Here is a 57,671-nt window from a genome sequence, read left to right on the forward strand (position 1 = left end):
CAAACAACTAGCATAATCGCTGTATGGATTTGTTGCTTTTGTAAAGTTTTGACCTTCATCATTTTTGCGTTCCAAATGTGATTTCCAAGGGTAACAATCCATTTTTAATTCATTAATCTTTTGTCGAATATCAATTCGTTGTTGTTCATTTAACTGAATGCCAAAGCCAAATAATGTTTTTTGATTATGTTCAATACAAAAACGAATATAATCCTCTTTTTGAGTTGAAATTAAAACGCCATCGCCAACTGTATCAAATAAGCGATAGGAATCCTCATCGTAGTTTCCATAAGAAATAATTTCACCATCAAAACACAGATCCATATGACCAATTGAACCATAGCTTTTTTCAGTAACATGAATAAAGATTTCTAAATCAGGAATAAGGTCTGATTTTTTCTCAACTAATTGAGGACTGTTGGTCTCGTTAGTATCAGAGTCTGGAGTTAAAATAGCGTTCGTTTCCTTAAGAACTGCTCGAGGAACAAATGCTTCAATAAATACTGGTGGAGTTAACCGTATTTTACGTTTCAATCGATTTTTAGTTTCAGGTGAAATAAAGGATTGAATGGTTAAGGCTAAATTTCCGATTCCGTATAAGGTAAAATAGAGTCCAATAATAATCAGAATATCATTAATAGCTAGTCGAGGAGACCATAATAACACGATGCCAAGTATAACTTGGAAAATTCCGCTAACGAATAAATTAAAACGACCAGTTAGTTGATTTTTTCGATACGTTTGGTAATTGACTAGCAACGCAACTCCTTTTAAGACCAGATAAGCTCCAAAAACAACAGCAAGTAGATAAAAGGGAATATTTGAGAAATAAAAAATAGCTGCTAAAATTAATCCAGTCAAGCCGTCTAACAGACTTCTTTTTTGTTGCCTTTTTTTTATAAAGAACTGAAAAAAATGAGAAAGACTATCGATTATTAAAGCGCCAGTAATCGTGATTGTTAAGATTGGCAATAAACTTGCATTTTTGTCCATAATAACAATTCCAATAATAAGTAAAAAAATACCTGAAAAAAATAAATAAAGTTGATTTAAGCGCATAACTGACATTAGAATCCCTCACTTAAAATTTTTTTAAATAACGAACTCTCCATCATTCCAAATTAGGAATGAAAGAGAGCCCCAGTTGAAAAATAATTGCTTAAGTTAAATATAAAGATTATTTATAGAGTTTAATAATTTTTAAACCACGACGCTCTTTATATTCATATTCATCAATAACTGTTTGATAAAAAGATAAGACGTGATTGCCGAATGCTTCAGAGGAAATATCATATAATAGTTTGCTGCGTTTTTCAGCAAGTTCTGCTTCGTTCTTAGGACGATCTAATTCGTTTAAAATCGTTTTTGCCAGATCTGTATCATCTAAAAATAACTGTCCAAAATCACCAGTTCCAATCAATCCTTCAGTATAAACGTTTTGTTTTGCAATAATATTCGTGCCACATGCTAAAGATTCGATATAAGTTAACCCTTGAGATTCTGATTCAGAGGCGCTAACGAATAAGTCAGCCATTGCATAGTATGCAGGAACTTCTTGACGTTCTTTTTCACCAATAAAAGTGAGATGCTCTGTAATCTGTAACTTAACAGCTAAGTCTTCTAGTTCAGCTTTTTGTGGGCCTTTTCCGACAATAACTAGTTGCAAATTAGGTTTGGCTTGAATTAATTCAGGCATTGCTTTCAAAATAGCTGTGATATTTTTTTCTTGAGAAAGTCGACTAAGAGATAGGATAATTGGAGTATCATTAGTGAAACCTAATTCTTGACGAATATCTTTTTTATGATCCAAATTAAAGTCTGTTAGTACAACTCCAGTTGGTATAATTTCAATTGGCCGAACCACTTCATAGGTGCGCAATTGTTCTAATACACGTTCGCTAGGAGCTATGACGCCATCCGTTTGGTTGCAAAAATATCTAGCTAAAAGCTTAACATGATAGGGTTTGACAATTTTTCCTTTCGCAATGTAATGGAGATAATCTTCATACATTGTGTGATAGGTATGAATACAAGGGATTTTTAAGTGCTTGGCCACTTGTTTTCCTGTTAATCCTAAACTAAACTCGGTTTGAGTGTGAATCAAATCTAACTCATATTCTTTGGCCTTTTTTACAGCTGTATGGGAACCGCTAACGGCAATTCTACGATCTTTAAATGAAAAAAAAGGAATACTGGTCAAACGTACAATATTAGGTTCATTCTCGTCTGCATTCGGATCGGTTGTTGTAAAAATAGTGACACGATGTCCATTTTTCTCTAATTCATCTTTTAATGTTTTTATGGATGTTGCAACTCCACTGACTTGAGGGAGGTAGGTGTCGGTAAATAAGCCGATATTCATTTTAAACACTCCTTTACTTCGTAGAAACTTATAGAATTAAACTTACTAAATGCTATAAGTTAAATCCAGTTAATTATACCATTAATTGTTTAGTTTAGCATCTTGTCGGTACAAGTGACTCTAATTTTTTTATCATTTGTCTCATTAAATCCGCTTATTTTCTGGAAATTTACAGAAAAACTTAAAAATTTATAGCAACTGTGTTATGATTAATAACTGTGTAAACAAATTTGTGACTTTATCTAAATAAAACACAAACTATTTAAAAAGGAGTATTAAAATGACTGAATTTTCTGCGGAAAAATGGAATAAAATTAATGAACAGACACAAGAATGGTATCAAGAATTTACAAAATCAGCAGCCTATCAAAGCTTAACTTCTGAGTGGCAACAAATAGATCAAAAAGTGATTATGGCTTTTACTGAATTTCAATATAAGAATTTCACAAGAGAAGCTAAAAAATGGACGGCAGCTTCTTTAGAGGAAACAATAGTGGATCAATTTCCTAGTGACTTGATTTTAGAGAGTGAAAAGTTTGCAGGTATCCAACCAATTTTAACTGCATATTTTGAATTTTTAGAAGCTACAAATAAAATTAAGAATGCTCCAACATTAGTAAAACGTTTGGAAAAGGTTGCGCCAGAAATGGTTAAACGTGAAGCAAATCCAGTTAATTGGTCTGCTGTTAAAAAAACAGGAATGGAAATTAATGTTGTGCAGGCAGAAGTAAAGCCTAATGTTAAAAAAGCTACCCTGCCAAAACCGTCATCAGTTCAGCAAAAAATTCCTGCAGGGAAGAGACAGCCTATTCATCGTGAAAAAGTTGGACGCAATGAACTTTGTCCATGTGGCAGTGGAAAAAAATATAAAAAATGTTGTGGTGCGTAAGTGTACTGAATGAATTTAAATAGAAAAGTCACCTACTTAACAAAATTTGTTAAGTGGGTGGCTTTTTGTTTAATCTAATAATTGAATGCCGATTCCAATTAAGCCAGGTCCAGTGTGAACACCTAATGCAGGTCCTACCGGGCCTTCTAAGATAGCTTCAGCATTTGGAAAAAGTACTTGTAGTTCTTTAGCAATTTCTTTAGCCTCTGGTTTCGCGGCTCCATCAACTATAGCCAGATTAAACCGTTTGTGGGTACCAATAAATTCAGTGGCTAATTGAACAGCTCTAGCTAAACTTTTTTTGCGTCCACGAACTTTAGAAACAGTGTAATATACGCCATCCGTATTACAAGAAATAATAGGGCGTAGATTTAAAGCACCACCAAGAATGGATGAAACTAACCCAATACGACCACCTTTTTGTAGGTAAAGTAAAGTGTCTACACAAAAGAAGACTTTTGATTTTGCAATAGTAGCGGATAAAGTGGTTTTGATTGTTTCCCAATCTAAGCCTTCAGCAATCAATTGACCTGCTTGGGTACCTTGCATGCCACTGCCGATTCCGATATTTTTTGTATCTAAAACAAAGACATCTAAGCTCGTATATTGTTCAGCAATTAAGCGCACTAAATTATTAGTACCACTTAAGCCACTAGAAATAGTTACTACAATGACTTTTTGATAGCCCTCTGCTTTAATCTTATCAAAAATAGTAGTGATTTCCTGTCCATCAGGTAAAGAGGTAGATGGAATTTCGGTAGTCAGATTTTGATAGACATCTTCAGCAGTAATGTCCACTTTATCTGTGTAAACGTGATCTTTATAGATAATTTTTAAAGGGATAACAAACATATTGTATTTTTCAATCATTTCATCTGGAACATCGGTACAGGAGTCAACTAAAAGTGCGATTTTTTCTTTGTTCATTTTTCTTCCTCCGCTTCAATTTGGTTATTTTTTGCGAGATATTTTTGACTGATGGCAATTGTTTTTTCGGTAATTAATTTGCTAGAAAAACTTAATGTTGCCAGTTTGACAGCTAAAAAATCAACAGGAATTTTTTCTTGTAAGATCGGAATACTTTGTTTTCCTGTAACTTGGGCTGCAACAATTTTTAAGGATTTTTCTTGTTCGTCACAAAAAAGATTAAAGGCTTCGTTAATTCCAACAACAGATGCTTGAAAAAGAATCCCATCTTTAATTTCTTGAATGGTGAAGACCTGTTTTAAAATTGAAATTGCAATTAAAAAAGCAATGTGTTTTTTTGTGTAACGTTTTTTTACTGGTGCTGGAATTAATCCTAATTTTACATAATTATTCACCATTGCAGATGTAATAATTTTTTGGTCACTATGAATGGTTAATGGCGACAAGTATTTTTCAATTAACGTTAATACTTGATCCATATACAAATCAATATCAGGTAATAAATTCCAACGAGGAAGTTGAAAATCTTCAATTACATTTCCCCATGCTGCTAATTCTTTTTCCATATCATTCAAGCAAGATCACCTACTTTTAATAGTTATGAAAACATCTTAACATGATTATCGAAATTATTCAATCTAGTATTTAAAACTAGATGAAAAAATACTAGATTGAATGCTATTATTTTTAAAAGCATTCATTTAAACTAAGTACAATTAGTTGTTCATTAGTTAAAAAATTCGTATACTAACGATAGGTAATTTAGCAAGATTTAGTTGTTTTTTGTGAAAAAATAGTAGGGAGGGTGTGAATGATATGTTTCCAGTTTTAGAAGGAACGATTTTATTGATTGTTTTAGTTATTGTTTCAAACATTATCAGTCATTACCTCATAAAGATTCCAACAGCTTTAATCCAAGTTACATTAGGATTACTAGCTGCATTGATCTTTGCTATTAAAATTGAAATTAATACGGATTGGTTTATGTTGCTTTTTGTAGCTCCATTGTTATTTAACGATGGTCGTCATTTTCCAAAAAAGGATTTATGGAAGTTGCGTATTCCTATCTTGGGGAATTCGATTTTATTAGTTTTTTTAACTACTATTATTGGTGGATATATAATGTACTGGGTTATGGATGGAAAGCTCCCATTGGCGGCAGCGTTTGCTTTAGTGGCAATTCTTTCTCCAACAGATCCAGTAGCTGTGAATGGGATTGCTGAACAAGTAAAGTTACCTGTTGGGGTGTTGCGTTTAGTTCGGGGAGAAAGTTTGGTTAATGATGCTAGTGGATTAATTGCTTTTAAATATGCGATCGCAGCAATGGTGACAGGATATTTTTCTTTAGCAACGGCTATTTCCGATTTTTTCTATATGGCTTTAGTAGGACTTGCTGCTGGTATTATTTTAGAATGGTTTGTAATAGGTTTAAAAGAATGGCTGAGTATTCAGGGAATTAGAGATGTTATTTTGCATACATTATTGCAAATTTTAACACCTTTTATGATTTATATGATTGTGGAAGAAGTCTTTCATGCTTCGGGTGTGATTGCGGTTGTAGCTGCAGGAGTTGTAGCTAGCCACCAACATCGCGTGAGTGAAAGTCGGATGGCAGAAGTGCAGATTGTTACTGAGCGAACATGGGATGTAATTATTTACTTACTAAATGGAATTATGTTTTTAATTTTAGGAATTGAGTTGCCTTTTGCAATGGGAACAGCGCTAGAAAATTCTATTAATGGAAAAAATTATCAATTATTTGGTTATGTGTTGTTGTTATGGTTAGTTATTTTAATTATTCGTATTTTATGGACGTATAGTTATATGTGGTTCGATTATTCGTATGGGAAGTTTAAACGTGAAACACCTCCTGATATTAAAATTGCGATTATGTCTGGTTTGACAGGTGTTCGAGGTGCTGTGACGATGGCAGGTATCTTATCAATTCCTGCTTTATTAAATACTGGCTTTGCTTTTCCAGGAAGAGCATCTATTTTGTTTATTGCTTCAGGAGTGATTATTGTTACGTTAGTGGCTGCTACGATTGCGCTGCCTTTTTTTACTAAATCAAAACGACGATTTGAAACTTCTGGGGATGATTTAGCTGATTTTATAACACTGGACGAACCGAGATTAACTCAGACAGATGCTTTAGATAAACGTGAGGCAGAAGCTAGAATTCATATTATGAATACAGCAGTTCAAGTTATTGAGCAGGAAAGCCGACCTGAGAATCGAATGGCGGTCTATGATTTATTACATGAATACGATCATTTGATTCGACGTATGCAGATGGAATACAATAGTAAGGAAACAACCGTTCAGTTCTTGCAAGATGAAGTGGAAATTCGGTTAATTGCCATTAATGCGGAGATTCTTCAAATTGAAAAAATGATTATCCATCAAGAAGTGAATCAAAAAGTTGCTGAACTCTATATTAAACAATTAGTGCAAAGAAAACGTGCATTAAAAAATCGCTGGTTTGCTAAATTCAATCGAGCTTTACTAATGGGAAAGAGAGTATATCGTCAAGGTATTCGTGAAAGTTCATGGAGTAAGAAGAGTGCCGAATATAGAGAGCAACATCAACAACGTTTAAATTTGGAACGAGAAACAGCTAAAATCGCGATTCAGAGGTTGTCATTATACATGAAGAAAGAGCAAAGTGAAGCAATTCCTGTTGATAAATCAATTGTCTATCATTTGATTGTTGAATACCGTAATAAAATTGAACGGATTAAGCGTTTTGGAGAAGATTATTTAAAGGAGTATACAAAACAGCTACAAGAAGTTCGATTAAAAGCGTTGAATGCAGAGCGTGGGGATATTCAACGGCTTTATGAAGCGGGGGATATTTCAGCAAATGTAGCAGTTCAATTGCGACGCTTCGTAAATTATCGTGAAAGTTCGGTAATGGATTTGGGGAATGAAAATGATGAATAAACTCAGTGAAGTACGAGTCGATTTAAGGAAAACTTAGGTTTAAAAAGATATACTATAGAAAGAGGCTGTAAATAGGCAGAATTCTTTACAGGAAATAGGCCTAGCAGTATAGTTAATGTTGTTAGGAAAGTAGGATAAATATGTTAAAAAAAATCTGGATTGCCCCTGTTCGCGGGTATCAAAAATTTATTTCCCCATTATTTCAACCGAGCTGTCGTTATTATCCAACCTGTTCAAATTATGCCATTACGGCAATTGAAAAGCATGGTGTGGTGAAAGGGACAATTATGGGAACTGCACGAATATTAAGATGTCATCCATTTGTAAAAGGTGGAATTGATTACGTTCCTGAAAGCTTTACTTTGAAACGTAATCCTCATAAGGAGTGTTCTCATGATCATTAAATTAGATAGCACGACCTTTCAAGAGGAGATAAAAGAAGGTTGGACTTTAGTTGAATTTTGGGGCGAATGGTGTAGTTCTTGTCGCAGGCTCTCAGCTGTTTTGGAAAGTCTATCAACAAGTTATGAAGACCGAATAAAGCTTGCAAAGTTGAATATTCATCAAAGTGGAGAATTAGCGAATCAGTTTAGTATTATGAGCATTCCGACGATGATTTTATTTCAAGAAGGTGAACCTGTTGAGAAAATTACGGGGTATATACCAAAAGAAGAATTGCAAGCTTATTTAGAGGATAAATTAAAATAGAAAAGTCTTTGGCTGATGTTGGCGGAAGGCTTTTTTTATTCGTTACTCTCATGATAAAATAGACGGAATTTAGTTACTGACAAGGAGTTTACAGAACTAAGTAAGAAAAGGTTGGATAGTTTGCGTTACAATCTTGAGAATCATTGTTTGTATTTAGATGGTAATGGAAGTGTTCTTTTCGTAGATTTTTGGCAGCTGGTCATTCAGTTAAGATTACAATTCAATATCACGTAGCTCTTTTACCAGAAATTATTACTTCATGGAACGGCCCAATATTTTATGAATTCATTTAATGAGATGGGGAGTTTACCAAAATAATAAAAGCAGAATGCTTTAGATTTAAAGCAACAGTTGGAACTGTATTTTTAATGTCATACCTTTTTTTAATTCTAATTAAATAATGTCTGTATTGTGAAAAAAGTTCTGATTTGTTAATGATATTCTCATAATCTGTGCTATACTAATGAAAATTAATCTCTGAAAAAATAAGGATATTCATGAAAGGATGAAGAAAATGAAAGCCATTTTAACAGTTGTTGGACAAGATACAATTGGAATTATTGCAGGTGTTAGTCGTGAACTAGCACATCTAAAAATTAATATTTTAGATGTTTCGCAAACAATTATGGAGGGAAATTTTACCATGATGATGATGTGCGAATTAAGTCAGACAACTGTCGGATTTGATCAAGTAAAAACGGCTTTAAATCAAACTGGAGAAGAGTTGCAGGTGACCATTAGTATTCAACGGGAAGAGTTATTCTCAACAATGCATAGCCTATAAAAAAATTGTAAGGTGGGGATAATGGATGAAAAGTGAACAAATTCTTGAAACGATTCGGATGATTGAAGAAGAAAATTTAGATATTCGGACAATTACTATGGGGATTTCATTATTGGACTGTAGTGACTCAGACAGCGAGGTTGCGTGTCAAAAAATCTATCAAAAAATTACTACGGTAGCAAAGGATTTAGTCGCAGTTGGTGAAGCGATTGAAACGGAATATGGCATTCCAATTATTAACAAACGAATCTCTGTCACGCCTATTTCGATTGTTGCAGGGGCATCTGAAGCAAAAGATTATGTTATGTATGCAAAAGCTTTAGACGCTGCAGCGGATGCGGTAGGGGTGAATTTTATTGGTGGTTTTTCAGCATTAGTTCAAAAAGGCTATACAAAAGGCGATCAGATTTTAATTGAGTCGATTCCACAAGCTTTGGCTGAAACGGAGCGTGTTTGTGCCTCTGTGAATGTTGGCTCAACCAGAGCAGGAATTAATATGGATGCGGTTCGTGATATGGGAGAAGTTGTGAAGCGAACGGCTGATTTAACAGCAGAAACGAGTGGCTTAGGTTGTGCAAAATTAGTTATTTTTGCAAATGCTGTGGAAGATAATCCATTTATGGCAGGTGCGTTCCATGGTGTTGGAGAAGCAGATTGTGTGATTAATGTTGGAATTAGTGGACCAGGAGTTGTCAAACGAGCCATTGAAAAAGTTAAGGGACAGCCACTAGATGTTGTGGCAGAAACCGTTAAAAAAACGGCTTTTAAGATTACGCGTATGGGACAATTAGTCGGGCGAGTCGCTTCAGAACGATTAGGAGTGCCCTTTGGAATAGTAGATTTATCGCTGGCTCCAACTCCTGCTATTGGTGATTCAGTAGCTTACATTTTAGAGGAAATGGGTCTTGAAATGGTTGGAACTCATGGGACAACAGCAGCTTTAGCCTTATTAAATGATGCGGTTAAAAAAGGCGGCGTGATGGCTTGTGAACATGTTGGTGGTTTGTCAGGTGCCTTTATTCCTGTGTCAGAAGATGCTGGAATGATTGCAGCTGTTCAAGAAGGAGTACTAAACTTAGAAAAACTTGAAGCAATGACAGCAATTTGTTCAGTTGGATTAGACATGATCGCTGTACCAGGTGATACGCCAGCGACTACTTTAGCGGCAATGATTGCGGATGAAGCAGCCATTGGTGTGATTAATAATAAAACAACGGCAGTTCGAGTGATTCCAGCAGCAGGAACAAAAGTTGGTGATTTGGTTGAATTTGGAGGTTTACTTGGACGTGCACCAGTTATGCCTGTTAATGGCAAATCATCTGCCGAGTTCATTCAACGTGGTGGACGTATTCCAGCACCCATTCATTCATTTAAAAATTAAAGTTCTTGATTGTTGAAAGGACGAATCTTGATTAGAGTGTATAACGTATTCTTGTTATAGGCTCTTTTTTATTTGGAAAAATTAGCTGTCAATCTCCATAATTTCTCCATAATTATTTTATATAGTAATGGGGAAGGTAAATTAAAGGAGGAATTTTAGATGGGACAATGTGGCAATCAATTCGCAACAAATGCAAATCAAATGATGACAAGAGGTGGTGGTAGTATGATGGGTGGCAACGGAAATCATTGGAATTTATTCGGCTTTGGTGGAATGAACAGTTGGATATGGATTATTGGGTTATTAGTGATTGGTTATTTAGCTTATTTGATTTTTAAAAACCGGCAAATCGATAAAGGAGCTTCAAGCGACAGTCAGCCGATAAATTCAGTTGAGAGTGAATCAGCAGCAGATATTTTGTTGAAAGAATTCATGAGAGGAACGATTACGGAAGAAGAATATTTACAAAAAAAAGCGTATCTAAATTAATTTCTGCTATACTTTAGTTAATAGATAACGATAAAGTTAGGAGTGGAAAGTGTGAAGATTTTAATCGTGGATGATGAACCGAAAATTTTAGATGTTGTGGAGGCCTACTTAGTGACGTATCAGTATAGTGTGTATCGTGCGGAAACAGGAGTAGAGGCTTTGAAAAAGGTTCAGGCTATTCATCCTGATTTAATGATTCTTGATTTGATGTTACCAGATATGGACGGTTTTGAAGTTTGTCAAGCTGTTCGTCGTGATTCCATGCTACCGATTATTATGCTAACGGCTAAGTCAGGAGAGAAAAATGTGATCGCTGGGCTAAAGACTGGAGCAGATGATTATTTAGTGAAACCTTTTAGTCCAAAAGAATTAGTTGCGCGCGTTGAAACTGTTTTACGAAGAACTGGTCGGCAGGAAGTATCTATAAAATGGAGTTTTAATCAGAATGACTTAGTTATTTTCCCTCAATTAAAGGAAATATATGTAAAGGGTAATCTCATCAATCTAACGACAACTGAATTTGATTTATTAAAGATTTTAGCCGAATATCCTACTCGTATTTTTGCTAGGGAACAGTTGATTGAGTCAGTATTGGGAATTGAGTTTGCTGGTTCAGATCGTGCAATTGATTCCCATATTAAAAATTTACGCCAAAAGCTTGAAGTAGATACTAAAAAACCGTGTTATATTTTAACGGTTCATGGAATGGGTTATCGATTTGGTGGAAGAGCATGAGAAAGACTAGATCGATTCGTATACAGTTTATGCTTTCTTTTACAGCAATTGCAGTACTCATTATTGGCACTATTAGCTTGATGACTTACAATTTAGTTGATCGGCATTTTGATCGATATGTAGTGGAACGGCAAAAGGATGTTTTGACAGAGTTAACCCAATTATTAGAAGCTAAATTTTCAATTAGTGAAGCGCAATGGAGTGCTATTGATTTAGAACAAGTTGGTGATGTAGCCAAGTCTGAGGCAATTGATTTAACGGTTTATGATGAAGCAGGTCAAGTAATTTGGCGAAGTTCACAAGAAAAAAATGGGCATATGGGCAATGGTATGATGAATAATCATAGCAAGATGATGGATAGCAACATGCAAAGTAAGAATGGAAGCTATGTTGAGGAAACTATTTCTTTGAAGTCAGCAGGTAGCAAAATTGGAAAAGTAGTCTTTGGTTATTTTGGTCCCTTGAGTTATACAAATCATGATGTAGCTTTTATTACGGATCTAAGAAAAAGCTTACTTTGGATTGCTGTTGGCGCATTGCTAGGTTCATTATTATTTGCAGTTTGGTTGGCTCAAAAGCTTAGTTCTCCAATTAGCCAATTAACGTTGTTTACGCAAAAAATTGCTAAAGGCCATTACCACGAAAAGCAGCAGCCAATTTCGACAATAACTGAAATCCGTGAATTAATTGATGCCGTTCAAGATTTATCAGTGCAACTTGATAAGCAACAAGCGCTACGTAATCAATTATCTAGTGACATTTCTCATGAAATTAGAACACCTTTAACAACGTTAAAAGGTCATATTGAAGCAATGCTAGATGGAATTTGGGAACCAACAAAAGAACGCCTTGAAAGCTGTTATGAAGAGGTAAATCGTCTGAATCGTCTCATTGGAGATATTGATAAGATTACAGAATTAGAAGAACAGCAAGAAAAGCTTCAAAAAAATACGTTTGATGTTTTTCAATTGGCTAAAAGGATCTGTTTAAATATAGAACCTTTAATGAAACAAAAAGAAATTGATTTTACTTTAACTGGAAGGAATTTAGAAGTATTTGCGGATCAAGATAAAATCAGTCAAGTTATGACTAATTTACTGACAAATGCGCTTAAATTCACAGGAAATAGAGGGGAGATTGATTTAGCGATTCACAAAGAAGCCGATGATTTTTGTATTTCAGTTAAGGATAATGGAATTGGTATTTCTTCAGAAGATCGTGCTTTTATTTTCCAACGTTTTTACATGGTAGATAGTTCAAGAAATAGTGAGGGTCAAGGAATTGGTTTGGCTATTGTAAAAAGTATCGTGAAGGCTCATAATGGTCGGATTGAAGTTGACAGTATAGTTGGGGAAGGAACAAAGTTTAAGCTTTATTTTCCTTTGTCGTAACGAATATCGATAAAATTTAAGACTGAAAGCAGGGCTTAGAGAGGAATCTTTAAGCTCTTTTTTTCGTGATGAAAAATTTGTTCAGAGATTTTCTATATTTTGTCCTATCTTTCTTATAATTTGTGACTAGCTCTAAAAAACACAACAAGCTAAAATAAGAGTGTAAGAAATAAAACGTTTTCTTTATTGAAAGGAGGAGGTATACAGTTGAAAATGCAAAAAAAGAAAAATAGTTTATGGAAAGACTTTATGAAGAATAAAGCCTTTTTAATGATGGCATTACCAGGGACGATATGGTTGATTCTCTTTTTCTACATTCCAGTTTTTGGAAATGTCGTAGCGTTTAAAGATTTTCAATACTCCGATGGAGGTTTCTTTAAAAGTTTAAGTCAAAGCCCATGGGTAGGACTAGATAATTTTAAATTTTTGTTCAGTTCATCAAATGCCTACTTAATTACTAGAAATACGGTTCTGTATAATGTTGGCTTTATTTTAATCAATTTATTCTTTGCTATCTTTTTCGCGGTTATTCTTAGTGAAATTCGTTCTAAAAAATTGATTAAAGTCTATCAAACGACAATGTTATTGCCTTATTTCATTTCATGGGTTATTATTGGTTATTTTGTTTACGCTTTCTTAAGTCCTGATAAAGGGTTAATAAATGCAGTCATTACCGCAAATGGTGGGGAAGGGATTAATTGGTATAATGATCCTAAATTTTGGCCGTTTATTCTACTGTTCTTAGGTGTGTGGAAAGGAATTGGCTATAATAGTATTATTTATTTTGCTAGTATTATGGGGATTGATCCAACTTTCTATGAAGCCGCAATGGTAGATGGTGCAACAAAATGGCAACAAATCAAAAATGTTACACTTCCACAGTTGGTTCCATTGATTACGATCTTATCTATTTTAGCTGTCGGAAATATTTTCAAGGCCGATTTTGGTTTATTCTATCAAATTCCGAGAAATTCAGGTACTTTATATGAAGTGACGTCTGTTTTAGATACTTATATTTATAATGGATTAACAAGTAGCGGAGATATTGGGATGGCATCGGCAGCAGGTCTTTATCAATCTGTTGTAGGATGTATTCTAGTAGTCGGGACGAATTTAATTGTTCGTCGTTTTGATGAAGAATCAGCTTTATTCTAAAAGGAAGGAGTCGTATCAATGAAAAAAAAGAAAGTAACTCAATTAACTGTTAGAACTTTTGGGAAAAAAGCTGATTTTTTATTTAATCTATTAGTCGCGATTTTTGCTTTTTCTTGTATTTTCCCATTTATTTTCGTTATTATTATTTCGTTAACTAGTGAAGCATCTTTAATCACGAATGGATATGCACTGATTCCTAAAGAGTGGAGTTTTGAAGGATATCGTTATTTAGCAGAAATGAAAGATCAAATTTTACAGGCCTTGTTTGTTACCGTTTTTGTAACAGTAGTCGGAACATTGGTCAATGTGACCTTTACATCAACTTATGCTTATGCAATTTCAAGACCGTCTTTTAAATATCGTCGTTTCTTTACAGTGATGGCATTGATTACAATGTTATTTAGCCCAGGAATGGTCCCTAATTATATTGTAATGACGAATATGCTGCAATTGAAAGACACTATTTGGGCCTTGATTTTACCAATGGCATTAAGCCCATTTAATATTATTGTCATGCGAACGTTCTTTAAGCGTTCGGTGCCAGATGCGATTATTGAATCTGCTAAGATTGATGGAGCTAGTGAGTTACGCGTCTTTTTACAAATCGTGTTACCATTAGCTGTTCCAGGTATTGCAACGATTAGTTTATTTGCAGCGCTAGGTTATTGGAATGATTGGTTTAATGCATTGCTTTATATTCAAAGTGATAATTTAGTTCCTCTTCAATATTTATTAATGAAAATTCAAGCGAATATTGAGTATATGACAAAAGCTGCAGGAATGAGTGCTCAAATGGCTAGTGGAGCAGCAGCGATTCCAAAAGAAGCAACACGTATGGCGATGGTTGTAATTTCTACTTTACCAATTGCATGTAGCTATCCATTTTTCCAAAAATATTTCATTAGTGGATTAACAATTGGCGGAGTGAAAGAATAAAAAATAAAAGGTGGAGGTTTCAAAATGAATAGTAAATGGCGGAAAGTTGTTTTAGGGAGTGCGCTAGGTTTATTAGTTGCAGGTGGTTTAGCGGGTTGTGCAGGCTTATCTGGTGACTCAAGCAAAAAAGATGCAGCATCAGGTGATTCAGATGTGCCAACATTATTGATGTATCAAATTGGGGACAAACCGGATAACTATGATGAATTAATGAAGATAGCGAACAAAAAAATTAAAGAAAAAGCTGGCGTGCAACTGAATTTACAATACATGGGGTGGGGCGATTATGAACAAAAGATGGCTGTTATTACCTCTTCCGGTGAAAATTATGATATTGCCTTAGCAAAAAATTATGTAACAAACGCTCAAAAAGGTGCTTATGCAGACTTAACTGAATTAGCTCCAAAAGAAGCGAAAGAAGCGTATGATATGTTAGATCCAGCTTACATTAAAGGGAATTTAATTGATGGTAAGTTGTATGCATTCCCAGTAAATGCCAATGTTTTTGGTGAACAGATGATTACATTTAATAAACAATTTTTAGATAAATATAATTTAGATATTTCAAATGTTAAAACATATCAAGATTTAGGACCATTATTTAAAGTGATCAAAGAAAAAGAAGCAAATACTATTGCATTCGCAGCAGGTAAAGGATTTAAAGTTGAGTCAAATATGGATTATCCTGTTACAAATGGAATGCCATTTGCTGTTGATTTATTAGGTGATGAAACGAAAATTATTAATCAATATAACAATGAACGTTTACAAAAAGATTTAAAAACAATGAATGACTACTATAAGGCGGGTTATATTGCTCAAGATGCAGCAACAAGTAATACTGATCATCCGTTAGAAGGAACAACGTGGTTCGCTCGTCAAGAAACACAAGGACCTTACGATTATGGCGATACTATTTTAACAACGGCAGCTGGTCAACCATTAGAGTCTAAAGCGGTAACTATGCCAGTTAAAACAACTGGGCAAGCTCAAATGGCTAACTTCGTTATTTCAAGTAATTCTAAAAATAAAGAAAAATCAATGGAAGTTTTGGGGTTAATTAACTCTGATTCTGAATTATTGAATGGTTTAGTTTATGGTATCGAAGACAAAGCTTGGGAAAAAGTCGGTGATAATCGTGTGAAATTATTAGATGGTTATCTACCAAAAGAGCATATGTCTGCTTGGAATACTGGAAACAACAAGATTCTTTATGTCCCAGAAAGCATTACTGATGAACAAGTTGCTGAACGCGATAAAAAAATCGAAGAATCAACTGCTTCACCAATTCTAGGTTTTAACTTTAATACAAAAACAGTTAAATCTGAAATGACAAATATTGCGAATGTAATGAATCAGTATATTGATGGATTGAATACTGGAACACTTGATCCAGAAAAAGCAATTCCAGAAATGAACGAAAAATTAGAAAAAGCGGGCATGGCTAAAGTTCAAGCAGAGATGCAAAAACAATACGATGATTTCCGCAAAGAAAGCAAGGAATAATCAATCTTTGGAGGAGGACAAGCAATTGACTTGTCCTTTTCCATTTAAGTTTTTATCTACATAAAAGAAAAAGGAGGAATTTTTATGTTGGGAAAATATTTAGAAACTTTTTTTAATCGTTGCTACTTGTTTATTAAATTGAGTTTGATTTTTTGGGGATTGGCTTTAGCGGGTGGACTTATTTTTGGTATTGGCCCTGCGTTAGTGACAATTGCTAATTTATTCGGAGAGTACCGTTGGGAATTTAAGCAGATGAAAGTTTCAGTTTGCTGGGAAATTTATAAAGAAAATTTTAAACGAGGGAATCTACTTTTTTATATTTTTAGTGCAATTTCTCTCTTTTTATCTTACAATTTATATTTGTCCGTACAAATTAATGGACTAATTTTTATTATGATTGATTTTATGATTATTTTTGCTTTATTTTATACGGCTTTATCTTTTTGGTTTGCTATTTTGATTCAAAGTCAGTATGATTGTCAACTGAAGGATTTATTTAAATTAGCTGGAGCTTTGGTTTTTATGAGTTTTAAAAATTTACTTGTATTAACAATTGGTGGTATTCTTTTATTAGTAGTCACATATAAATTTCCAGGGTTGATTTTATTTGGTAGTATTGGTTTTTGGATCGTTTTTTTAACAAATGTAGCTCAATCACTATTTGAACAATTGGATCAACAACTGATTGCTGCTGAAAATTAAACAGTTTTGAAAAAGCCAACAGTGAATGTTGGATTGACGGGGGACATTCTTTTGAAGAAAAAAAATCTAATTTATTCCTTGTTGAAGATTTATTCCTTAGTCTTAATTGTGGTCATTACTTCATTTGCAATTATTATGAGTTATGTATCCCTTGAACGAAATCGTAATGAGGCGGATCAAAGTACACAGCAAACTGCTGGACGCTTAGCGACTGTTCTATCTGATAATGAAAAAAAGATTAGTCAAATGGCTGTTTCTTTAGCTGATAATCAAGAAAAGGTCACGAACTTAGTAAATTATTTTAACTTAAGTTACAGTAATTATTTAAGTTACAGTTTAAGTCAGCAGAATGTCAACAAAGATGCCAACTATATTTATTTGCCTAATCAATTGATGAATTTTTATTACTCTGATGACAAAATTGAAGCGATTACGATTGAGTTGAAAGACTATCAAGAGATACTTTATTCTAATATCAATAAGAAAATGGGTGAAAAACGTCGAGAGTTACCGGATTTTAGTAACCGCTTAACTCTACCGAAAGTTCTGACTAATCCGAATACTTCACAGCAAATGGGAACGTTGTATGTAACCTTTTCCGAAGAAGAATTGGCTCGAATTATCGATAATTATGGCACAAAAGATGAACTGCAAGTTTTTATTTTTTCCGATACAATGAAGAATTTATATCATAGTCAAGCGTACCAAGGAAATAATAATTTACAAAAGCAACTAGATAAGAGTATTGCCAAAAGTTCAACAATTAACTTTACTGAATTGAAAAAGGATTATTTTATCAATGAATCAAAAACTTCAAGTGGTATTCAAATCGTAACAGCTATTTCTAAGGAAAGAGTTCGGAATAACTCAATTAATGGAATTATTTTTATTTTAATTGGAAGTGTCTTAATTAATTTGTTTTTACTGTATTTCTTATATCGAACTTTTAGCAAATATGCACAACAAGTGGCGGATATTGTTGGGTCGGTCAATCAAGTATCTAGTGGGAAAATGGATTGGCGGATTGATACGACACATAAAGAGGCAGAATTAAAAGACATTTCAATGGGAATTAATCATATGTTAGATGGGGTTAATCAGTATATTGAAGATATTTATAAGCTAGAAATTAAGCAACAAGATGCCCATATGCGAGCTTTGCAATCGCAAATTAATCCTCATTTTTTGTATAATACGTTAGAGTATATTCGGATGTATGCAGTAAGTGAAGGTGCTGAAGAATTAGCGGATGTCGTGTATACCTTTGCGACCTTATTGCGGAATAATACGTCACAGGAAAAAACAACGAGTTTAAAAAAAGAGTTGGAGTTTTGTGAAAAATATGTTTATTTGTATCAAATGCGCTATCCAGGGAATATTGCGTATTCATTTTATTTAGATAAATCTTTGGAAAATTTAGTGATTCCAAAATTTTCAATTCAACCATTGATTGAGAATTATTTTGTTCATGGAATTGATTATATGCGCATTAATAATGTCATTAGCGTGAAAGCTCAAGTTGCAAATGGCAAAACAATGATCTTAATTCGTGATAATGGCAAAGGCATGAGTGCTGAAAAACAAGAGGAGTTAAATCAATCTTTGGCGAAGAGGAATAGTAAAATGGGAGACTCAATTGGAATTTTAAATGTAAATGAACGTTTAAGTTCTTTTTTTGGAGAGAATTATCAAATGCAAATTGAAAAATCAGAGCATAATGGTGTGATGATTGTTATTTCTTTTTAAACTAAAGAGGTGAAAAAAATGTATCGAATGTTGTTGGTAGATGATGAATACATGATTTTAGAAGGATTAAAAAAATTGATTCCGTGGCAGCAATTAGGAATAGAAATTAGTGGAACTGCTAAAAATGGGCAGGAGGCTTTACAGTTTGTTAGAGAAAATGAAGTCGATATTGTCATTTCGGATGTTACGATGCCTTTGCTATCAGGAATTGAGTTTATTCGATTAGCCCAGGAAGAAGCCATTTATTTTCACTTTTTAATGTTATCAGGTTATCAAGAATTTGACTATGTAAAAGAAGGTTTACGGATGGGTGCCGATAATTATTTAATTAAACCGGTGGATAAGGTTGAATTAGTTGAAACATTGGAAAAAACAATTGCTGCAATCAAAAAAGAGGAAGAGCAATTGGAAACTCAAAGTGTGTTATTTGATTATCTTTTGCAAGGTTGGATTCATGATGAAATTGATTATATTGAACTAAGAAAACATATGAAGCACTATCAATATGATTTAGCTGATAGCTATTATACTGTATTAATTATTGATTTTCCTATTGAAAGTGAAGAGGTGTTAACAAAATTTTTTAGTCAACAAAATCAAGGTCTTTATTATAAATCAAGTGATACAGAAGAGTTCATTGTTGTTTTTTCAGGATCAGAAGCAGAGCTTCAATTATTTGTGCTAGACTTTCAAGAACTGAATCAACGCAATCAAAAATGCTTTTTTATAGCAATTGGAGAAACAATAGAAGGATTAACGGAAGTTGCTTCTAGTTACAATCATGCGCTTCATGGGATTCAAATTCATGATTTCTATCAAGTTAAAGGAATGGAGCCAAGTGGGTTTTTAGAAACATCAACGGGATTATTGCCACAAATTTCTTTTGTTGCCTTTAATCAAGCTCTTTCGATTCGAGATGTTGCGACGATTCATACTGAAATCGCTGGAATATTAGAATTAATGCGACAACAGGGAACATTACCTGATTATTCAAGACACATGACCTTTTTGATTTTTATGGATTTATATCGTCAATTTGAAACGTTAGATGAAATTTTTTATCAGACTAGCTTTGAAAAAATCGCGAATGCTCAATCTTTTGAAGCACTACAACAAGTAATTGAAGATACCTTAGTTGAGATTAAAGGGGTTAAAAAGGAGCGGTCTTATAGCGGCAATACACAGCGTATGTTAGAAATTATTATGGAACGTTATTCAGAGGATTTATCTTTAAAATTAGTGGCAGATGAGTTGTATTTAAATGTCATGTATTTAGGTCAAATTTTTAAAAAAGAAACGAAAAAAAGTTTTTCACAATATTTAAATCAGTATCGAATTAAAGAAGCGCAAAATCTATTGGTTCATTCGGATAATAATGTTAATGAAATTGCGGTTTCTGTGGGTTATACAAGTGCTGGATATTTTTATAAAAATTTTAAGAAAATTTGTGGTATTTCACCAAAAGAGTTTCGTGAGCGTTTTGTAACAGGATATAATCCAATAGATAGCTAATAAAGTAGGGGATGAGTTAGTATAAGTATATATAGTTAAAAACCTTATCATAAAGTATATCTATTCAGCTAAATCAAGTCTGCTCTATAAGAAGGGAATAAAGTTTATACATCATTTGAAGTGAAATGAGTGATTTAACAACATTTAGACGGTTATAAAAATGTATAAAAAGATTAAAATTGAATTGGTTGTCCACCAAAAGCCCCACCAAGAGAAAAATCTTAGTGGAGCTTTTAGGTGTGTGATAATTCATTTTAAAATGAATTATCATGAACAAATATGTTGATAGTGCAATTTAATTCTTGTGAAAATAACAAACTATACTCTGTAGTTAATTTTTGTAGGATCTTTCTTTTTTCTTTTTCTTTTCCTTGATCAACATAGTTACCAGAATCATCAAACTCTTCTTGGTAACTCAACCAAAATACAATAGTTCTATTATTTACTGTCTCTTTTCCGTTATTATTGTAAACAACTTTATAATTTTCGTTTTTTTGATTGTCAAATTCAACACTTAGTACATCAACATATGTTCTTGAAATCATCTCCATTATTTTTTCTTTTTCCGTTCTATTTTCTAAATCAAAAGTTTTTAAAAGTTCAACGTCAGCTTCTTTTAATCTCTCTAGTCGGATGTTATTTCTTAAATACATGTATTTAGAGCTTAGATAGGATATATTTTGATAATAACTTTCTGTTGAATTTATATTTGTAAAAGAAGTTTTCGGTACACTAATTACATCCAAGTTTTTTAATGTATTATCGAGTTGTTCAATAGATAATTCATCCTTCAAAAACAAACTCAATGCTCTATTATATTTGTTTTGTAAATTTAAATATTTTAATGTTATGTTTTCTTCTGAAGAGGAGTACCCTTTACTATGAGCTTTCTTAAAATCAAAGTCAAAATCATTTTCTGGAACAAATTCATTAAATTTTTCAATCTGTATATCTCTACTTTCCATATTTTTTTCTCCTTTTTGATTCAATTTGAAACTAGTTATTGCTACAAAGAATATTGATACTACAACAAGGATACAAACAAGTACTTTTTTATTTTTCATAATCAATTACCTGAAAAGTAGCACGGTATCCTTTTGTTTCATAGTCACTAGGATTAATATAAAATTTTTCTCCCCACGATGAAACAATCAACTTTCCATCTTTCGTTTTCCCTGTCACCGTCATAGCATGACCGCCATTCGAGGTGTAATCGTTTCCTTTTGAATCTGTCATTTTAATAGGTGATACAGAAATAATGATAGATCCTTTACTATGGTACTGATCATAGTTTTCTATGTCTGCATTTATTGAAGATGTTCCTAAAAATCCTTCAGTATTTATAACGTTTACTTTAATTGAATGCTCTTTCATATAATTCTCGAATCTGTACTCTCTCATAGTAGCTGTAGTTCCAGCCCCTTCTGTGGAACTTGGATCTTCGTTATTATTGATTTTATCTTTTTTCCAGAATAAAATCCCTTCTGAATCGTGATTATCTTGACTTGCATATAAATCAGCAATTAAATAATTATAATTAATTGATTTTTCCCCATTTACAAGGTTATATAAAGGGAAACCAAATACTTTTTCAAAGTTTTTTTCTGAACCATCATAATAAGTTAAAAATGTATTGACTAGTGCTACATATCCACAACCTTCATTTTCTAATTTTTGTAAATAGTGCTTTATTTTCTTATCGGTCATATTCGGATAATAGTTCTTAATAATATCTGCAATTCTACTATCACCATCTTTGTAAGCTTCAAGTGGAGAACTCTGATTACCGCCATAAATACCTTTTTCTAAATAAACACCTGAAATTTTTTCTGTTTTATTATTTTTATTTCTTTGAAATTCTTTTATAAACATTGCCCAACCTAATTCAGAAGTAGATGGCACTACAAATGTTCCAGTTGCTGCACTCCATGCGGTTTTCGTTTGAGCTAACCCTTGATTCACAGCTTGTTGTAAAGAACTAATTTCTGAAAAAATACGAGGGGAACTAGCATTAAATGCCAATAGTTTGTGTAATTTTTCTTCTAATTCTTTTTTTACATTGCTATATAGTCCTATCATCATTGTATTTGTAGTTAACTGAAAAGTCTTGATTAAAGCAGGTGTGTCTCCTGACATCAATTCCGTTCTAATATTTTCAACTTGACTAAGTAATCGATCTGCTTGTTGAATTTTTTCTTCCAATTCTGCTTGTTTCAAATCGCCACTGTCTACTTGTGCAGTATAGTCTTCTGGAAATTTTTTTACTGCTTGTTCTACTGCTTCAGACAATAATGTACCGCCTTTTGCTAATGGCAACAGAACCAAAGAATAATAAGATTTTGCAGAATCATAGGCTTTACCTGTGAGAAACGGTGCATTCAATACAAAATCATTAATGGCTTTTTGTACAGATTCATATCCTTCAACCTGTTGTTTACACATGGTACTCACGCTTGTTGCTTGACTTTTAGAATTAGATACATACATGTCAATGCTCATTTTCTTTCCTCCTGTTCTTCCAATATAACTCTTCGCTTTTCATAAGTAATATCTTCTAAATCTTGTTGAATTTTCTTCTTTTGTCTATGTATAACCTCTTCCGAATTTTCCAACTGAACCAACACTTTTCTTGATTCATGAGAGAATTCATCCATAGTAGATTCAAAAAAATAGGATTGATCATTTTTATGAAACATGTAACAACACTCCTCCAAAAATCGTTGCGCTTCATGGAAATGTTCTTGGTACTGCTCTTTAATTTGAGTAGTTTTTCTTGCTTCTTTACTGGTTATTTCCTCTGTTTCTAACAGATCATGTTCTTTGGCTCGTAACATTTTCCATTTGTCCATTAATGTAATCCTCCAAGAGATTGCAAGAAACGCTGTCCAACTTGTTGGTCTAATTCTTGGAAGCCTTCCGCAACACTTTGTAGGTTAGAAGAAGCAGATATTATCGCTTCTGCAACTTGTCTCGCCGTTTCTTGTGCTTGTTGGATAACTTCTTGCGCATTTGCATTTCCTAAAACAGTTGTTTGAGTATCATTTGTTACCGAAGTGGATTGAACTAGCTTGTCTGTTGCGCTTTTTAATGCGGTTGCTTTTTGATTTGCGCCGCCAAAATCGCTCTTTATACCTACCATAGTCATACCTCTTTTCATTTTTTCTTGTTTTTAGTATAACAAACTTTATTTAAAATATCATTAATTAGTTAAAAATAAAAAAACGTATAACATGAATTATACGAAAAGGGTTCTAACAATTTAGAATACAGTATTTAATTTTTTTTAGTAGACCTAGAAGATTTTGATTCAATTCGGCTCTACGTCAAATGATGTTGATGGTTTTTTTCAAGAGAATAAAACTGATTTGGTTTAGGCAGTTTGAGAGGGAACTCCCAAACTGCTTTTTGCGTGGTGCGACAAATAAGTAAAATTATTCGTCTTAGACTGGAAAAACTACTGTAACCAAAAGCAATGCGTTTTAAGGTTTTGATTTTGTTGATGGTTCCTTCCAGCGGGCCGTTGGAGTAAGGCAATTGGAACGTATTGGCAATCCGATGTTTGTGCTTTTCAAGGCACGGACGCTGTTTTTAGCTCTTCTGATACTTGTTTTAGCGTATATAACAACGCTTCAAAGGAGGCATATGGGTTTCTATTTTTTTTATACAAAATAGGTGTTGATGAGATTTACTCATCAATACTATAAATTATACAGTCTAACTAAAAAAGTAGAAAGTTCAAAAAACTGAACTTTCTACTTTTTAGTTAGACTGCATCAATCCCGCGTTCACCTGTCCGAATCCGGATGCATTCATCTAAAGTTGTCACGAATATTTTGCCATCGCCAACTTCACCTGTTCGACAGGTTTCAATAATAATATCAATCACTTGATCAACTGTTTCAGAAGTGACAACTAATTTAATCTCAACTTTAGGAACGAGATTAATAATGACTTCATTGCCACGATAGTATTCTTTCCAACCTAATTGTTTCCCAAATCCCAAAACTTGCTGAACCGTCATTCCGGTAATATTTGCCTCTGAATGTAAGGCTTGTTTTAAAGCTTCTAATTTTTCTTCTCGAATAATCGCTTCAATTTTTTTCATTTTAATTAAACTCCTTTCTATGAATTTTAAGAATCCATTCCCATAAAGGTTGGATAAGCACTTTCATCATGTTCAACAAGATCAAGTCCTAAAACTTCTTCATTGTCTGTCACACGCAATGGCATAAATTGTTTTAGAATGAAAATAATAATCAATGATGCAATGGCAGCGAAAGCAATTGTTATGACAATACTAATCACTTGAGCAACAAACAAGCGTGTTTCGCCATAAATTAAGCCATCCCATTTAGCAACATCATTAATCGAACTTTTTGCAAAGATGCCAGTTGCAATTCCACCCCAGATTCCACCTAATCCATGACAACCAAAAGCATCTAAAGAATCATCTAAGCCCCATTTATGCTTTAATTTTGAAATAAAGAAGAAGCATAAAGGACTGACAACTGCACCAATAATGAATGAACTCCAAATAGGGACGAATCCAGCTCCAGGAGTAATTGCAACTAGACCGACAACAGCTCCAGTGATAGCTCCCATTATAGTTGGTTTTCCTTGAGTAATTTTTTCAATGAACATCCAAGAAAGCATCGCTGTTGCAGCAGCAGTATTTGTTGTTAACAAGGCATGAACGGCTAATCCGTTAGCTCCTAGACTACTTCCAGCATTAAAACCAAACCAGCCAAACCAAAGTAAGAAAGCTCCTAAAATGACAAAAGGAATATTGTGAGGACGGTAGTTTAAGCGACCAAAATCACGTCGTTTTCCTACTACAATCGCCAAGACTAATCCTGTAACTCCTGAACTAATATGAACCACATTTCCACCAGCAAAATCAACTGAGCCGATTTCAGCTAAGAAACCACCTTCGCCCCAAACCATATGTGCCATTGGATAATAAACGACTACTAGCCAAATTGCAATAAATACAAAAAATGTAGAAAATTTCATTCGCTCAGCAACTGCACCATAAATCAATGCTGGTGTTATAATTGAAAACATCATTTGAAATGCTGCAAAAAGTGTTTCTGGTATAGTAGCTGAATAAGTTGGATTTGGACTACTAGACACTCCATTAAAAAATAGATTATTAAAATTTCCAATAAAGCCACCAATATTTCCCCCAAAAGATAGGCTATAACCAACTGCAATCCATAAAACTGAAGCTAAACCACATGTAAATAAAACGGACATCATCGTATTTAATGTATTTTTCCGCCTTACCATTCCGCCATAAAAAAAGGCTAGACCAAGAGTCATTAGGAAAACTAATGCTCCACATAATAGAATAAATGCTGTATCCCCTGTATCAATCATCCAAACACTCCCTTGTTATTTTTTAGAAGGTTTTACTTCTATTTTTAGAATTCTAGCATCTTGAATTGGTATAGTCTATCGATAAGTTAGGATTTGATGAGAAAAAATAAAATTTGTAACAATATAAGTGATGTTTTATAACATGGATAGGTTGTGTTTTTTTGTATGAACTAATTTATACAAGAAATAAAGCAATGAAGAAGCGTAGGCTATCTAATTTTTAAATAAGTTTGTGAAAAAATAAAGTTATTTAATAAGGAGCAAAGGAAAAACTGAACTTAAATTCTCATTCTATAACTTGTTTGTTGATTTTAAGTAAAGAAAAGTAATAGAGAAAATAGTGAGATTTAAAATAACATTAAAATTTAAGTTGTATAGTAAAGGGTTTTACCTATGATGTCGGCACTTTGATTTTATTGGCGAATAATTAGAGTTATTTTTAAAAAGATTGTTCGTTATTAGAATGTGAAATTCTTGTAAAAACCCTATCATTGATTGATAATTTCACGAACTTAATTTATAATAACTTTGGGCCTAAAATTTTAGGTTACAATATAAGTGTCTTTAGGAGGATATATAGTCAATGAAAAACTTTAAAAAGTTATTTCTAGTAGGTTTAGGTTTAACATTAGCTGTAACATTAGCAGCTTGTGGTGGAGGAAGCAATGATAGTAAAAAGGAAGAAGCATATGTTCCAAAAGAATTAAAGGTACAGTTTGTTCCTTCTCAAGCAGCTGAAACATTAGAAGCAAAAGCAAAACCATTAGAAAAATTACTTTCAGCAGAATTAGGAATTCCTGTTAAAGTAAGCGTTTCGACTGACTATAATACAATTATTGAAGCAATGGCATCAAAACAAGTGGATATCGGTTTCTTACCACCTAATGCATATGTAATTGCACATGAACAAAATAATGCAAAAGTGTTATTGCAAGCACAACGTTACGGTATTTCACAACCAGGCGGTAAAAAGACAGATAGTTTAGTAGATTCTTATAAAGCAATGATTGTTGTTAAAAAAGGTAGCAATATTAAAGACCTTAAAGATTTAAAAGGCAAAAAAATTGCAACACAAGATGTAACATCTTCAGCAGGATACGTTTGGCCAGCAGCTGAAATGAAAAAAGCCGGTGTTGATATTGAGAAAAATAATATTACGACCGTTCAAGTAAAAGGACATGATCAAGCGATTCTTTCAGTTTTAAATGGTGATGTTGATGCAGCCTTTATTTTTGAAGATGCACGTAATAACGTTGTAAAAGATGTTCCTACTATTTTTGATCAAGTTGAACCAATGTACTTTACAGAACCAATTCCAAATGACACAATTACTGCTCGTGGCGATATGAGTGAAGAATGGAATAAAAAGATTCAAGATGCTTTCATTAAAATCGGTGAATCAAAAGAAGGTAAAGCAATTGTGTCAGCAATTTATACACATGAAGGTTATGTAAAATCTAAAGATAGTAATTTTGATATCGTTCGTGAGTATGCAAAAGAAGTTGGTCAATAAAAATAAAATAAAATTGTTCGATTTAGTTAATTAATAAAGTAAAATAGGTCCCTTTTATAAAGCCTCTGACGCTAGTTTTATGAAAACAAGTTAGAGAGATACCTATGATAGTTTGCTAAAAGGATTATCCTAGTCTGTGACTAGTGATAATCTTTTTTTATGCAAGATAGTCTGAAATAAATTGTATGAGTAAGTTTAAGGAATTAGTAGAAATCTACTGATTGATAGCAGAGAATTTGTTATAATAGTTTTGGCTGTTCGCTTAAGTTGTTCATTTAATAAGACGAGTTGATAGTAGCGGCAGAATTCTAGCCGGAAAAATAATAGAGAAAAGATGGGGGATTACGTAGAATGGCATCCAATGCATCAATTATTTCATTTAAGAATGTAAGCAAGGTTTATCCTAATGGTGTACAAGGATTGAAAAATCTAAATATTGAGATTAAGAAAGGTGAATTTGTCATTGTAGTTGGTCTTTCAGGAGCTGGAAAAAGTACCATGCTTCGTTCAATCAATCGCCTTCATGAAATTTCTCAAGGTGATATTCAAATTGATGGTCAATCAATAACACATGCAAAAGGCAAAAATTTACGTTTAATTCGTCGCGATATTGGCATGATTTTCCAAAGTTTTAATTTAGTTAAACGTTCTAGTGTTTTACGAAATGTGTTAACAGGACGTGTGGCTTATCATTCAACGTTTAAAACTATGTTTGGACTGTTCCCTAAAGAAGATAAAGAAATGGCTTATAAAGCTTTAAAACGTGTGAATTTAGCCGAGAAAGTATATACGCGTGCAGATGAACTTTCTGGTGGACAACAACAACGGGTATCAATTGCTAGAGCATTAAGTCAAGAGCCAAAAATCATTTTAGCAGATGAACCAGTTGCTTCATTAGACCCTTTGACAACAGCTAAAGTAATGGACGATTTAAGAAGAATTAATCAAGACTTAGGAATTACTATCGTTGTCAATCTTCATTCAGTTGAGCTTGCTCGTCAATATGGAACTCGTATTATTGGTTTGCGTGACGGCGAAGTAGTTTTTGACGGACCTGTGGCTGAAGCGACAGATGAAACATTACGTGGTATTTACGGTGAAAAAATTCTTGAAGCAACTGAGGGGGCAGCTGTATGAACACAAAGCCCGACTTATTGCCAAAAGGAAAAAGTAAATTAAAAAATGTCATTTGGTTGGTGCTTTTTATTATTGCTTTTACTTATAGTGCCAATTTATCTGGTGTGAATCTATCACAACTTTTTTCAAATGGTAGTCAAATGACTGTTATTTTAAAGAAGATGGCTCAACCAGATTGGAGTTACACAGAAGTTGTCATTGAACCGTTACTAGAAACAATTCGGATGGCTATTTTAGGCACAACTTTTGGGGCGCTGGTGGCCTTACCCTTCTCATTATTAGCTGCTCGTAATATCATTAAGAATAAAGTAGTTAATGGAATTTTACGTTTTATTTTAAATATTATTCGGACGATTCCTGATTTAATGTTAGCTGCTGTTTTTGTTGCAATTGTTGGGATTGGACCAGTTGCTGGGATTATTACCTTATCTATTTTCTCTTTTGGGATGATTTCAAAGTTATTTTATGAAGCGATTGAAACGATTGATGACGGACCTGTTGAGGCCTTAACAGCTTCAGGTGCAAATAAAATGCAAATCATTCGTTATGCAATCTTTCCTCAAGTAAGTAGTCATTTTTTCAGTTATTTATTGTATGCTTTTGAAATCAATGTGCGTGCGTCAACCGTTCTTGGTTATATCGGTGCGGGTGGGATTGGGATTTACCTACAGCGTTCATTGAGTCAATTTAGATACGATCGAACTGCGATTATTGTATTAGTTATTTTTGCAGTCGTATTAGTCATTGATACGATTAGTAACAAGTTAAGGGAGAGATTACTATAATGTTACCGACTCAACCAAAGAAAAATAGATACAAAACAATCGCCCTTGTTGTTATTTTAGCCCTTGTTTATATTTGGGCATTTGCAGGAACCCCTTTTGAAGGAATAAAAGACACGGCATGGACAGTAACAAAATCAATTTTGAATGGATTATTTCATCCAGATTGGTCTTATGTTTATACAGGTGATGGTGAAGATTTAATTAGTATGTTAATTCAAACAATTGCAATTGCATTCTTAGGAACCTTTATTTCTGCAATTTTAAGTTTGCCATTTGCTTTCTGGGCAGCTCGTAATAAAAAAAGCAATCGTGCTATTTCAACAAGTGGAAAATTTGTTTTAACAGCGATTCGGACATTTCCAGAAATTGTATTAGCCATTATGTTTATTAAAACTGTTGGGCCTGGTTCTTTTGCTGGGGTGTTAGCTGTCAGTATTCACTCCATTGGAATGTTAGCAAAACTTTACAGTGAAGCGATTGAAAATATGGATCAGGGTCCAGGGGAATCAGTGACTAGTGCTGGTGGGAATAAAGTGAATGTTTTATTCTTTGCTACTTTACCTCAATTAGTTCCTGAGTTTATCTCGTATACCTTATATCGTTTTGAATTAGCTGTTCGTTCGGCTTCAATTCTAGGGATTGTTGGTGCTGGAGGAATTGGGACACCGATGATTTTTGCAATTGATGCGCGTTCATGGGATCGTGTAGGAATTATTTTAATTGGTATTATTGTAATGGTTACATGTATTGATTTGATTTCTGGAACCTTACGTAAACGATTAGTGTAAATTAAATTATGAAAGAAAGCCAAACATATTTTGTGTTTGGTTTTCATTTATACAAAATCAAAAAAGTGAAATGAGGGAATCAATATGGAATTAACAATTTTAGCAACAAGCGATGTACATGGATATATTGAACCAAGTAATTTTAGTAGTCGCAATCAGAATCTACCTTTTGGATTAGCTAAAGCTGCCACAGTCATTAAGGCAGAACAAGAAAAAGCTGTTGGACCTGTTATTCTAATTGAAAATGGAGACTTTATTCAAGGATCGCCATTAAGTTACTATATTGCAAAACGTCGTGCTAAAGAAGATCCAACGCCATTAGTTGCGGGTTTAAATACGATTCAATATGATGTAGGAATATTAGGGAATCATGAGTTTAATATGGGCTTAGCATACTTAAATCAGGCAATTCAAGCTGTGAATCATCCTGTTATTTGTGCCAATATTTTAAATGAAGCAGGGGAACCAGCTTTTGGGAAAGCCTATCAGATTATTGAAAAAGAAGGCGTTAAAATAGCCATATTAGGTTTGACGACTGCCTATATCCCTAACTGGGAGCATCCAAATCATATTAAAGGCTTGACCTTCAAAAGTATTGTGGAAACAGCTAAAGAATATGTTCCAAAACTGCGCCAATTAGCGGATATCGTAATTGTTAGTTACCATGGTGGGTTTGAAAAAGATTTGGTGACAGGTGAGGCAACTGAAGTTCTAACTGGCGAAAATGAAGGCTATGACTTAGTGACTGAAATTGCTGGAATCGATGCACTAATTACTGGACATCAGCATCGGGTAATTGCAACTAAAGTAAACAATGTACCAATTATTCAACCAGGTTTTCGTGGAGAATATGTGGGAGAGATTAAGCTATCAATCGAAAAAACAGCAACAGGTTATCAGGTAGTTAGCAGTGAAGCCGAATTATTGGCTACTGGTGATGCAACGCCTGATTCTACGATTATGACACAAATTGCCCCAATAACAGCAGAGATAGAAGATTGGTTAGATCAGCCTTTAGGGAAAGTTGAAGGAGATATGACGATTAAGGATTCAAATCAAGCGCGTATTTATGAACATCCCTATGTTGAGTTTATTCAAAAAGTTCAGATGGAAGCGAGTGGTACTGATATTTCTGGAACAGCATTATTTAATAATGAAGGAACGGGTTTTAATAGTGTGATTACAATGCGAGATGTTGTAACGAATTATATTTATCCAAATACGCTAGCTGTTTTACGTGTATCTGGAGCAGATTTGAAAGCTGCATTAGAGCGTTCTGCCTCATTTTTCCAAGTAGAAGCTGATGGTTCGATTGGGGTTAATCCAGCATTTGTTGATCCTAAGCCTGAGTATTACAACTACGATATGTATGAAGGTATTGAGTATACAATAAACGTGAAGAAACCAATTGGTGAACGAATTGTTGCGTTAAGTTATCATGGCAATCCAGTTCTTCCAACAGACAGCTTTGAGGTGACAGCTAACCAGTATCGCGCAGTCGGTGGTGGAGATTATGCGATGTACGATGCAAGTAAAATTATCCGAGAAGTTCAAATTGATATGACTGAATTGATTGCAGATTATTTAGTGAAACATCCTGTGATTCAGGCGACAGCTAATCAAAATTTTAAGGTAATGATAGACTAAAAAATAGAGCGATTGTATGCAATGTGTTGAGGTTGCTGCAATCGTTTTTTATGTGTTCTTAAATGAATTCTATGTTTTTTATGCTATAGTTATAACGGTAAAAAAAGCAATATAGTTTAAATAAAAATAAGAGCAGTAAAGGTAGGCGTATTTAATGGAAGAACGTAAAGTGAGTTGGTTGGAGTTATTTTATGATTTGATATTTGTAGTAGCAATTTCATCAACAACCCATTTGTTATTAGAAATAGAAAAAGAACCGCAGCGAATGTTTTTGATCATGGGAGAGTATTTATTAATGGTTGTACCTTTGTGGTGGGCGTGGGCAGGAGAAACGATGTTTTTAAATCGGTATGGTTTAATTATTAAGAAACCTGCGTTATTTATGTTTGTGCAAATGCTATTTATGTTACTTATGACAGCTAGTTTTAATTTGAATTTTGATGCAACGTATCCGACATTTTTGATCGGGTATATCGGGATTAGATTTAGTACGATTTTACAATATTATTCTGTCCAACGTTGTTTAGAAGATGAAAAAAGTCGAAAGGTAGTTAAGTTATTACGTAATTATTTTACAATGACCATATTGATTAGTAGTTCATCTATTTTCTTTGATGGGTCTTTACGTTATTTTATTTTATTTTTAGGCATGTTTTTAGATATTGTGATTCCTTTATTCAATCACAATCGTTTAAATTCTGCACCTGTTGATGTTGCACATTTAGCAGAACGTTTGGGATTGTTTACGTTAATTACTTTTGGGGAAACGGTTGTTGCTTTAATTGGGATTTTGACTGGGAAAACCAATCATATTGAAACTTTACTTTATGTAGGCTTGTCTTTTTTAGTGATTATTTTAATATGGTGGTCATATTATGATCAAATGGATGATGTTATCGATAAAGAGCAAGAAACAAATGGTCAACTTTTGTTATATAGCAATTTATTTTTACTATTAGCTGTTACTTTTTTTGCAGCAGCCTTGCATTTAGGTGCTCAGCAACATGTTCAACCTAAAGTCTTAGTTCATTTGTTTTTCATGTCTTTCTTTTTGTTCTATAGTGTCAAACATTTTATTTTTAATCGACATCGTAAAGGTGAAATTGAAAGGAAAATGATTAAGCGAATTCTACTTTTAGGAAGTTTGATTATCGGAATGTATTTGCTAGCATTGATAGTGCATCCATCTGTTTTAATTATCTTAATTTGTCTAGCTGTGTTATCTTTGTTAGACAATCAACTTCGCTATCAATTTTAAGTAGATCATTAGCTGTTTGTTAGGCGTTTTTGATACTCTTTTTCAGTATTTTAAGGTAAACTAGAGTTATAAAAAGAAAACCATTTTAATAAATACGGCTAAGGGGTGTTTTCATGGAGCAACAGTATAAACAGATTCTTGTTGGTGTGGATGGATCTGTAGAATCAGAAACGGCTTTTAGGAAAGCTCTACAAATTGCCAAACGTAATCAAGCGAGTTTGCTTTTAGTTCATGTTGTGGACACTTTAGGTTTTCAAAGTATTTCAGATTATGAAGGGTTAATTACGGATAATGTGATGGATCAAGTGAAAGAGAAAATGGACGAGTATAGCATTTTTGCGGAGCGAATGGGTGTTGAAAATGTAACAGCCTTGATTATGAATGGTTCGCCTAAACTATTACTTGCTAAGGAAATTCCAGCAGAGCATCAGACGGATTTAATTTTACTAGGTGCTACCGGCTTAAATGCTGTGGAACGATTATTTATGGGCTCTGTTTCACAATATATCATCCAAAATGCTAGTTGTGATGTATTAATTGTCCGAACAGACTTAGAAAATCAAGCAATCACCCACCAGGAAAATTGGAAATAAACTTAGTTGTAAATCGAATGGAGGAAATTAGAAATGACTCAAGAATATCAACGTATTTTAGTAGCAATTGATGGTTCCAAAGAAGCTGAACTAGCTTTTCAAAAAGCTGTTCAAGTGGCTCTTCGTAATCATTCAGCTTTACTTTTAGTTCAAGTAATTGACCCGATTGTTTTTCAAAGTTATGCAGGATCAGAGGAATTAATGACAGAGCAGATTGTGCAAGAAGTTAGTCAGCAAGTGAAACAAACGATGGAAGAATACTTAAAAGTAGCGAAGGAACAAGGTGTTACAGATGTTCGTTATACGATTGAATATGGTTCGCCTAAGCATAAAATTGCGAAGGAACTAACAGAAGAGCAACAGATTGATTTAATTATGATTGGTGCAACTGGACTAAATGCATTGGAACGTTTCTTTGTTGGTTCTGTGTCAGGTTATGTTATTCGTGAGGCTAGTTGTGATGTTTTAGTTGTTCGCACGAATTTGGACAATCAAGGGTATTCTGAAGAACAGTAAAAATAAGCCTGATACGTTGAATAAGAACGTATCAGGCTTATTTTTAATGATTGGTGAGTTGATTTCCAACTGCTTTTGCTAAATATTCAATCGTATATAAGGCTGGAAGTTGTGAAGTAATATCAGCTGTGTTTTTTATTTCTCGTGTAATATAATAAGGAATATTTACATCCGATAACTGTGCCACCGTTGATTTAGAGCTATTTGTAATTGATAAAACCGCACTTTTACTAAAATTTAAATGACTAATATAATCAATAATTTCAGGTGTCTCGCCATTGACGGAAAGAGCGACGATGCAAACTTTATCAGATAAAGTTTCGGATAAAAAATCAACTGGATGATTAGAAGGATCTTCAATGTGAAGGGCCATATTAAAAATAGAAGAAAAGTAAAGGGAACCGTAGAGTGCCATAACATTTGAAGCACCTTCTCCAATAAATAAAATCAATTCTTTGCCTTTTAAAAGTTCCACCGCTTCTTGGATTTTACTTTGAAAAAAAGGCTCATTTGTCCGATGTAAAAAATCAATATAAGTGGTTTCATCAATAATATGAGAAGTTGTTTGCAGTTGATGCTGTTCTTTTAAGTAGATTTGGAGCTTGATCCGAAATTCTGCAAAACCTGTACAATCAAAACGTTTGCAGAAACGTAGAATACTTGTTGTACTCGTGTGAGTGGCATCTGCTAAGTCTTTAATCTTCATTTCAGTAACAGCCTCGGAATGTTCAGCGATATATTTATAAATAGCTAAATCAAATGAGGTTAAATCAGGTGTTTTATCAAGAAAGAGCATGGTGTTTTAACCTCCTAAAGTATCTTTAAATTTACCATACACTTTTTGCTCGAGACTGTCTACTATAGAGTAAAATAAAGAAGCTAAACGAGTTAGCTTCTTTATTTCGTTAAGCTGAAACAGTTGATTCTTCCAAATGAGTGGTATCTGCTTCTTTGTTTGATTTATCTTCATTTTGAAGCATTTGTTTTTCCGCAATTTTGAAGAACGGGAAGTAAACAGATACTGCAATAACCATCTCAATCGCTGACCAAACGCCTGCACGCCAATCCCAACCAGTTGCCATGAGAGGACCGATAATTGGTGGCATGGTCCAAGGAACCATTGTCACAGGGCGAGAAATAATACCAAAATACATTAATAGATAAGAAGCAGATGCTAAAATAACGGGTACAATAGTAAATGGAATCAGCATTAATGGATTCATTACAATTGGAAAACCGAAAATAACCGGTTCGTTGATTTCAAAACATGCTCCTGGGAAAGCAATTTTTCCTAGTTCTTTATAGGTAGCGCTTTTTGAGCGTAGCATTAAGAGGACTAAGCAAAGTGTTGCACCAGTTCCGCCAACATTCACAAAAAGACTTGAAAAGCCTGATGCAGTAATATAAGGAAGTGGTTCGTGAGCAGCGTAAGCTAAGGCATTTGCTGTTAAAAATTGAATGAAAATTGGATCTGAGACACCTTCTAATGTCATATCTCCATGAATTCCAGCAGCCCATAAAAGTGAAACTAAGATGGTATAAATAATAATACCTGGTAGGCTGTTTAAGGCAAATAAAAGTGGTGAGAAAATCATTTGAATAAAGGCATTTACATCAAATCCAAGAGGAACTCGGACGACCCAGAAAGTTAGTAAAATAACAACTGCAGGAATTAGTGAAATAAAAGAATTTCCTACAGCTTCAGGAACGCCATCTGGCAAACGAATCACGATATTACGTTTAATAAAGAAACGTAGAATTTCAACTGAAATAATTGCAGAAATAATGGCTGTAAATAAACCAGAGGAGCCAAAATTTGTTGTATCTAATGTATAGTTGTTATCAAATTGAGTAATAACGAAAGCCATAAAGGAGAGCGTTGCTCCAGATATAGGATCCAATTCGTAGCTCTTACTTAATTCATAACCGATGCCAATAGTCGCTAGGACAGCCACCATGCCAAAGGAACCGTTAACAGCTACACTAATCATTCCTTCATAAGGGGCAACAAAGTTAATCCATGGATCAATTGGAATATTCCCTAAAATCAAGAAAATACTGCCCGCAATAATTGCAGGTAATGTAACAACTAAACCATTACGAATAGCTACTAAGTAACGCAAATTTGCTAGCTTTGTTAATGGTGGAATAAGTTTGTTTTGTAAAAAGTCCATAAATTTATTCATTATAATCTCCTTTTTTATCAATAGTCTTTCCCGGGTAAACAGAGTATAACGTGGTTTTGCATCATAAGGAAAGGGGTTTCATGAATTCGGGTACGCTTATTCGGTAGTTGTGATTTGTTTTTTGCGAGTAACACTGCGATACATTTTATATCGTTAACGTGTTGTTACTTAAATGGAACGAATTTTTAATTACTGTTATCGGTTCCAATCTGAGGAAAAGCCCTTTATTTTTACTAAAATAGATTTATACTAAGTGGGAAGTTAGAAATAAACGAAACTTATTGGAGGCTGAAAGTAATGAAAAAAAACTTAAAAATTGTAACAATTGGTGGCGGATCAAGCTACACGCCTGAACTTGTTGAGGGATTTATTAAACGTCATGCTGAATTGCCCTTAACAGAATTATGGTTAGTTGATGTAGAAGCAGGGGAAGAAAAACAAAGAATTGTTGGCGAAATGGCTCGTCGTATGTTTAAAGCTGCAAACATTGATTGTGAAGTTCATTTAACTTTAGATCGTAAGACAGCCCTAAAGGATGCTGATTTTGTCACAACACAGTTACGAGTAGGACAACTAGATGCACGTATTTTAGATGAACGTATTCCGTTAAGTCATGGCATGATTGGACAAGAAACCAATGGAGCTGGTGGTATTTTTAAAGCGTTAAGAACAGTACCAGTTATTTTAGATATTGTGGAAGATATGAAAGTTCAATGTCCCAATGCTTGGTTAGTCAATTTTGCCAATCCTGCTGGGATGGTAACAGAAGCTGTGTTGCGTTACGGAAACTGGGATAAAGTGGTTGGTTTATGTAATATTCCAGTTAATGCTGAAGTAGAAGAAGCGGCTATTTTAGAACGTAAACAAGAAGAATTATTCTTCCAATTTGCTGGAATCAATCATTTGCACTGGCACACAGTTGTTGATAACAAAGGCGTTGATTTAACGGATGAATTAATTTCAAGAATGTATGGTAAGAATTCAGATAACAAGAGTATCGTTGCTAACATTAAAGACAATAATATGATTTTTGAGCAAATTGAAAACTTGCATATGGTTCCATGTCCTTATCACCAGTATTACTATATGACAGATGAAATGTTAGCTGATGAGTTAGAAGATTTTAAAAATAATGGAACTCGTGCTGAAAAAGTTAAAGAGATTGAGAAAGAATTATTTGAACTTTATAAAGATCCTCAATTAGATTACAAACCAAAACAATTAGCCGAACGTGGTGGTGCTCGTTATAGTGATGCCGCTTGTAACATTATTAATTCAATTTATAACGATAAACGAATGATTATGACCGTTAGCACGAGAAATAATGGAACAGTTACTGATTTACCAACTGATTCAGCAGTTGAAGTGACCTGTATGATTACTGGAAATGGTCCAGTTCCTTTCCAATTTGGTAGCTTTCCACCAGCTGAACGTGGTTTATTGCAATTAATGAAATCAATGGAACAATTAACAATTGATGCTGCTGTAACAGGTGATTATGGAACATTACTACAAGCCTTTACGGCAAATCCCTTAATTACTAGCGGAAATGGTGCAAAACAAGTGATGGACGAATTATTAGTAGCACATAAACAATATTTGCCACAATTTAACTAATATTTATTAAAAGCTTAGGAGATACCTGTTAAAATAGGTGCTTCTAAGCTTTTTTAGTGAACCGTTTTCTCAGTCGAAAGCCCGATTGTCTTTCATGGTGACAACAAGTAAACTTAGGCATATTAAGAATTAGTTGCTAATTAGTATGATAAATAAATAGAATTTTTGTAGAGGTAAAGGAGTGGATAAAATGGCGATTCAAGCTATTTCAGAAAAGAAATTATTTAATTTACTAGATTGGGCCTATGAGAAGGTTTTAAATGGAACATTGCCTGGTATGGTTTCCGCTGAAAAGTTAGCACAAGATTATTTAGCCAAACATCAGACGGTGGAAAAAAGCGCAGCAGCTTTAATTCGTACGCAAAATAGTAAGAGCATGGCCACAGGATTTGCGACAAATTTAGGTGGTTTAATTACATTGCCAATTTCAATTCCAGCGAATATATCGACCGTTATTTTGATTCAGTTGCAAATGATTGCGGCTATCGCTGTGATGGGCGGCTATGATTTGAAATCAGATCAAGTGCGAAGTTTTGTCTATCTTTGCTTGCTAGGAACAAGTATGACAGAAGTAGTGAAATCAACAGGAGTAAGAGTTGGAAATCAAGCCGCTTTAGCTGGGATTCATAAAATTCCAACAGCAACTATTATTCGTTTAAATCAAAAGGTAGGCTTCAAATTGGTCACAAAATTTGGGGAACATGGAGTGGTGAGTTTATCCAAATTAGTTCCAGTAGCAGGTGGCGTGATTGGTGGTTCTATTGATGGGATATCAACAAATATCATTGGGAAGAATGCCTATCGTATTTTTATTGCCGATGAGAAGAAAGTGACAGGCAAAAAAATGCAGTTTTTTTCTAAAAAATAATCGATTAAGTTATTTTTGCACTCAGTAAGTATGGATCTAGTTAAAGAAAGAGGAAGAGTTGGGAAGCGGCATCTTCTTTCTTTAGTTTTTTTAATAGAACGATTGTTTAAATGAGAAAACTCTTGTATACTGTTCATATAGTTTTAATGATACATAACAGTTAAGGAGGTGAAAGAACAATGGTGAAACGTGTGATTCAAGCAATAGTAACGAATTTTACTTTAATTTTTTTAAGCTTTTGTCATGCAATTATTTCCGTATTTTCAAGTCAAGGGGTGGAGTTTGCCCAAAAAGTGACTTTAAAATTAGAACTAAACACCATTGAGGCTTTCATCAATTAACGAAACGAATCCTTTGTTTGTGATGCAAAGATAGAGTAAAGCCTATGATTGGATAAATCTAGGCTTTTTTTGTGGTTTGAATTGCTGAAGTGGTGTTTACAAAGGAGATAGGAAAATGGAACACCAAAAGAAGTTGTTAAAAAATATTCAGTTAAATTATTATTTTAGTTTTTTTATAAGCTTTGGAATTACTAGTATGTGGGTGCTGTACTTAGCATACAAAGGAATGAGTTTGTGGGAGATTGGGTTGATTGAAGGGATTTTCCATGGCAGTAGTCTGCTTTTTGAAATTCCATCAGGAGCAATAGCGGATACGTATGGATTACGTAAAACGTTAATTGTGGGACGCTTGTTTGCAATTTTAAGTGGCTTATTATTGATTTTTGCTTCCAGTTTTTGGCTTTTATCATTAGGTTTTGTTTTATCTGCATTATCGTATAATTTAAATTCAGGAACAAATGAAGCATTGGTTTTTGAAAGTTTAAAGGCAAATTCAATTGAAAAAACTTATTTAACAGTAGCTTCTAAAATGAATATGGTTTATGAAATTTCTAGTACATTTGGAATTATAGTAGCTGGTGTCTTGTTAGACAGTTATTTTGAAGGAGTTTATCTTGTTCAGATTGCTTTAGCTATTCTTTCAATTGTTAGTGTATTTAGAATGATTGAACCGCCAACACCTAAAAATAGTGAAAAGAAAGAGCGGATTCGTTATCGTGATACTTTAAAAGAAGCCTATAATATTTTGAAAGGGAATCTTGAATTAGTTTATTTAATGGCGTTCTTTGCTATTTTAGAAGGCGTTGCAGCAACATTCTTTTTCTACTTTCAATCTTATTTAGATGATTTAAAGATGCCTGGTTACTTTATTTCATTATTAGTTTTTATTTCTTGTTTGTTTCAAGCAACAGGATCTAAATGTGCGCCACAGATTGAAGGCAAATTAGGTAAAAAAGGTATTTTATTTTGGATGCCTATTACGCTAGCACTACTATTATTGGCAGCTGGTTTGGCTTCATTCCCTTTGATTTTAATATTTTATGTTGCGATTAATACATTAGTAGCCATCTTGGCACCAATTGCTAGTGATTATTTTAATCAATTAATTCCCTCAGAACAGCGCGCAACTTTAATTAGCGTTTCGAGCATGTTTTATAGTTTTGTAATGATTATCTTGTTTCCATTAATTGGTGGATTAGCAGAAATCATTCGTTTAAAAATGTGCTTTATTTTAATGGGCATTTTCTTGAGTGGCTTAGTTGTCTTCCAATTTTTCTTTACAAGACAGAAACAGCGTTAAGGAAATGAAAAAGAGAAATGAAAATCTAGCTGATTTTCATTTCTTTTTTTAGTTTGGAAAACGTAAAATATACGGAATTTCCTTTTTTGCAAGAGTTGTTTGAATTGCTAAATTTAAAGCAGTTGTACCTAATAATTCAACTTGATGATCCATTGAAGGAATATCTAAGACCTTGCCAATTGGTAAATTCTCTTCACCAATGATGAGTAAGTCTTGAGGCAGTATCAGTCCTTTTTTTTGAGCAAAATGATAGATACCAGCAGCAACCTCATCACCATTTGCATAAATTGCTGTTGGTGGGTTAGGCTGATTTAAAAAATATGCACCGGCCTTTAAGCCGTCTTCATAAGAATAGCAATCTTCCAAGAAATAGGCTGGTTTAGGATGAGAAAAAGTTTCTTCATAAGCTTGCATGAGTAACTTAGAACTAGTGCTTTTTGTCGTAGAACGTGGACTTGTAAAGGCAACTTGTTGGTGTCCAATTTCTTTTAAATAAGTAAAAACTTCTAAGTAAGAATTTAAACGATTACTGTAAGCTGCTGAAAATTCAGATAAATGCGTTTTTTCACACATGACAATTGTGCCGTACTTAGTGAATTCACGTAAAACCTCCCAAGAATTGACTTTTGAAGTAATAATCAGCCCGTCTACTCGTTTATTTTTTAGAAGATTTAAATGATTGAGTTCCTCTTCTTTGTGATAATTTGTTGGCAAAAGCATCAAGTTATAGTTATTTTGAATGGCAGCGGTCAGAATACCTTTCATCATTTTATCAAAAGTCGGATTGTTTGTGTAAGGCAGAATAACACCGATGACATTGGTTTTCCCAAGGCTTAAATTAATGGCATTTTGATTAGCAGTGTAATCTAGATCTTGAATAATTTTTGTGATAATTTCACGCTTTTCAGTAGAGACATAGGGATGATTGTTCAGTACTCGTGAAACAGTACTGACTGAAAAACCTGATAATTTTGCGATATCTCGGATACTAGTCATTAGAGAGAACTCCTTTTTATATAGTATGAACTAGATTTAGTATAACGTATTTTAAGATGGAATAGGATAGGAACTCATTGGTAAATTGCTTTTTAGTAATATTTGCCATTTAGTTGACATGAAACTAACAAATTGTTACAGGAAAATTTATGTTATACTTTTATTTAGTGCAAAGAAGCACAAATAAAAAGGGCAGTTGAAGGGAGATTTTATGAAGAAAAAACTAACAGTTGGTTTGATTGCGACAGTTTTTATGATTCAACCAATTCTTTTAAATGAAACAGCAAAAGCTAATACAGTAGATGATATCCATACAAAAGCAAAAGCTATTGAAGAAAAAAATAATGAGGTAACTAATAGAATAAATGAATCAGATGCATCTTTGCAAAGTTTAGAAGTTGAAAAAGCAACTTTAGAAACAGACGTAACAAAGTTGCAAGCTGAGATTGATACAATTATACTTAAATTACAAAAACAAGAAGAGAACTTAACAAAAACGGAAGAGCGTATGAAACAGCTAAAAGCTGAAATTGCTGTGTTAGAAGAACGGATTGAGCAACGTTCAGAGAAATTGGAAAATCAAGCACGTTATGTTCAAACAGACGGCGACGTGATGAATATTGCCAATGTAGTCTTAACAGCAGAAAATTTTTCAGATTTAATTGGTCGTGTTTCAGCTGTTTCAACATTAGTATCAGCCAATAAAAACATTGTTGTTGAACATGAAAAAGATCAAGATAGTTTAGAAGTAGCTGAAAAGTCAACACAAGTTGAAAAAGAAGCTGCCTTAACTATCAAAAATGAAATTGAAGTTGCTAAAAATAATTTATATGCACAAAAAACAGAACAAGATGATAAGATTGTTCAAATTGCTTCAAAATATAAATTAACAGAAACAGAAAAAAATAATTTAGTGGCTGAAAAAACGGTTTTAGCTAGTCAAGCAAGTAAATTAAGCAGTGATTTAAAAGCTGAAGAGGCTCGAATTACTGCAGAACAACAAGCGAAGATTGCAGCTGATTTACAGGCTGAAGCAATGAACGCTGCTGCGGCAGCGCAACAAGCGGCTGCTAACCAAAATACTACTACTAGCTCAGTTAGTGATGGCAGCAACTCAAATAATTCCGGAAGTACGACTGAAGGAGGATTTGTTCGCCCGGCAAACGGGTACGTGAGTTCACCTTTTGGTTATCGTAATGACCCATTTTCTGGTGCTCAAACGTTTCATAAGGGAATTGATATTGCTGGCGGTGGTTCAATTGTTGCCACAAAAGGTGGAGTAGTAGAGTATTCTAGTTATAACAATGGTGGCTATGGTTATTTAGTAATCATTGATCATGGTGTTGTCAATGGAATGAACTATAAGTCTTATTATGCACATATGGCAGCAGGTAGCTTAACAAAATCACCTGGTCAATCTGTTAGTCAAGGAGAGCAGATTGGGATTATGGGAACAACCGGTTCTTCTACGGGAGTTCATTTGCATTTTGAAATTCGTGAAAATAACAATCCAGTCAATCCAGCACCCTTTATCGGTTTATAAACAAAAGTAAGAGTGTCTAAATAGAAATGAGTGAATCTTGATGGAAACAATTCTTTCAACAAAGAATGATCGTGTTAAACAATGGAAAAAATTACAAACAAAAAAAGGTCGAGAAAAAAGTGGAACATACTTGATTGAAGGCTATCATTTATTGGATGAAGCTTTGAAAAATCAAGCTACTCTACTAGCGGTAATTATTAGTGAAGAGAACCAATCTAATAAGCTGCTGTTGAATGAAGACATTCCACAATTTATGATTTCAACGGAAATTGCGAAGCAATTAAGTGAAACAGAAACAAGTCAAGGTATTTTTGCTGTAATCAAAATGGTCAGCTTAACTAAAGAAAATCTTGATTTAACAAAACCTTATTTATTCTTAGATAATGTGCAAGATCCTGGTAATGTTGGGACAATGATTCGTACCGCAGATGCTGCTGGGTTTGGTGGGATTGTGCTAGGAAAAGGTTCTGTTGATTTGTATAATAGTAAGGTTTTACGTTCGATGCAAGGAAGTCATTTTCATTTACCAATTTTTCAAGAGGACTTGACGGATTGGTTCGCTTTGTTCAAAGAACATCAGATTCCGGTTTATGGCACAGAATTAAATGAAGCAGCAGCTAGTTATCAAACCATTTCACCAATGGATCGCTTTGCTTTAGTTATGGGAAATGAAGGCAATGGTATGAGTGAGTCGTTATTAAAGGCAACGACGAAAAATCTTTATATCCCAATTGCTGGTCAAGCCGAATCTTTAAATGTTGCAGTTGCAGCTGGGATTTTAATGTTCTCTTTGAAAAGATAACGGGAATTATTAAGGAATCGTTAAATTTTTTTAAATTTAGCTAAATTCTCTTCTAAATCGGAATGATTAGGAGTACAATATATAACAGTTAGATACTAACAGAAACAAGTAAGAATGAGAATTCTATTGGAAAAGGAAGTCGTTGCATGAGGGAAGCAAAATGGAAAACAGATACTGAATATCTTGGCTATATTAAAGATTTAGTTGAAACAGAAGAAGTACAAAAGCTTGCTGAATATACTCAGCATCACTTTACAACACGATTAGAACATTCAATTAGTGTTTCATACCGTAGTTATCGAATTGCTAAGAAATTTGGCTGGAATGCACGTTCAACAGCTCGAGCAGGTTTATTACATGATTTATTTTACTATGATTGGCGAGATACAAAGTTTGATGAAGGCACACATGCCTACGTCCACCCAAGAATAGCCTGTGAGAATGCAGAAAAATTAACACCATTGTCTGATTTAGAACGTGACATTATCATTAAACACATGTGGTTAGCAACAATTGCCCCACCTCGTTATAAAGAAAGCTATGTTGTAACATTTGTTGATAAATATTGTGCTTGTCAAGAAGTGGTTGTTCCTCTAATGGGAAAAGCTAAATCAAATGTAAAACGCAAATGGTCAAAATTAAAATTATCCGTTCAATAATAAATTGAGCTGATAATCAAAAAAATTAATAAGTAACGTTACTGGGGTTAAATTTTAAAACAGAAAAAATGATAAGAACTGTACCAACCTCCAAAAGTTAGTTTTTTTAAATCTAACTTTTGGAGGTCTTTTTGTATGGTAAAGTATAGCGCAGCATGATAGTCAAAATAGAAATTGTATAAGATTATTTAAACGAAGAAGAAGGCATTCTTTGTAGTCATAAAAATTAGTCTATTTGCTTCAAGCTGAATAGGATAGCGTTGCACGTAACAGCAGAGACGCCTAGTATGGGGAATAGGAGTGTTGCTAAATAGTTGAAAGAAATTTCTGATTCATTCAATGATTATTTACGTAAAGAGCCAGTTAGTTGAAAATGTTAGTTTAGCAATAATGTGTCAAAAATATTGATAAATTGTGACAGTTTTAGGATGGAAAGTGGATTGTAAGCTGTTTATTAAAGGATTCCAAATTTTTTTAAAATTTATCAAAAAAAAAGATTGACAAATAAAAGCAAGTTACTTATTATTTATAACCAAATGGTGATATAATAATGAAAAGAGGTGAAGGTTATGATGGAAGTGAAAACATGCGAAGAAAGACAAGCAACAATTTGCCCTAAATTTGAACAGACATTTTCAATATTAGGCAAAAAGTGGATGGGTCTAATTATTGATGTTTTATTGGAAGGACCGCAACGCTTTAAAGATATGGCAGCTAAAATACCTAGTGTCAGCGATCGCGTTTTAGTTGAAAGACTAAAAGAGCTTGAACAGTGTGGAATTGTTACACGTACAGTTTACCCAGATTCTCCAGTAAGAGTTGCCTATAGTTTGACTGAAAAGGGCGAATCATTAAAACCCGTTATGGATGAAGTTCAATGTTGGGCTGATAAATGGATTGGCTGTTGATTCAGGAGAAAGAATAGATTCTAAACAAAATATGAAGAGTGCTAAATTGACCATACTAAGTTAATTTAACACTTTTTTATTTTAAACTGAAGTTCACTAGTTTCAGTTAATGAAACTGAATTGAAATAAATAAACTGCTAGCATCTGGGAAGGATTCAATCAACCAGTCAAAAAAAGAGTCGTCTTTCTTTATAGCATGAAGGCTATTTTATAGACAGATAGGGTTATTTTGCTATTTTGAGACTTGACGTTTGCCGTTTTTTTTCGTATATTTAAATAGATGAAATTGAATAGTGTTATAAAACGATGATGGAAAAAAGTAATTTAGTTAAGCTCTAAAAAGAGAGTCAGTATCTTGTCTGAAAATACTGATTAGTAGCATCTGAATGAACAGTTCATTTCCTGAGTTGACTTTGGGATATTACAGCCGTGTGAGTGTAATGAAAAAAGTTCCGGCTTTTGCCGTTATCTAAATGAAGTGCAGTTCTTCTTAGTTAAGTAGAAGACTGAACAAGGGTGGTACCGCGATTAATTCAGACCTCGTCCCTTTTTTGGGAGAGGTCTTTTTGTCGTTTTTTAACTTAAAAAAGTTAAAAAGAAGCAGTAAAATTTGATTTAAAGGAGTAGAGAAAATGGATTTAAAAGCAAAAATTGACGCTTTAAAACAAGAAGCTTTAGCAAAAGTAAGTGATGCGAATAATCTAGAGGATTTGAATCAAGTTCGTGTAGCCTATCTAGGGAAAAAAGGACCTTTAACAGAGGTTTTAAGAGGTATGAAAGATCTATCAGCTGAAGAACGTCCTAAAGTTGGGGCTTTAGCTAATGTAGTTCGTGATGAAATTACAGCTGAACTAGAAGCGAAAAAAACAATTTTAGAAATGGAAAAAATGAATCAAGCATTAGCTGCAGAAGCCTTAGATGTGACTTTACCAGGAAAATCTGTTGCAGTGGGGCAACCACATGTCTTAACTCAGATTATTGAAGAAATTGAAGATTTATTTCTTGGAATGGGGTATTCAATTATTGAAGGTCCAGAAGTTGAGGAAGATCGTTACAACTTTGAAATGATGAACTTGCCAAAAGATCATCCAGCTCGGGATATGCAAGATACCTTTTACATCACAGAGGAAGTTCTACTAAGAACTCATACGTCACCTGTTCAAGCCCGTACAATGGAAAAACATGATTTTACAAAAGGACCTTTACGTATGATTAGTCCGGGACGAGTATATCGTCGTGATAGCGATGATGCGACACACTCACATCAATTCCATCAAATTGAAGGACTTGTTGTAGATGAGCATATTACGATGGGGGATTTAAAAGGAACCTTAGAAGTATTTGCGAAGCAATTGTTTGGTGAAGATCGTGAAATCCGTTTACGTCCTAGTTATTTCCCATTTACAGAACCATCGGTTGAGGTTGACGTGAGTTGCTTTAAATGTGGTGGAGCAGGTTGTAACGTCTGTAAACATACAGGTTGGATTGAGATTTTAGGTGCAGGTATTGTGCATCCAAATGTCTTGAAAATGGCTGGCATTGATGCCTCTAAATACAGTGGCTTTGCCTTTGGATTAGGACCTGACCGTGTAGCAATGCTGAAATACGGCATTGATGATATTCGTCATTTCTATCAAAATGATGTACGTTTCTTAAATCAATTCAAGGTAAAGGAGTAGACGAAAAATGAATGTATCTTATCAATGGTTAAAAGAATATTTAAATTTAGATGAAATTACGCCAGAAGTGTTAGCAGATAAAATGTCTCGGACTGGGATTGAGGTTGAAGATGTTTTCTTTGGCGAAACAGGTTTGAAAAAAATCGTCGTGGGACACACACTATCTGTCATTGATCATCCAGATTCTGATCATTTGCATATTTGCCAAGTAGATATTGGTGAAGATGAGCCGACTCAAATCGTCTGCGGAGCGCCTAATATTGCTGCTAATCAAAAGATTATCGTAGCCTTACCAGGAGCTCGAATTGCGGGGAATGCTAAAATTAAGAAAAGTAAAATGCGTGGTGAAGTATCAAATGGGATGATTTGTTCTTTACAAGAGCTTGCTTTTTCTGAAAGTGTAGTACCTAAAAAATATGCAGAGGGAATCTATATCTTACCAGAAAATGCAGTTCCTGGTGAGAGTGTATTCCCAATCTTAGCAATGGATGATGCAATCTTAGATTTATCCATTACCCCTAACCGAGCGGATGCCTTGAGTATGCGTGGGGTTGCTTATGAAGTGGGAGCTATTTATGATTTAGTACCTCAGTTTAAGACAATTGAATTGAAGGAAGATGCAACTGAAACTGTTGCTGATTATATTAAAGTAGCCGTTGCAGATACAGAAGATGCTCCTAGCTATACGATTCGTGTAATTAAAGATGTAACGATTGGGGAAAGTCCATTATGGTTACAAACTAAATTAATGAATGCTGGAATTCGTCCAATTAACAATGTAGTAGATAGTACAAACTATATCTTGCTTGAATATGGTCAACCACTACATGCTTTTGACTATGATCGTATTGGCAGTCAAGAAATTGTTGTTCGTCGGGGAACAGATGAAACATTAGTCACTCTTGATGGTGCTGAACAAACGGTTACCGCAGATGATATTGTGATTACAAATGGTACAAAACCAATTGCTTTGGCTGGTGTGATGGGTGGATTAGACTCAGAAATTATCGATACTACCGTAACGGTTGCATTAGAATCAGCAGTATTTGATCCAACTTCAATTCGTAGAACAGCGAAGAAATTCAACCTACGTAGTGAATCAAGCTCACGTTTTGAAAAAGGCATTAATCATGGAACCATTCTTGAAGCGAGTGATCATGCGGCAAGCTTAATTGCCGAACTTGCTGGTGGAACAATTGTGACAGGTATTGCTTCTCAAAGTACGTTGAAAGCTCATGATGTTGCGTTAACAATTACCTTAGACCGCATTAATCGTTCGTTGGGAACAGAAATTTCAAGTAGAGAAGTTGTCGCTATTTTCCAACGTTTAGGCTTTGGCGTTCATCATACAGCTGGATTATTTGAAGTAGTGATCCCACCACGTCGTTGGGATATTAGTATTGAAGCAGATTTGATTGAAGAAGTAGCGCGTATTTATGGCTATGATCGTTTGCCTTCAACATTGCCAACTGGGCGGACAACAATTGGTCGTTTAAATCCAAAACAAGAATTAGTTCGTCATACAAGACACTATTTAGAAGGTGCAGGTCTATCTCAAGCTATTAGCTATGTCTTAACAACGACTGAAAAAGCACAACAATTTATGTTAACCAATAGTCAACCAACATTATTGGATATGCCAATGACTGAGGATCGTAGCACATTGCGTATGAATTTGCTAAGTGGTTTATTAGATGATGTTCATTACAATGTTGCTCGTAAAAATCAAGATGTTGCATTATATGAAGTTGGTCGAGTTTTCTATCAACAAGAAGGCCAAGTCTTGCCTTTAGAAGAAGAACATTTAGCTGGTGTTTTAACAGGTTTAGCCGTTCAAAATGATTGGCATAGCAATGGTGAATCAGTTGATTTCTTCACTTTAAAAGGAATCATTGAAGGATTATTAGAAACCTATGGCTTTACGGCAGAAATCACTTATCAAGCAGTTGCAACTCGTGATGGCATGCACCCTGGTCGTACCGCAGCGATTTTAATTGGAGAAGAAGAGATTGGCTATTTAGGTCAAATTCATCCTTTACGAGCTAAAGAGTATGACTTAAAAGAAACCTATGGCTTTGAGATTAACTTGCAAAAGGTAATCGATGCAGATAAAGTCCCAACTATTTACCAAACGATTCCTAAATATCCTGGAATGACTCGGGATAGTGCTTTGCTAGTTGATGAGACAGTTACTAATCAAGAGTTAACTCAATTGATTATGGCCAAAGGTGGCAACTATTTAGTGGATGTTCATTTATTTGATATTTATAACGGAGATAAGATTGAAGCTGGTAAGAAATCAATGGCTTACAAACTAACTTATTTAAATCCAAATGCAACGTTAGTTGAAGAAGAAGTCACTAAAGCGTTTGAAAAAGTTACAAATGCGTTAATTGAAACATTTAATGTAGTGATTCGTTAATTAGAATAAAATGAGTGGCTCTATTAATTGATAGAGTCACTTCATTTAGTTAAAGGAGTTGAACGAATGGGAGAAACAGACTTGAAAAAAGGCGTCAGTGGTTTGACGGCTTTAACAGTTGTTGTTGGAACTGTAATTGGAGCTGGAATTTTCTTTAAACCAACGGCTGTTTATGGAGCGGCAGGATCACCTGGTTTAGGCTTAATCGCTTGGATTTTAGGAGGTGTTATCGCAATTGCTGGTGGATTAACAGTTGCTGAAATCGGTACAATTTACACGGAAACAGGCGGTATGATGATCTACTTGGAAAAAGTCTTTGGTAAATGGGTAGGCTTTTTAGTAGGTTGGGCTCAGATGGTTGTTTATTTCCCAGCAAATATTGCCGCATTAGCAATTATTTTTGCAACTCAGATTGTTAGTTTATTTGATTTATCGGAATCAATTTTAGTACCTATTGCAGTAGGTACAGCAAGTTTTGTCATCATTCTGAATTTATTAGGAACGAAATACGGGGGCTTTATTCAAAATAGTGCAACGTTTTTAAAATTAGTGCCAATTGCTGTGATTATTGTTGCTGGTTTGGCTTACTCAGGTGGTGGGGTTGTTCGGTTATTTCCAATAAGTGTAGCCGATCATCCAGTTGTTACCAGCTTGGGATCAGCCTTAGTCGCGACAGTTTTTGCTTATGATGGATGGATGAACGTTGGAACATTAGCCGGAGAAATGAAAAATCCAGGGAAAGTCTTACCTAAAGTAATTATTGGAGGATTATCTATTGTCATGGCGGTTTATATTTTAATTAATATTGCCTATCTATTCGTGCTAAGTCCAAATGAGTTAGCAGCAACAGATACGCCTGCAGCAGCAGTAGCTCATGGGTTGTTTGGTAATTTTGGTGGGAAATTAGTGACGATTGGTATTTTAGTTTCCGTTTTTGGTGGAATTAATGGTTATACAATGTCTGGCTTACGAATTCCTTATACGTTAGCTAAGCAAAATATGTTGCCATTTAGCCATTGGTTTGGCAAGCTTCATCCTAAAAGTGCAATGCCTGTTAATGGTGGATTTGTGATGCTGATTATCTCATTAATCATGATTCTATCCGGTCAGTTTAATCAGCTGACAGACTTGATGGTTTTTGTCATTTGGATTTTTAATACATTAACCTTTGCAGCAGTAGTAAAATTAAGACGAACTGAACCCACACTTCATCGTCCTTACCGCGTTCCTTTATATCCTGTAGTGCCGATTATTGCGATTTTAGGTGGCTTATACATTATTCTGAATACATTAGTTGTTCAGCCGGAAAATGCAGCATTAGGCTTATTATTGACACTTGCAGGAATTCCTGTTTATTTATACTGTAAAAAGAAAAATAATTAATAAAACTAATTGTATGAGTACTTATGTTTCATAAAAGTATTCATACAGTTAGTTTTTATTTAAAAAGGTTTAATTATTTATGTAAATACATTTTGGAGAAAACGTTAACAATTAGTTAAGATACAGAAAATGGGTTAAGTGAAGCGCTGAAGTATGCTACTATAAAGTTAGTGAATTTAGTTAGAAAAGGAGTGTGTAGCAGTTGGAAACAATTCATCAATATTGGTATTTATACGAGTTACCCTATTTATTTTTTAGTTTATCCATTACGTTTTCTTTTTTTAGCACTTTTCTACTCACTAAAAAGAACACAAAGTTAGCTGTGATAAATTGGATTAGTTCGTTATTTATGATTGTAGGCTTATTTTTTAGCACTTTTTTTTATGGGATACTGTTAGATGAATTCAATCTTCAAAATGATTTAATTATTTTAGGATTAGGTGTTTATTCTGTTAGTATTTTTCTCATACATACAGTGAAATTACTTGTTAGCAAGCTAAAAAAATAAAAGGATCCTAGAAAGTTAGTGTTAAAAACTTTCTAGGATCTTTTTGAATAGGAAAGTAGTTCTATTAAAGCAATTGTTTATGCTCATTAAAATAACTGCGGTAGAAAAGGTAACTAGCTAAGACTGAACCAATACTAGTAGCAGATAATAACATAAAAGTAACCATAATTTGATACTTAATTGCATGAACTGGATCGACTCCAGCGAAAATTAAACCAGACATCATCCCAGGTAGACTGACAATTCCAACAGTCTTAGCAGAATCAATAGTAGGCGCCATCCCGGTTTTGACACAAGCTTGTAAGATTGAAAGAGAAGCTTGTTTAACGGTTGCTCCAAGGGCTAATTTTTCTAACACTTGTTGACGTTGATCTTGAAACATGGTGTTCATACTGCGGTAACAAAGCCCAATGGCAATCATTGAATTACTAGCAATCATTCCTGAAATAGGAATCATTTGAGAAGGGATAAATTGAATGGCGCCAGATAGTACTAAAATTGAGATTGTAATGGCTGTACTTAGAAAAATGGCAATAAAGGAAACTTGAAAACTGTGACGTAGCCCTTTATTTCGTTTGCTGGCATTGTAAGAAGCATTAAAAATAATAATCAACATCATCACGATGGTTAGAAACGTATTGTTGACTTGAAAAATGTACTTTAATAAATAACCAACTAAAACCAATTGAATAATGGCTCGAATAACGCCAAAGAAGATGTCTTTGGATAATCCTAGTTTTTCTTTGTAACTAATGGCCATCGAAATAAAAACTAACATTAAGGCTAATGTTAAGGAGAGGTCATTGACGGCTAAATTCATTTATGTGTCACCAACTTTCCTGCTTGAATTGTTTTAAGATTTGTTGCGGTTTTTATTTCTTCAGCGTCGTGAGTGACTTGAAGAATAGTTAGCTTCTTATCTTGATTCAATAGTGTAATCAAACGCTGAACAATGGTTTTGCTTTCTTCGTCTAAACCAGCAGTTACTTCATCTAATAATAAAACTTGTGGAAGAAAAACTAAATTCCGAATTAAAGCAACTCGTTGACGCTCACCACCAGAAAGTTCTTGAACTGACTTTGTTAAATAACTTTTAGGCAAATCAACTTGGGCTAATAAATCTAGACAATATTGTTCTTGAAAGGCTAGTTCTCGAATTGTATATGGAAAAGTCAAATTATCTTGAACAGTTGAGCCAAATAAAGTGGGTTGTTGAAAACAATAAGAAATTTTTTTGCGATATTCGGTAGGCTCTATTTCACGCCAGTTTTGACCAGCAATTAAAATTTCGCCACTTGTGGGAGAAAGTAAAGAGGCAATAATTTTAAGCAAGGTGCTTTTTCCACTACCAGAAGGTCCTGAAAAAGTAATAAAGTCTTGTTTTTGAATGGATAAGGAAATATCGGATAAAATAACTTGTTCTTCTTTTTTATAAGAGAGGGAATTTAGTTGAATAAGTGGAGTCATTTAAGCAACCTACTTTCATTTGATTGTTAGTTCATTTTAACATAAATTCTATGGTAGGGATTTAAAAGATATCTGTTATACTAAATAGAGATACATAAGAATTAAGGAGGAGTTGGGAGTTTTGGTGAGTATCATTGGAATGGGAATAAGTCTTTGTTTAATGGCTTTGTCTTTGTATTACTTAAAATTAACTAGCAAAGAAAAAGTAGGGGTCATTATTTTATTGACTAGTTTCTTTCTTTTTACAGGAAGTAGCTATTTGATGTTTGTAAGCGATATGCCAGATTTTTCTTTTTCTAAATTGAATCTTCCTAAAATGAAGTGGAGTTTTCCAGTGATAACTGGGAAAAACGAAGAAAGAATGGAGCGTCCACTTGAGAACAGTACAGAACATTATCAAGTTGGAAAGGATTTAGACGCAGGTATTTATTTTTTAGAAGTACCAGAGCGAAGATTTTCATTTTACTATTATGTCTACAATCAGTCAGAGGACAAACTATTATTGAAAAGTTATAGCTCTCATTCTCGTTGGCTTGAATTAAAAGAAAATGAAAATTTATACTTAACAAAAGAGGTTAAAGTTATTTCTCAAGCAGAACAGCAAGCAAAAATCACACCACAAACAAGTTATAGAGAACAAGCTTATTATGTTGGTGTTGATATTCCAGCAGGGGAATATTACGTTGAAAAACAATTTTCATATGGACACATTCGTAAGTTTTCGGATTTAAGAATAGACGATGCTGTCGGAGAATTAAAGAACCTATCCTACGATAATGATGGCTATATACAATTAAGCGAAGGAGAATCAATCGATACAGAATGGGTAGAGCTTTATCCAGTAGCTGAAAATAAGCAAGGGGGAAGAGATTATAAAAAAGAGAGTGGAATGTACAAAGTTGGAACAGAAATTCCAGCAGGTTCCTATTATATAACTGATTTAAATGAGGAAAGTAACGTTCTTATTTATCAAAATGGAGTTAGTTTTGAAAGTGAAAGAGAGCGTCGACGATTTAGAGATGCGGAGTATTCCTTGATTAGCTTAAAAGAAGGTGAGTATGTTGATCTAACTCATGTTAAATTGGATTCAATAGAGAAAGCACCAAAATTTGTAAACGCCAGTAAACTAAAAAAAGAGACTTTTTTAGTGGGTGCAACTATTGATTCAGGCTGGTATCAAGTAATTGCTAATTTGAAAAATAATGAATCATATGCTAATTATGAGATTACTTATCCAGATAATCAATCTAAGTTCTATAGTGGTGTATATAGAAATAAAGAATTTGTTTATTTAGATGATGGAATGCTTGTTGATTTCAATCAGGTTCAAGTTAAATCAATCAAGCCAACTTATCAAAAAGTTGATCCTGCTAGTTGGGTTCAAAATACCCTTGAAGAAGATTCGTACCAGATAACCAAAATCAGCGAAGATTTATTAAAATCAACCATTCAATACGTAAGCTTTAGTCCAGATGGGCTTTATATAGATAGATCGATAGTTAAATATGGGGAAGTGAAGGAACAAAAAGAAAGTCAACTTTTAGAAAAGCTAGTAAAAATTGCAAAAGAAAAAGAATTAACGACTATTTTTATAGGAAGCGACAATGTTCATTTTAGTTTTGCAAAAGATCATAAGCTGAAAATGGATTTAACCTATAGATCAGCTCTTAAGCCATCAGGCAATGCTGTAAATTGGATTTTGAAAGAGTATCCTAATTGGACAGTTGATTTTAGAGAAGAAAATTAAGCTTATAAAACAGCATAAGAACTAAAAAATTATACTGAATTTTTTTCAACGAGAGAGGAATTTAATTGAGTAGCAAAGGACGTCATTGTGAATAATGGAATAAGCTACTAATAAAAAAATACGTCAATCAAAAGTTTAGTTTTGATTGACGTATTTTTATGTTTATTTACTGAAAGATTCCTTTAATCCTGCGATTTTCTTGGCTTTTTCAGTATTAGCAAAGTGTAATTTAGCGTATTTTCCAAGTAATTTTGTTCCGCCACGTTTCAATAAACGAGCAGCTACTAAATCAACATTGCTACCAGCTCCGGAAGGAATAGTTGTACCAGCTTCTTTTGTTAAGTCCTCCAAGCCCTTTAGGAAAGAGTAGCGAGCTAAAATAGATGCAGCAGCAACGGCTAAATGATGTCCTTCACCTTTTGTTTGAAAATAAACTTTATCTTTGATTTGAACTGTTTGATCGGCAATATGTTTATAATACGTACTTGGCAACTCAAATTGATCGATTAAAATACCCTCAGGAACTTCAGGCTGAATTTTAGTTAAAACATTGCCTAATGCTTGATTATGCAAGACAGCTTTCATTTTTCCTTGAGTCATAGTTGGTTGGATTTGATTGTATTTTTCAGGCATAACGTTTAATAAACTATGGGGCAAGAACGTTAGTAGATCTTTAGCAATAGCTATGATTTCGGGATCTTTTAAATCTTTTGAATCTTTAACACCTAGTTCTTTAAGTAAGGGAATCTGATCCTTAGCTACATAGGCAGCAACCACTGTTAAGGGACCAAAATAACTACCTGTTCCAACTTCGTCACTTCCAATAACAGACCAATTGGCAAAACCTGTTGGTAAAGGTGTATTGATTGATTTGCTCGTTGTTTTTTTTGTTGAAGCGGGGCTTGCTTGTGCCTTTCCTGCCCAAATTTGTGCTTCTTTGGAAGCTGAACTTCCTTGGAATAAAACTTTTCCTGAGTTATACGCAGTAATATTTACTGAACTTTTTTTTGCGGAAAAGACAGCTCCAGGCGGAGTTTGTGGTTTTAAGACCGATTTATAATATTCTTTCATTTCAAGAATTGTTTTTTGATTGGTTACTAAGACTTCATGTGCCATTTTGTCACTCATTTCTTCACATATTTTCTTTTAGTTTAGCATAAATGGATACATTCTAGTGAATTTATTTCGCCTGTTTGCTAGTATTTCTGTAAAATCTAACAGCTAATTCTAATTATTTTCCTAAATATTTGCAAAAAAGATGCCACTCCATTCCAATTCATGTTAAAATGAGAGAAATGTGATTTTAGGAGGAATACGCAATGTCAGGTGGGAAAAAACGTTATAAAGCAACCATTGCTGGAAAATCCTATACCATTGTTGGCTCTCGACCAATTGAGCATCTTCAATTAGTTGCTCATACAGTGGATGAACAGATACATCAAATTAAAGCTTTAACAACAGGTCTTGATCAAGAAGAGATAGCGGTGTTGACAGCGGTAAATGCCGTATCTGATCAATTGGAAATGCAAATAAAACTAGAAAAAATGCAACTTGAAATAGATCGCTTAAATGAAGAAATAAAGGATGTTCCTGAGAATTAAACCACTCTCTAAAGGCTCCGTTTAGAAAAGGATGATTGTATTGCTTTCAATAGGAATTATTATTGTACTAGCTATTGGTTTTTATGGCGGTGCTAGAAGAGGATTAGTTTTACAAGTTGTGATGACAGTTGGATACTTATTATCGTATCTAATTGCTCGAATTTATTATATAAAATTAGGTGCTAATTTGGAGCTATTTGTTCCATATCCATCTGCAACAGAAAATAGCAAGTTTGTTTTTTTTGATCATGCAATGGGACTGGAATTAGATAAGGCTTTTTATAATGCAGTGGCTTTTATGCTGATTCTTTTTGTAGGCTGGTTATTAACTCGTTTTATTGGATCGATGTTAACAAAGCTAACTTTTTTCCCTGTTATTAAACAAGCGAATTATTTAGGTGGCGGAATCTTGAGCTTTTTAGTCGTTTATGTAGGGATTTTCCTAGTATTGTATGTTGCTGCTATGATTCCAATGGAAGTTATCCAAGGCGCATTACGCCAAAGTTCGCTAGCACAGATGATTGTCAAAAATACACCTATTTTATCCAATCAAATCTATCAATGGTGGATTGGAACGATGGGGTAAGAATTCAGTGAACACTAAAAAGAGCCTCTAAGGAAGAATGTTTCTTTAGGGGCTTACTTAGACTAATGAACCAAAAGAGTGAAGGCTATTGAAAAGGAGTGAGAACGTTGAATAAAAAAATTATGCAAACATTAGAGTTTGATAAAATAAAAAAAGCCTTGTTGAATTATACTGCTTCTGAATTAGGCAGAGCAGAAGTTGAAACTATGAGTCCTTCGACTGAATTAGCAGAAGTTCAGCAATGGCAAGAAGAAACAGAAGACGGAGCAAAACTATTACGCCTAAAAGGCGGTATGCCGATTCCAAAATTGCAAAATATTAAGCCACATTTAAAGCGCTTAGAAATTGGCGCAATGTTAAACGGTTTAGAAATTGCTCAGATTGGTAAAGTTTTACGAACAACAACAGAAGTGACGCGCTTTTTTGATGATTTAGCGGAAACCGGCGTGGAGTTATTTCGTCTATATGAATTAGTCGCCAAATTAATTACCCTACCTAGCTTAAATCAATTAATTCGTGAAGCGATTGATGAAGATGGTCGCGTGATGGATGACGCGAGCCCCGCTTTAAAAGGAATTAGAACAGGAATGAAACGTTCTGAAAGCAACATCCGTGAAAAATTAGATAGCTTAGTTAGAGGGAAAAATGCTCAGTATTTAAGTGATGCACTTGTAACTATGCGTAATGATCGATATGTTATCCCTGTAAAAGCTGAATACCGCAGTCACTTTGGTGGTGTAGTACATGATCAAAGTTCAACTGGGCAAACATTATTTATTGAGCCACAAAGTGTTGTTGATTTAAACAATAAACTGCGACAATTGCAAATTGAAGAACGTCAAGAGATTGATCGGATCCTGGCAGAATTATCTAATGAGATTGCGCCATACGGCAATGAAATTCTGTTAAATATGGTCTTACTTGGGCAATTGGATTTTATTGGAGCTAAAGCGAGTTATGGCAAAAGTATTCAAGCAACGCGCCCGTTAGTGAGTGAAGTGAATGATGTTCGGTTTAATCAAGCACGTCATCCGCTTTTAGATCAGCATATGGCTGTTGCTAACGATATTACCATTGGCGGAGATTATCAAGCAGTTGTGATTACAGGACCTAATACTGGTGGGAAAACTATTACCTTAAAAACTTTAGGTCTGCTTCAATTAATGGGACAATCCGGGTTACAATTGCCTGTTGCTGAAGAAAGTCAGATGGGGATTTTTACTGAAATTTTTGCAGATATCGGTGATGAACAATCAATTGAACAAAGCTTAAGTAC

At 34.1% G+C, this 57,671-nt stretch carries 53 protein-coding genes, 2 pseudogenes and 1 other annotated feature (2 of these 56 cut by a window edge); of the genes and pseudogenes, 38 read left to right on the forward strand and 17 right to left on the reverse strand.

Annotation, left to right across the window (positions count from 1 at the left end):
• Both BR43_RS16735 and BR43_RS16740 read right to left on the reverse strand, forming a co-directional pair.
• A protein-coding gene (locus BR43_RS16735; RefSeq protein WP_034564027.1) for an HdeD family acid-resistance protein crosses the window boundary here: on the reverse strand, positions 1 to 1,068 show its 5' portion. Its footprint begins 228 nt before the window's first position; the window shows 1,068 of its 1,296 coding nt (coding positions 1-1,068); it begins with the start codon at positions 1,066 to 1,068; its stop codon lies beyond the left edge, outside the window.
• 109 nt (positions 1,069 to 1,177) lie between these two features.
• Positions 1,178 to 2,362, reverse strand: a complete 1,185-nt coding sequence (locus BR43_RS16740) for a glycosyltransferase family 4 protein (RefSeq protein ID WP_034564029.1) — start codon at positions 2,360 to 2,362, stop codon at positions 1,178 to 1,180.
• A 796-nt stretch (positions 2,363 to 3,158) separates the two neighbouring features.
• Here BR43_RS16740 and BR43_RS20765 point away from each other — a divergent pair.
• Positions 3,159 to 3,251 (forward strand): annotated as a pseudogene (locus BR43_RS20765) (SEC-C metal-binding domain-containing protein); the annotation flags it as partial.
• Between the two features lie 69 nt (positions 3,252 to 3,320).
• Here the strand turns inward: BR43_RS20765 and BR43_RS16750 are convergent.
• Complete coding sequence (locus BR43_RS16750; RefSeq protein WP_034564033.1) at positions 3,321 to 4,178, reverse strand: DegV family protein; 858 nt, start codon at positions 4,176 to 4,178, stop codon at positions 3,321 to 3,323.
• A complete protein-coding gene (locus BR43_RS16755; protein WP_034564035.1) occupies positions 4,175 to 4,753 on the reverse strand; it encodes a DUF1836 domain-containing protein in 579 nt (192 codons plus the stop codon). Before BR43_RS16755 ends, BR43_RS16750 begins: the two co-directional genes overlap by 4 nt.
• 241 nt (positions 4,754 to 4,994) lie before the next feature.
• Here BR43_RS16755 and BR43_RS16760 point away from each other — a divergent pair, with 241 nt between their 5' ends.
• The 14 genes from BR43_RS16760 to BR43_RS16825 all read left to right on the forward strand — a co-directional run bounded on the left by BR43_RS16760 (position 4,995) and on the right by BR43_RS16825 (position 20,166).
• Positions 4,995 to 7,121, forward strand: coding sequence for a cation:proton antiporter (locus tag BR43_RS16760; RefSeq protein ID WP_034564038.1), 2,127 nt, complete (start codon positions 4,995 to 4,997; stop codon positions 7,119 to 7,121).
• Between the two features lie 140 nt (positions 7,122 to 7,261).
• The gene (yidD, locus tag BR43_RS16765) at positions 7,262 to 7,525 is read left to right on the forward strand and encodes a membrane protein insertion efficiency factor YidD (protein ID WP_034564040.1); all 264 of its coding nucleotides are present in this window, start codon (positions 7,262 to 7,264) and stop codon (positions 7,523 to 7,525) included.
• Complete coding sequence (locus tag BR43_RS16770) at positions 7,515 to 7,829, forward strand: thioredoxin family protein (RefSeq protein WP_034564042.1); 315 nt, start codon at positions 7,515 to 7,517, stop codon at positions 7,827 to 7,829. Before yidD ends, BR43_RS16770 begins: the two co-directional genes overlap by 11 nt.
• 514 nt (positions 7,830 to 8,343) lie before the next feature.
• The gene (locus BR43_RS16775; protein WP_034564044.1) at positions 8,344 to 8,613 is read left to right on the forward strand and encodes an ACT domain-containing protein; all 270 of its coding nucleotides are present in this window, start codon (positions 8,344 to 8,346) and stop codon (positions 8,611 to 8,613) included.
• 25 nt (positions 8,614 to 8,638) lie between these two features.
• Entirely contained in the window at positions 8,639 to 9,994 is a 1,356-nt protein-coding gene (locus BR43_RS16780; protein ID WP_034564046.1) for a PFL family protein, read from the forward strand.
• 159 nt (positions 9,995 to 10,153) lie between these two features.
• Complete coding sequence (locus BR43_RS16785) at positions 10,154 to 10,483, forward strand: SHOCT domain-containing protein (protein WP_051934016.1); 330 nt, start codon at positions 10,154 to 10,156, stop codon at positions 10,481 to 10,483.
• A 51-nt stretch (positions 10,484 to 10,534) separates the two neighbouring features.
• Entirely contained in the window at positions 10,535 to 11,218 is a 684-nt protein-coding gene (locus BR43_RS16790) for a response regulator transcription factor (protein ID WP_034564049.1), read from the forward strand.
• A complete protein-coding gene (locus BR43_RS16795) occupies positions 11,215 to 12,609 on the forward strand; it encodes a sensor histidine kinase (protein WP_034564051.1) in 1,395 nt (464 codons plus the stop codon). Before BR43_RS16790 ends, BR43_RS16795 begins: the two co-directional genes overlap by 4 nt.
• 213 nt (positions 12,610 to 12,822) lie before the next feature.
• A complete protein-coding gene (locus BR43_RS16800; protein WP_034565333.1) occupies positions 12,823 to 13,764 on the forward strand; it encodes an ABC transporter permease in 942 nt (313 codons plus the stop codon).
• 18 nt (positions 13,765 to 13,782) lie between these two features.
• The gene (locus BR43_RS16805) at positions 13,783 to 14,700 is read left to right on the forward strand and encodes a carbohydrate ABC transporter permease (protein WP_034564053.1); all 918 of its coding nucleotides are present in this window, start codon (positions 13,783 to 13,785) and stop codon (positions 14,698 to 14,700) included.
• Between the two features lie 24 nt (positions 14,701 to 14,724).
• Positions 14,725 to 16,206: an ABC transporter substrate-binding protein gene (locus tag BR43_RS16810; protein ID WP_034564055.1), complete on the forward strand. Its 1,482-nt coding sequence runs from the start codon at positions 14,725 to 14,727 to the stop codon at positions 16,204 to 16,206.
• 84 nt (positions 16,207 to 16,290) lie between these two features.
• Positions 16,291 to 16,908: a YesL family protein gene (locus tag BR43_RS16815; protein WP_034564057.1), complete on the forward strand. Its 618-nt coding sequence runs from the start codon at positions 16,291 to 16,293 to the stop codon at positions 16,906 to 16,908.
• Between the two features lie 51 nt (positions 16,909 to 16,959).
• On the forward strand, positions 16,960 to 18,654 hold the full coding sequence (locus tag BR43_RS16820; protein WP_034564060.1) for a sensor histidine kinase: 1,695 nt from the start codon (positions 16,960 to 16,962) through the stop codon (positions 18,652 to 18,654).
• 18 nt (positions 18,655 to 18,672) lie between these two features.
• Positions 18,673 to 20,166 carry a response regulator transcription factor gene (locus BR43_RS16825; protein ID WP_034564062.1) on the forward strand — a complete coding sequence of 498 codons (1,494 nt, stop codon included), beginning with the start codon at positions 18,673 to 18,675 and terminating at the stop codon, positions 20,164 to 20,166.
• A gap of 254 nt (positions 20,167 to 20,420) precedes the next feature.
• Here BR43_RS16825 and BR43_RS16830 read toward each other — a convergent pair whose 3' ends face one another.
• From BR43_RS16830 to BR43_RS16855, 7 genes and pseudogenes are all read right to left on the reverse strand, one after another.
• Positions 20,421 to 21,230 (reverse strand): hypothetical protein, encoded by an 810-nt coding sequence (locus BR43_RS16830; protein WP_169741074.1) that lies wholly within the window; start codon positions 21,228 to 21,230, stop codon positions 20,421 to 20,423.
• A complete protein-coding gene (locus BR43_RS19315) occupies positions 21,220 to 22,665 on the reverse strand; it encodes a T7SS effector LXG polymorphic toxin (RefSeq protein WP_051934017.1) in 1,446 nt (481 codons plus the stop codon). Before BR43_RS19315 ends, BR43_RS16830 begins: the two co-directional genes overlap by 11 nt.
• Positions 22,662 to 23,015 carry a DUF3958 family protein gene (locus BR43_RS16840; protein ID WP_034564067.1) on the reverse strand — a complete coding sequence of 118 codons (354 nt, stop codon included), beginning with the start codon at positions 23,013 to 23,015 and terminating at the stop codon, positions 22,662 to 22,664. Before BR43_RS16840 ends, BR43_RS19315 begins: the two co-directional genes overlap by 4 nt.
• The gene (locus tag BR43_RS16845) at positions 23,015 to 23,305 is read right to left on the reverse strand and encodes a TIGR04197 family type VII secretion effector (RefSeq protein WP_034564069.1); all 291 of its coding nucleotides are present in this window, start codon (positions 23,303 to 23,305) and stop codon (positions 23,015 to 23,017) included. The genes BR43_RS16840 and BR43_RS16845 overlap by 1 nt, the downstream gene beginning before the upstream one ends.
• A gap of 179 nt (positions 23,306 to 23,484) precedes the next feature.
• Positions 23,485 to 23,727, reverse strand: a pseudogene (locus tag BR43_RS19730) (transposase); the annotation flags it as partial.
• A gap of 202 nt (positions 23,728 to 23,929) precedes the next feature.
• The gene (locus tag BR43_RS16850) at positions 23,930 to 24,271 is read right to left on the reverse strand and encodes a P-II family nitrogen regulator (RefSeq protein WP_034564071.1); all 342 of its coding nucleotides are present in this window, start codon (positions 24,269 to 24,271) and stop codon (positions 23,930 to 23,932) included.
• A 26-nt stretch (positions 24,272 to 24,297) separates the two neighbouring features.
• On the reverse strand, positions 24,298 to 25,545 hold the full coding sequence (locus BR43_RS16855) for an ammonium transporter (protein ID WP_034564073.1): 1,248 nt from the start codon (positions 25,543 to 25,545) through the stop codon (positions 24,298 to 24,300).
• Positions 25,546 to 26,128: 583 nt separating this feature from the next.
• Between BR43_RS16855 and BR43_RS16860 the strand changes: the two genes are divergently transcribed.
• The 8 genes from BR43_RS16860 to BR43_RS16895 all read left to right on the forward strand — a co-directional run bounded on the left by BR43_RS16860 (position 26,129) and on the right by BR43_RS16895 (position 33,782).
• Entirely contained in the window at positions 26,129 to 27,058 is a 930-nt protein-coding gene (locus tag BR43_RS16860; RefSeq protein ID WP_034564074.1) for a phosphate/phosphite/phosphonate ABC transporter substrate-binding protein, read from the forward strand.
• A gap of 351 nt (positions 27,059 to 27,409) precedes the next feature.
• Positions 27,410 to 28,195, forward strand: coding sequence for a phosphonate ABC transporter ATP-binding protein (gene phnC, locus BR43_RS16865; RefSeq protein WP_034564076.1), 786 nt, complete (start codon positions 27,410 to 27,412; stop codon positions 28,193 to 28,195).
• Positions 28,192 to 28,980 (forward strand): phosphonate ABC transporter, permease protein PhnE, encoded by a 789-nt coding sequence (phnE, locus tag BR43_RS16870; RefSeq protein ID WP_034564078.1) that lies wholly within the window; start codon positions 28,192 to 28,194, stop codon positions 28,978 to 28,980. The genes phnC and phnE (BR43_RS16870) overlap by 4 nt, the downstream gene beginning before the upstream one ends.
• Positions 28,980 to 29,768 (forward strand): phosphonate ABC transporter, permease protein PhnE, encoded by a 789-nt coding sequence (gene phnE / locus BR43_RS16875; protein WP_034564080.1) that lies wholly within the window; start codon positions 28,980 to 28,982, stop codon positions 29,766 to 29,768. The genes phnE (BR43_RS16870) and phnE (BR43_RS16875) overlap by 1 nt, the downstream gene beginning before the upstream one ends.
• A gap of 84 nt (positions 29,769 to 29,852) precedes the next feature.
• Complete coding sequence (locus BR43_RS16880) at positions 29,853 to 31,415, forward strand: bifunctional metallophosphatase/5'-nucleotidase (protein WP_034564082.1); 1,563 nt, start codon at positions 29,853 to 29,855, stop codon at positions 31,413 to 31,415.
• Between the two features lie 154 nt (positions 31,416 to 31,569).
• Positions 31,570 to 32,673 carry a low temperature requirement protein A gene (locus BR43_RS16885; RefSeq protein WP_034564083.1) on the forward strand — a complete coding sequence of 368 codons (1,104 nt, stop codon included), beginning with the start codon at positions 31,570 to 31,572 and terminating at the stop codon, positions 32,671 to 32,673.
• A gap of 113 nt (positions 32,674 to 32,786) precedes the next feature.
• Positions 32,787 to 33,266, forward strand: a complete 480-nt coding sequence (locus BR43_RS16890) for a universal stress protein (protein ID WP_034564086.1) — start codon at positions 32,787 to 32,789, stop codon at positions 33,264 to 33,266.
• Between the two features lie 33 nt (positions 33,267 to 33,299).
• Positions 33,300 to 33,782, forward strand: coding sequence for a universal stress protein (locus tag BR43_RS16895; protein ID WP_034564089.1), 483 nt, complete (start codon positions 33,300 to 33,302; stop codon positions 33,780 to 33,782).
• Between the two features lie 43 nt (positions 33,783 to 33,825).
• Here BR43_RS16895 and BR43_RS16900 read toward each other — a convergent pair whose 3' ends face one another.
• Both BR43_RS16900 and BR43_RS16905 read right to left on the reverse strand, forming a co-directional pair.
• On the reverse strand, positions 33,826 to 34,578 hold the full coding sequence (locus tag BR43_RS16900; RefSeq protein ID WP_034564090.1) for a MurR/RpiR family transcriptional regulator: 753 nt from the start codon (positions 34,576 to 34,578) through the stop codon (positions 33,826 to 33,828).
• 109 nt (positions 34,579 to 34,687) lie between these two features.
• Entirely contained in the window at positions 34,688 to 35,968 is a 1,281-nt protein-coding gene (locus BR43_RS16905) for a PTS sugar transporter subunit IIC (RefSeq protein ID WP_034564092.1), read from the reverse strand.
• A 297-nt stretch (positions 35,969 to 36,265) separates the two neighbouring features.
• On the opposite strand from BR43_RS16905, the gene BR43_RS16910 reads away from it, so the two are divergent.
• The 4 genes from BR43_RS16910 (at position 36,266) to BR43_RS16920 (ending at position 40,094) form a co-directional block, all read left to right on the forward strand.
• Positions 36,266 to 37,585 (forward strand): 6-phospho-beta-glucosidase, encoded by a 1,320-nt coding sequence (locus tag BR43_RS16910; RefSeq protein ID WP_034564095.1) that lies wholly within the window; start codon positions 36,266 to 36,268, stop codon positions 37,583 to 37,585.
• A gap of 190 nt (positions 37,586 to 37,775) precedes the next feature.
• The gene (locus BR43_RS16915; protein ID WP_034564097.1) at positions 37,776 to 38,453 is read left to right on the forward strand and encodes an EcsC family protein; all 678 of its coding nucleotides are present in this window, start codon (positions 37,776 to 37,778) and stop codon (positions 38,451 to 38,453) included.
• 179 nt (positions 38,454 to 38,632) lie between these two features.
• Entirely contained in the window at positions 38,633 to 38,794 is a 162-nt protein-coding gene (locus tag BR43_RS20045; RefSeq protein WP_157464088.1) for a hypothetical protein, read from the forward strand.
• Between the two features lie 115 nt (positions 38,795 to 38,909).
• Positions 38,910 to 40,094 (forward strand): MFS transporter, encoded by a 1,185-nt coding sequence (locus BR43_RS16920; RefSeq protein WP_051934018.1) that lies wholly within the window; start codon positions 38,910 to 38,912, stop codon positions 40,092 to 40,094.
• Positions 40,095 to 40,142: 48 nt separating this feature from the next.
• Here the strand turns inward: BR43_RS16920 and BR43_RS16925 are convergent, their stop codons facing one another.
• Complete coding sequence (locus BR43_RS16925) at positions 40,143 to 41,090, reverse strand: LacI family DNA-binding transcriptional regulator (RefSeq protein ID WP_034564099.1); 948 nt, start codon at positions 41,088 to 41,090, stop codon at positions 40,143 to 40,145.
• Positions 41,091 to 41,301: 211 nt separating this feature from the next.
• On the opposite strand from BR43_RS16925, the gene BR43_RS16930 reads away from it, so the two are divergent.
• The 7 genes from BR43_RS16930 to BR43_RS16960 all read left to right on the forward strand — a co-directional run bounded on the left by BR43_RS16930 (position 41,302) and on the right by BR43_RS16960 (position 50,486).
• The gene (locus BR43_RS16930) at positions 41,302 to 42,633 is read left to right on the forward strand and encodes a murein hydrolase activator EnvC family protein (RefSeq protein ID WP_034564101.1); all 1,332 of its coding nucleotides are present in this window, start codon (positions 41,302 to 41,304) and stop codon (positions 42,631 to 42,633) included.
• 40 nt (positions 42,634 to 42,673) lie between these two features.
• Entirely contained in the window at positions 42,674 to 43,435 is a 762-nt protein-coding gene (locus BR43_RS16935) for a TrmH family RNA methyltransferase (protein WP_034564103.1), read from the forward strand.
• 146 nt (positions 43,436 to 43,581) lie between these two features.
• Positions 43,582 to 44,094: an HD domain-containing protein gene (locus BR43_RS16940; RefSeq protein ID WP_034564106.1), complete on the forward strand. Its 513-nt coding sequence runs from the start codon at positions 43,582 to 43,584 to the stop codon at positions 44,092 to 44,094.
• 569 nt (positions 44,095 to 44,663) lie between these two features.
• Positions 44,664 to 45,002 (forward strand): winged helix-turn-helix transcriptional regulator, encoded by a 339-nt coding sequence (locus BR43_RS16945; protein WP_425393640.1) that lies wholly within the window; start codon positions 44,664 to 44,666, stop codon positions 45,000 to 45,002.
• A gap of 297 nt (positions 45,003 to 45,299) precedes the next feature.
• Positions 45,300 to 45,553: a binding site (T-box leader), on the forward strand.
• 81 nt (positions 45,554 to 45,634) lie between these two features.
• Positions 45,635 to 46,681, forward strand: coding sequence for a phenylalanine--tRNA ligase subunit alpha (gene pheS / locus BR43_RS16950; protein WP_034564108.1), 1,047 nt, complete (start codon positions 45,635 to 45,637; stop codon positions 46,679 to 46,681).
• A 7-nt stretch (positions 46,682 to 46,688) separates the two neighbouring features.
• Positions 46,689 to 49,103 (forward strand): phenylalanine--tRNA ligase subunit beta, encoded by a 2,415-nt coding sequence (pheT, locus tag BR43_RS16955; protein WP_034564109.1) that lies wholly within the window; start codon positions 46,689 to 46,691, stop codon positions 49,101 to 49,103.
• Positions 49,104 to 49,169: 66 nt separating this feature from the next.
• Positions 49,170 to 50,486 carry an APC family permease gene (locus tag BR43_RS16960; RefSeq protein ID WP_034564111.1) on the forward strand — a complete coding sequence of 439 codons (1,317 nt, stop codon included), beginning with the start codon at positions 49,170 to 49,172 and terminating at the stop codon, positions 50,484 to 50,486.
• A 572-nt stretch (positions 50,487 to 51,058) separates the two neighbouring features.
• Here BR43_RS16960 and BR43_RS16970 read toward each other — a convergent pair.
• Entirely contained in the window at positions 51,059 to 51,814 is a 756-nt protein-coding gene (locus tag BR43_RS16970; protein ID WP_034564115.1) for an ABC transporter permease, read from the reverse strand.
• Positions 51,811 to 52,461: an ABC transporter ATP-binding protein gene (locus BR43_RS16975; RefSeq protein WP_034564118.1), complete on the reverse strand. Its 651-nt coding sequence runs from the start codon at positions 52,459 to 52,461 to the stop codon at positions 51,811 to 51,813. The genes BR43_RS16970 and BR43_RS16975 overlap by 4 nt, the downstream gene beginning before the upstream one ends.
• Positions 52,462 to 52,582: 121 nt before the next feature.
• Between BR43_RS16975 and BR43_RS16980 the strand changes: the two genes are divergently transcribed.
• Entirely contained in the window at positions 52,583 to 54,208 is a 1,626-nt protein-coding gene (locus BR43_RS16980) for a hypothetical protein (RefSeq protein ID WP_034564120.1), read from the forward strand.
• A 162-nt stretch (positions 54,209 to 54,370) separates the two neighbouring features.
• On the opposite strand, the gene rnhC is transcribed toward BR43_RS16980, so the two are convergent.
• Entirely contained in the window at positions 54,371 to 55,324 is a 954-nt protein-coding gene (gene rnhC / locus BR43_RS16985) for a ribonuclease HIII (RefSeq protein WP_034564123.1), read from the reverse strand.
• Positions 55,325 to 55,527: 203 nt separating this feature from the next.
• Here rnhC and BR43_RS16990 point away from each other — a divergent pair, with 203 nt between their 5' ends.
• From BR43_RS16990 to BR43_RS17000, 3 genes are all read left to right on the forward strand, one after another.
• A complete protein-coding gene (locus BR43_RS16990) occupies positions 55,528 to 55,809 on the forward strand; it encodes a cell division protein ZapA (RefSeq protein WP_034564125.1) in 282 nt (93 codons plus the stop codon).
• 40 nt (positions 55,810 to 55,849) lie between these two features.
• Positions 55,850 to 56,395 carry a CvpA family protein gene (locus BR43_RS16995; RefSeq protein WP_034564127.1) on the forward strand — a complete coding sequence of 182 codons (546 nt, stop codon included), beginning with the start codon at positions 55,850 to 55,852 and terminating at the stop codon, positions 56,393 to 56,395.
• Positions 56,396 to 56,502: 107 nt separating this feature from the next.
• On the forward strand, positions 56,503 to 57,671 hold the 5' portion of the coding sequence (locus tag BR43_RS17000; protein ID WP_034564129.1) for an endonuclease MutS2. The gene runs 1,198 nt beyond the window's last position; the window shows 1,169 of its 2,367 coding nt (coding positions 1-1,169); its start codon is at positions 56,503 to 56,505; its stop codon lies off the right edge, out of view.

The organism is Carnobacterium gallinarum DSM 4847, assembly GCF_000744375.1.
GTDB classification, from domain to species: domain Bacteria; phylum Bacillota; class Bacilli; order Lactobacillales; family Carnobacteriaceae; genus Carnobacterium; species Carnobacterium gallinarum.

Excerpts from the sequence above, each read along its gene's own strand:
- BR43_RS16740 (WP_034564029.1), bottom strand. The coding sequence starts at position 2,362 with ATGAATATCGGCTTATTTACCGACACCTACCTCCCTCAAGTCAGTGGA.
- BR43_RS16750 (WP_034564033.1), bottom strand. The coding sequence starts at position 4,178 with ATGAACAAAGAAAAAATCGCACTTTTAGTTGACTCCTGTACCGATGTT.
- BR43_RS16760 (WP_034564038.1), top strand. The coding sequence starts at position 4,995 with ATGTTTCCAGTTTTAGAAGGAACGATTTTATTGATTGTTTTAGTTATT.
- yidD (WP_034564040.1), top strand. The coding sequence starts at position 7,262 with ATGTTAAAAAAAATCTGGATTGCCCCTGTTCGCGGGTATCAAAAATTT.
- BR43_RS16770 (WP_034564042.1), top strand. The coding sequence starts at position 7,515 with ATGATCATTAAATTAGATAGCACGACCTTTCAAGAGGAGATAAAAGAA.
- BR43_RS16775 (WP_034564044.1), top strand. The coding sequence starts at position 8,344 with ATGAAAGCCATTTTAACAGTTGTTGGACAAGATACAATTGGAATTATT.
- BR43_RS16780 (WP_034564046.1), top strand. The coding sequence starts at position 8,639 with ATGAAAAGTGAACAAATTCTTGAAACGATTCGGATGATTGAAGAAGAA.
- BR43_RS16785 (WP_051934016.1), top strand. The coding sequence starts at position 10,154 with ATGGGACAATGTGGCAATCAATTCGCAACAAATGCAAATCAAATGATG.
- BR43_RS16795 (WP_034564051.1), top strand. The coding sequence starts at position 11,215 with ATGAGAAAGACTAGATCGATTCGTATACAGTTTATGCTTTCTTTTACA.
- BR43_RS16800 (WP_034565333.1), top strand. The coding sequence starts at position 12,823 with ATGCAAAAAAAGAAAAATAGTTTATGGAAAGACTTTATGAAGAATAAA.
- BR43_RS16805 (WP_034564053.1), top strand. The coding sequence starts at position 13,783 with ATGAAAAAAAAGAAAGTAACTCAATTAACTGTTAGAACTTTTGGGAAA.
- BR43_RS16810 (WP_034564055.1), top strand. The coding sequence starts at position 14,725 with ATGAATAGTAAATGGCGGAAAGTTGTTTTAGGGAGTGCGCTAGGTTTA.
- BR43_RS16815 (WP_034564057.1), top strand. The coding sequence starts at position 16,291 with ATGTTGGGAAAATATTTAGAAACTTTTTTTAATCGTTGCTACTTGTTT.
- BR43_RS16825 (WP_034564062.1), top strand. The coding sequence starts at position 18,673 with ATGTATCGAATGTTGTTGGTAGATGATGAATACATGATTTTAGAAGGA.
- BR43_RS16830 (WP_169741074.1), bottom strand. The coding sequence starts at position 21,230 with ATGAAAAATAAAAAAGTACTTGTTTGTATCCTTGTTGTAGTATCAATA.
- BR43_RS19315 (WP_051934017.1), bottom strand. The coding sequence starts at position 22,665 with ATGAGCATTGACATGTATGTATCTAATTCTAAAAGTCAAGCAACAAGC.
- BR43_RS16840 (WP_034564067.1), bottom strand. The coding sequence starts at position 23,015 with ATGGACAAATGGAAAATGTTACGAGCCAAAGAACATGATCTGTTAGAA.
- BR43_RS16845 (WP_034564069.1), bottom strand. The coding sequence starts at position 23,305 with ATGGTAGGTATAAAGAGCGATTTTGGCGGCGCAAATCAAAAAGCAACC.
- BR43_RS16850 (WP_034564071.1), bottom strand. The coding sequence starts at position 24,271 with ATGAAAAAAATTGAAGCGATTATTCGAGAAGAAAAATTAGAAGCTTTA.
- BR43_RS16855 (WP_034564073.1), bottom strand. The coding sequence starts at position 25,545 with ATGATTGATACAGGGGATACAGCATTTATTCTATTATGTGGAGCATTA.
- BR43_RS16860 (WP_034564074.1), top strand. The coding sequence starts at position 26,129 with ATGAAAAACTTTAAAAAGTTATTTCTAGTAGGTTTAGGTTTAACATTA.
- phnC (WP_034564076.1), top strand. The coding sequence starts at position 27,410 with ATGGCATCCAATGCATCAATTATTTCATTTAAGAATGTAAGCAAGGTT.
- phnE (WP_034564078.1), top strand. The coding sequence starts at position 28,192 with ATGAACACAAAGCCCGACTTATTGCCAAAAGGAAAAAGTAAATTAAAA.
- phnE (WP_034564080.1), top strand. The coding sequence starts at position 28,980 with ATGTTACCGACTCAACCAAAGAAAAATAGATACAAAACAATCGCCCTT.
- BR43_RS16880 (WP_034564082.1), top strand. The coding sequence starts at position 29,853 with ATGGAATTAACAATTTTAGCAACAAGCGATGTACATGGATATATTGAA.
- BR43_RS16885 (WP_034564083.1), top strand. The coding sequence starts at position 31,570 with ATGGAAGAACGTAAAGTGAGTTGGTTGGAGTTATTTTATGATTTGATA.
- BR43_RS16890 (WP_034564086.1), top strand. The coding sequence starts at position 32,787 with ATGGAGCAACAGTATAAACAGATTCTTGTTGGTGTGGATGGATCTGTA.
- BR43_RS16895 (WP_034564089.1), top strand. The coding sequence starts at position 33,300 with ATGACTCAAGAATATCAACGTATTTTAGTAGCAATTGATGGTTCCAAA.
- BR43_RS16900 (WP_034564090.1), bottom strand. The coding sequence starts at position 34,578 with ATGCTCTTTCTTGATAAAACACCTGATTTAACCTCATTTGATTTAGCT.
- BR43_RS16905 (WP_034564092.1), bottom strand. The coding sequence starts at position 35,968 with ATGAATAAATTTATGGACTTTTTACAAAACAAACTTATTCCACCATTA.
- BR43_RS16910 (WP_034564095.1), top strand. The coding sequence starts at position 36,266 with ATGAAAAAAAACTTAAAAATTGTAACAATTGGTGGCGGATCAAGCTAC.
- BR43_RS16915 (WP_034564097.1), top strand. The coding sequence starts at position 37,776 with ATGGCGATTCAAGCTATTTCAGAAAAGAAATTATTTAATTTACTAGAT.
- BR43_RS20045 (WP_157464088.1), top strand. The coding sequence starts at position 38,633 with ATGGTGAAACGTGTGATTCAAGCAATAGTAACGAATTTTACTTTAATT.
- BR43_RS16920 (WP_051934018.1), top strand. The coding sequence starts at position 38,910 with ATGGAACACCAAAAGAAGTTGTTAAAAAATATTCAGTTAAATTATTAT.
- BR43_RS16925 (WP_034564099.1), bottom strand. The coding sequence starts at position 41,090 with ATGACTAGTATCCGAGATATCGCAAAATTATCAGGTTTTTCAGTCAGT.
- BR43_RS16930 (WP_034564101.1), top strand. The coding sequence starts at position 41,302 with ATGAAGAAAAAACTAACAGTTGGTTTGATTGCGACAGTTTTTATGATT.
- BR43_RS16935 (WP_034564103.1), top strand. The coding sequence starts at position 42,674 with ATGGAAACAATTCTTTCAACAAAGAATGATCGTGTTAAACAATGGAAA.
- BR43_RS16940 (WP_034564106.1), top strand. The coding sequence starts at position 43,582 with ATGAGGGAAGCAAAATGGAAAACAGATACTGAATATCTTGGCTATATT.
- BR43_RS16945 (WP_425393640.1), top strand. The coding sequence starts at position 44,664 with ATGATGGAAGTGAAAACATGCGAAGAAAGACAAGCAACAATTTGCCCT.
- pheS (WP_034564108.1), top strand. The coding sequence starts at position 45,635 with ATGGATTTAAAAGCAAAAATTGACGCTTTAAAACAAGAAGCTTTAGCA.
- pheT (WP_034564109.1), top strand. The coding sequence starts at position 46,689 with ATGAATGTATCTTATCAATGGTTAAAAGAATATTTAAATTTAGATGAA.
- BR43_RS16960 (WP_034564111.1), top strand. The coding sequence starts at position 49,170 with ATGGGAGAAACAGACTTGAAAAAAGGCGTCAGTGGTTTGACGGCTTTA.
- BR43_RS16970 (WP_034564115.1), bottom strand. The coding sequence starts at position 51,814 with ATGAATTTAGCCGTCAATGACCTCTCCTTAACATTAGCCTTAATGTTA.
- BR43_RS16975 (WP_034564118.1), bottom strand. The coding sequence starts at position 52,461 with ATGACTCCACTTATTCAACTAAATTCCCTCTCTTATAAAAAAGAAGAA.
- rnhC (WP_034564123.1), bottom strand. The coding sequence starts at position 55,324 with ATGGCACATGAAGTCTTAGTAACCAATCAAAAAACAATTCTTGAAATG.
- BR43_RS16990 (WP_034564125.1), top strand. The coding sequence starts at position 55,528 with ATGTCAGGTGGGAAAAAACGTTATAAAGCAACCATTGCTGGAAAATCC.